The organism is Variovorax sp. UC122_21, from assembly GCF_044056785.1.
GTDB lineage: Bacteria > Pseudomonadota > Gammaproteobacteria > Burkholderiales > Burkholderiaceae_C > Variovorax.
On sequence record NZ_CP172003.1, the window covers coordinates 1,390,107 to 1,445,979 of the forward strand.

A 55,873-nucleotide genomic window follows, 5' to 3' on the forward strand; every position below is an offset into this window, starting at 1 on the left:
CCGATGGGCAGGTGCGGCATGCTTCTTTCGTCGGCATGCGCTCTGACAAATCGGCCACCTCGATCACGCGCGAGACGGCCAAGGCGGTAGATGCGGCGCCAGCAAAAGCCAGCGGTAAGCGCGCCAGGGGCCTCTGCCGGCGGCGTCACGGTCAGCCACGCGGAACGGATCATCGACGAATCCACAGGCGTCACCAAGCTGGACCTGGTCCGTTACTACGAGTCAGTGGCCGAGTTCATCCTGCCGCACCTCAAGGGCCGGCCCTGTTCTTGGTGCGAGGCCCTGCCGGTGTAAAGGGACAGCTCTTTTTTCAAAAGCATGGAGAAAAGATCGGAGTCCCTGGCATCACGGAACTGCCCGAGTCGTTGTGGCCCGGGCACGCTGCCTTGCTGGAGATCTCAAACGAGAAAGCGTTGCTCGGTGCCGCTCAGATGAATGTCATCGAGTTTCATACCTGGAACTCGGTCGCCCGAACGATCAACAAGCCTGATCGCATGATCCTCGATCTGGATCCCGGCGAAGGAACGGCTTGGCAGCACGTGCAAGAGGCCGCGATCCTCGTGCGCGCGCTGCTAGGCGAGCTCGGCCTTCAGGCATGGTTGAAGACATCCGGGGGCAAAGGATTGCACGTTGTGGTGCCCCAGCGCCTCGCTACGAGTACGAAGTGGTGAAGAGCTTCTCGCAGGCGGCAGTTCAGCACCTGGCCAAGACGATCCCATCGCGATTCGTCGCAAAAAGCGGACCCTCGACCGTGTCGGAAGCTGTTCGTCGACTACCTCCGCAACGGGCATGGCGCAACGACGGCTTCGGCTTTTTCTGTGCGCGCGCGTCCGGGGCTGGGCGTCTTATGCCGATTGCCTGGGAGGACCTGGAAGGCCTGAAAAGCGGTGCGCAATGGGACGTCCGCACCGCGCGCGAGCATCTGTCGTTTCAACGGACTGACCCCTGGGCCGGCTACTGGAAGGCTAGACAAGCGCTCAGTCCCGCCATGAAGGCCTTGGGCTTTCGCTGACGTGTACTTTCACGGTGCTTTCTGCGGGTGCTCCGTTCGCAGAATGGCCTCACCTTTCAGCTAAGCTTGCCGCATGGCGGAGATGTCGCATTTCGAGATGGAGCAGGCCTTACGGCAGGCGGGTTTTGCGGTGCGCCCGTACCCGACCCCAGAGCGAGGTGTTCGATCCGCAGGATTTGCTCGCGGCGGACCAACTGCTCATCGCGGCCGGAACTGCTCTGGGAGCACGAGATCGAGAGGCTCTATGCGCTGCTGCTACAGCAGAAGCATGCTCACGCCTACGAGGAATTCGCACGCGACTTTGATGAGCGGTGCACGATAGAGGGACTAAGCGCGGCGCTCGCTTTGCTCAACAGCGGTGTGTCTCACCGCTATACGGCTGTGTATCGAGCGGTCAACGATGCGATGGTCATGTTGAGCTTGCTGACAAGCTCGGCGAGCCGCGTCCCGATTTTCTTGCGCAGGTTCCCGTCGCTTCGAGCTTCTGTCAATATGTCCTGCGAGACGCGAGTTTCCTGACCGCAAATTCGGATTCGGACTTGCGACTGAATGGACATCCTTACCAGGGGGTGATGCTCGCCTACTTCGGCGTGCCGACTTCAACGCTCAAGGCGAGGCAACTGGTACTGTGTGCCATTTCGATGTCATTAGCGAGGAGCTCCCCGTCAACCAAGTTGAGCGACTTCACGCCGCGGCCCTAGTGCTTTCCAAGTTCATACCGGACTAAGCCGGCGCTGCTCACGCAGTTGATCGGTCAAGGTCGAGCCGTTCCCCCTCATCGCCCCTCCCGAGCCAGCATTGGCCGAGCGTCCTACGTCCGCTCAGGCGAACCTCGCGCGTCGCCGGCCCCACCCGCCTCCTCGCTTGCCGAGGCGATCACTCACGGGGCCTCCTCATGCACGCAGCTTCTCTCTTTCGCACAGTCCTCGCACTGGGCACCTTCATGCTGCGGACGCATCGGCGCAGCTGCCACCGGGCGACGGCCCCAACACGGTGTCCACCGTGATGCTCGAACCTTCGCCGGTCAAGTTTGATGAATTGCTGCTCTTGCAGCTGAAGCTGCCTCCTGGCTTCAAGGTCAATGTGTACGCCAAGGACATGCAGCATGTGCGCTGGCTGCAGGTGGCGCCCAACGGCGACGTCTATGCGAGCCGCCCCAGGCAGGCCGATGTGCTGCTGCTGCGCGACACCGATCGCGACGGAAAGATCGACGCGCAGCAGATCGTGGCGCAGAACATCAAGAACGTGCATGGGCTGCTGCTCAAGGACGGCAAGCTGTTTTATGGCCAGCGACAAGAAGGTGCTGGTCGCCGATGTGCAGCCTGACGGCTCGCTGGCCCTGCCGCGGGTTCTTCTCGATGACCTGCCCCGACGGATCGCAGCATCCCTACCGCACGCTGGCTTCCGGTCCCGACGGCTTCCTGTACGTGACCGTGGGCTCGCAGTGCAACAACTGCGTGGAGACCAATCCCGAGGCCGCGACGGTCCTGCGCATGCGGCCCGACGGCAGCGCGCGCAGCGTATACGCGCGCGGGCTTCGCAACACGCTGGGCTTCGCCTTCAGTCCGGTCGATGGCACGCTCTACGGCTTCGACCACGGCTCGGACGACCGTGGCGACGACGTGCCGCCCGAGGAACTCAACGCGATCCGGCCGAACCGGCACTACGGGTGGCCGTTCTGCTGGGGTGACAGGCAGGTCGACATGAAGCAGCAGAACGACCCGGAAGGATCGACGCGCGCCGACTTCTGCCCGACCACCGAGGCGCCGGCGCTCATGACCACGGCGCACTCCGCGCCCGTCGGGATGGTCTTCTACGGCGGCAGCCAGTTTCCCGCAGAGTACCGCCACAGCGCCTTCGTCGCGATGCGCGGATCGTGGAACCGGGGATAGCCCAGCGGCTACGAGGTGGTGCGGGTGTGCTTCGACGCGGCGGGCAAGCCGCAGTCGATCGAGGACTTCGTTACCGGATGGCTGATGCCCGCCGCGCCGGCCCACCTGCGCCAACCGGGCGCCGGACCGGCCGCCGAACAGGCGAAGGCGGCCCGGCCGGCACAGTTCGGACGGCTCTCCGGCCTGGCCGTGGCGGCCGACGGTTCCCTGCTGATCGCCGAGGACTAGAACGGCGTGATCTATCGCGTGAGCTACGCCCGCTGAGGAGCCGACCATGAACACCCGACACCTTCTCTGCCCGATCGCCGTGTGCGCTGTGGCCCTGCACGGCGCGTGCGGCGGTCCTCCCAACCCTTCGCACGACCATGCCATGCCGCGATGCCCGGCGCCAGCACACCGGGTTCGCTGCAGGGGCGGTGCCGGCGCATCACAGCCCGATGCGGCGCCGCTGGCATCGGCGCCGGCTTCTCACGCCATCGGGCAAACAGGCCGGCATCGTGCCGCTGCGCCGGCTGGCGGAGGCACCGCGGTGGTCCTCAACGCCAGCGTCGAAGGGCTCGCGCACGGCGTGCACGGCTTCCATGTGCACGCGCATGGCGAGTGCGCACCCGGGCCCGACGCAGCGACCGGCCGGGTCGTCGATTTCGGCGCCGCCGGCGGCCACTTCGATCCCGGCAACTCGCGCAACCATGGGCGACCGGGCGACGACAAGGCCCATGCGCATGCCGGCGAGCTGCCGGCCCTCCAAGCGGACGCCGGCGGTCGCGCGGTGCTGCGCTACCTCAACACGAACCTCTCGCTGGACCGAGCGCCGACGTCGGTGATCGGCCGCAGTGTCGTCGTCCATGCGGATCCCGACGACTACACCAGCGACCCCGCGGGCAACTCCGGCGCGCGGGTGCTGTACGGCGTGATCGAGGCCACGGCGCCGACCGCCGTTCACGCGCGTGCCACCCTCGAAGGCGCGTAGGTCTTCCCGGAAGGCATCGCGATCGATCCGCGCACCGGCGACGCCTTCGTTGGATCGAGTACCAATGGCGACCTGTTCCGCATCAGGCAAAGCGGCGCGAAGGCCGAGCTGGTGCAGGCCGGTGGTGCCGTGGGGCGGCAGGGCGCATTCGGCATGAAGTTCGATGGCAGCGGACGCCTGTGGATCGCGGGCGGACCCGGCGGCACGCTGGCCGCGGTCAACGTGACCGACGGGAGCACGCTGGCCGTGGCCAAGGCACCGCAGGACATGCCGAGCTTCCTCAACGACCTCGTCATCGCACGCGATGGCTCGGCCTACATCACCGACTCGTTCCGCCCGGTGATCTACCGGGGTGCGCACCGGCGCCGGTGCGCGCGCGACGCTGGAGCCGTGGCTCGATCTGTCGTCGACGCCGCTGCGCTACCTGCCGAACAAGATCAACATCAACGGCATCGTCGCGTCGCCCGATGGTCGCTACCTGCTGTCGATCCAGCTCGCGACCGGCCAGCTCTGGCGCATCGATACCCGCTCGCGCGCGGTCTCGCAGCTGCGCGTGGACGGCGGCGAACTCACGGACGGCGATGGGCTCGTGCTCGCCGGTGGCAACGATCTCTACGTGGTCCGCAATGCGCACCATGAGCTCGTGCGCGTGGAACTTGCGCCCGACTGGAGTGCGGGTCGCGTCACGCAACGCATCACCGACACGCGCCTGCGCTATCCGACCACGGCGGCCGTGGTCCCGTCCGGCCTGATGGTGGTCAACGGGCAGCTCGATCGCCAGAAAGCCCGCCGGCCGTGCTTCCCTTCGACGTGGTGACCGTCGCGATGCCGCGGTAGCACGGCTGCAAGTCCCGACTTCCTGGAGATCCGAATGACCAACGAACATGCTTTTGTCTACAGCGGCCACGCGTTCCGGCTGGTGCTCGAGCCGGACCCGCGCGGGCAATACCAGGTCGCGGTGGACTGGATGGCGCAGCCCGACCAGGCAACCCGGCTGCCGCAGGACGCCGATCCCTATGCGAGCGCCGAAGAAGCGCTACGGCACGGCCAGCAGTAAGCCATGCGGTGGGTTCATGACCGCACGGGCGACGGTCAGGGACAGGCCTAGAAGGCTGCTCGGCAGGACTTTTCATCCATCTTTACCCACAGGAGACACCATGCCATCAACGAATCCGCAATCCCAGACCACCAACCCGAAGAGCGCCTCGGACATCGATCAACTGGCCCGCAAGCTCGACGCCACGCACGGGCAGGTCGAGGAAGCCATCCGCGCCGTCGGCTCGAACGCCTCGGACATCGAACTCCATCTCAAGGGATCGCGCGGCACCACCAATGCCGAGCGGACGGACGAGGCCGGCAAGGGCTGAACTCGTGAAGCTGGCGATGCGAGACTGAATATATTGCCGTGCATCGAGGTCCCCTCGGCTTTCTTGGCTTTCTTATTCGCGAGCAGGAACGCGCTTGTCCTACGTCCATGCCATCGCAAGCTTCAAGAATCGATCTCTTTTCTGGAGGCCCGCCATGTACATTCGAAAGCCGCTTGCGCTTCTTTCACTCTCGCTGGTTCTTGTGACTCCTTTCGCAGGAGCACAGCAATCGTCCACCGGAAATCCCAAGGGATCGGTCGCTCCTGCCGCGGGAAATTCCACGCCCAAGGCCCAGGGCGCCTCGGGCCCGCGCGTCGACACGGGACGCGGCACCGAGCCATTGAGCAGCGAGCACGGTCCCGCCGAGGCGCGCACCGGCCAGAACCGTCCACCCGGCGGCGGTCCGAACGGCGGGTTGACGCGCGCCAATCCTCAGGACACCGCTCCTTCGGACAATGGGCGCAGCGCCCAGGGATCGTCGGCGCGGCCGGTGCCGTCCTCGGAATCGAAGGAACGCGAGCGCAATCGGTGAGGGGACCGGGCGGGCCACGCAACTGCATGCGGTGCGGCCGCATCGTGCAGGCCCGGCTTGATCGTTGTGCCCACGGAGCGCCGCTTGACCCATGCCTTGCTGCTCTTGCAGCAGCTAAGCTATGCGCACACCCTTTGCGAATTCCAGCGCCTGCGCGAGCGCTGCGGTCGCGCGTCGCCATCGAGCAGCGAACTCGCGGGAATCTGTCGGCGAGTGAAGGAGTGCGAGCGGCTCTGGGCTCGATGCCGCGAGGGCCTGGCCGCCGCCGACATGGCGGCATTGCGTGTTTCAAGAGCGCTCGATCTGCAAATGCTCCTGGAGAGCGCTGATGCGAGGCTGAGTTCGTGGAGCGATGCGTCGAGCATGGACCGAATGCCGGCGTCGCATCTTTTCGAATGGGTCTCGCACGATTGCGAAAAACTCGAACTCGCCCAGCTCGAGGATGCGATGAGTCCCGCGGAGGCGGCGATCTACGTGCAGTCGCTCGATCAGCTTCAGGGGTGAACGGGCGAATCGTTCGGCGTCGTCGAAAGGATGCGCAGCGTGTGCAACAGCTCGGCCGCGTTCGTGCTATCGCTTGAGGATCGAGAAAGCTCGCTCGAACCGTTGCGCGGACGGATCTCAGCAGCTCAGGCGGTCACGCGCAGGCGATTGACCGCTGCTTGCCCAGTCATCGTGATGGGGGGAAAGGTGGCAGTGCGCCCTGTGCAGTCGCTGCCGCGCGAAGGCAGGGAAACCCATCGTGGCTTTCCGCTTGGCGCCTGCGAATTTCCTGGATCGGGATTGGGTTGCTGCTCCAGGTGCTCATGCAGTCCGAAGGGCGCCGAGTCATCGTGCTTTGTACTCTCGACATCCTTGCGCTTACTTCGCATGCGCGCCTGGGGCAGCGGCGACGAACCCTCGCCGCCGGCGGCGGTGCGTTTGCTCGAGAGGCGCTCGAGCTTGCGGCCTACTGGCGTGGAGGCCGGATGTCGTGCATGAAGTACCCGGCGCTTAGCGTGTTGACGGCATCGCCAGCAAAGTCCATGAGGATCCGGCTGCGCTCGGGCGTCATGCTGACGGTGATGAACTGAATCGGCCGGCCCTTAGGGTCGTGGATCACGCGCACTACCTTTAGCAGCGGCACGCCCACTTCGGTCTGCAGCAGCCGGCTTCGCGTGGGGTGCGCTGATGTCGGCCGAGATTTCCTGGATCACCCGGCCGAACTTCACGCCTTGCGCCAGCAGGATCTCGTAGAGCGCGTGCTTACGCAGTGACGCCATCGTGACCTGTTTGCCCAGTTGCGCGGGCACCCAGGCGTCGCTCAGCATGACGGGTATGCCGCTGACGCTACGCAAGCGCAGGGCATGCACGGCCTTCTCGCCCGCGGCCAGCTGCAGCATGGCCGCGACATCAGCCGGTGCCTCGGCGCGTTCCACCAGCAGAACCTGGACGTCGGTGCCGCTGGCCGTCTGGCGCAGGCTGTCGATCAGCCCCAGGCTGGGGTTGGGACGCGCCACCGGCACGCGGTCCTGACGCACGAAAGTGCCGCGCCCATGGCGGCGCTCCACCAGCCCGAGCGCGGCCAGGTCGGCGAGCGCACGCCGCACAGTGATGCGCGACACGCCGAAGCGTTCGCACAGCGCCTCCTCCTTGGGCAGCGCGCCGGTGTCACCGAAACGCCCCGCGAAATTTCCTCCCTCAGTACGAGGAAGAGTTGCCTGTGCAGCGAAGTCCCCTTGGAGAACGGGGCGGGCGTGGCGTTGTGCTCGAGTGGGGAAGGGGTCATGGCCGGTGCTGTTGAAAGAAACAGCATAAGGCATGTGCTTCGCCCCTTGACTCAAGTTTATGTTGTAATAACAATATGACAACAACAGATTCGGGCGGGCGAATTTCACAGCCCGTCGTCGGGAGACAAGGAGCAGTAGATGGAAAGGTCGTTCGCAAGCGTCATGCTGCTGGCAGCGGCGGCCCTCGTTGGCGGCTGCGCCACGACGGGCGGCTTTCAGGTCAGCGAAGTCGGCAGCTTCCATGCCGGCGGGACGCAGGTCGCGCTGTCGGGCCTGCGCCGAACGCGAGCTCCGCCTGACGCCCAGCGCGCCAGTGATGAAGGTCAACCCCAACGGCGAGTTCGAAACCGGCCAGCTCTACGGTGCAGATACGTGAGGGCTGGCCGCGCCGCGCGCCCGCTATCCGCTGCTGATGTGGCATGGCGGCGGCCTCACGGGCGTGACCTGGGAGACCAAGCCGGACGGCGCACCCGGCTGGCAGCAGTACTTCCTCCAGGCGGGGCACGACGTCTATGTGTCCGACGCGGTCGAGCGCGGGCGCGCATCCTGGTCACGCTACCCCGAGATGCACCACCAGCGAACCGTTTTTCCGGCCCAAGCAGGAAGCCTGGGAAGGCTTCCGCATCGGCGCCGGCTACAGCGAGGATCCGGCGCAGCGGGTGGCTTACCCAGGTGGGCAGTTCCCGGTGGAGGCCTTCGACCAGTTTGCCAAGCAGGCCGTGCCGCGCTGGGCCACCAACAACGCCGCGACCCAAGCCGCCTACGACGCGCTGGTGGCCAAGGTCTGCCCATGCGTGATCGTTGTGCACAGCCAGGGCTCGGCCTTTGCCATGCAGGCTTCGCTGAACGCGCCGGGCAAGGTCAGGGCATCGTCGCGGTGGAGCCGGGTGGCGCGCCCGACCCGGCCGCCGTAAACCTCACCGCCGTCAAGGGTGTACCGCACCTGTTCGTGTGGGGGAGACAACCTGGCCGGCAACGAGGGCTGGGCCAGGCTGCGCACCGCGCCCGATCGCTACCGCGCCGCATTGCTGGCCCAGGGCGGCGTGGCCGACCTGCTGGACCTGCCGGCCAACGGCATCAAGGGCAACTCGCACATGGTGATGATGGACCGCAACTCCGACCAGGTCGCCGCCCGCATCCAGGCGTGGATGAGCGCCAACCGCCTGATGAAGTAACCGACCGCACAAGGAGCATGACATGTCGAAGAACCTGACCCAACGCCCCGCATCGGCGGGCCGCCGGTGACTTCCTCGGCCCAGGCGGCGCTGTCAGCGTTGGCCCTGCCGGCCTTCGCACAACCGGCCGCCTGGCCCAGCAGGCCCATCAAGCTGGTGATCGGCTACGGCCCCGGCGGCGCCGGCGACACGACGGCGCGGCTGCTGGCCGAGGGCATGCAGAAACTGCTCAAGCAGCCGGTGATCATGGAGCTACAGGCCCGGCGCCAGCGGCATGCTCGCGGCCGACTTGGTGGCGAAGTCGCCTGCCGACGGGTACACCCTCCACCTGACCGACGACGGTGCGTTGTCCATCGGGCCGGCCACCCGCAAGATCAACTACGACCCGCAGGCATTCACTTTCATCGGAAGCCCGGGCGGCCTGCCGCTGGTGCTGTGCACGCCGCCCAGCCTTCCAGTCAACACGGTCGCCGAACTGGTCAGCCACATCAAGGCCCATCCGGGCACGGTGAGCTACTGCCACCAGCGGCGTGGGCAGCCTGCCCCACCTGCTCGGCGAGCAGTTCAAGAGCCTCATCGCCGCGGACCTGACCGACGTTCCGTACAAGGGCACCGGCGCGCTGCTGCCCGACCTCATGTCGGGCCGCGTGGCCTTCGCTTTCCCCGCGACCACGGGCGTGCTGAGCCACGTCAAGGCCGGCAGTGTCCGCGCGCTGGCGATCACGTCGCCCAAGCGGATCGCGCTGATGCCCAACGTGCCCACCATGGCGGAAGCGGGCTACCCGCAGATCAATTCGATCTACCGCTCGGCCATTGTCGCGCCGCCCGGCCTGCCGGCTGCCATCGAGGCGCAGCTGACCGCCGCCCTGCAGCAGGTCACGCAGGACGCCGCAACCATCACGCTGCTGGAGACCGGCGGATTCGAACGTGGCGTACCAGCCGCCCGCCGCGACGAAGTTGGTCTTCAAAAACGAGCTGCAGAAGTGGAAGGCGCTGATCGTGGCCAATGGCCTGCACCTGAGCGAATAACCGGCGTACCGCCAAACGGAGAAAACCTTTGAAGACCAACCCAACATTGCGCCAGCAGCTTGCCGCGCCCGGCCTCGTCATCGCCCCCGGCGCCTACGACGGCATCGGCGCGCGGCAGATCGAGCAGGCCGGCTTCGGCGCCGTCTACATGACCGGCGCCGGCACGCGTCTGCGGCCCGCGGCTACCCCGATTTCGGCTTGCTCACGATGAGCGAAATGGTGGAGAACGCGGGCCGTGATGGCGCGCTCGATCAACATCCCGCTGATCGCCGATCCCGACACCGGCTACGGCAACGAGCTGAACGTGACCCGCACGGTGCGCGAGTACGAGTCGCGCGGCGTGGCGGCGATCCACATCGAGGACCAGGTCAGCCCTAAGCGCTGCGGCCACCTGGACGGCAAGCAGGTCATTTCGCGCGAGGAATTCGTCTCCAAGATTCGCGCCGCGGTCGAGGCGCGGCGCACGCCTGACTTCGTGATCATTGCCCGCACCGACGCACGCGCCATGATGGACCTGGACGAGGCGATTTGGCGGGCCAATGCCGCGCTGCAGGCCGGCGCCGACATCGCCTTCGTCGAAGCCACGCAGTCGCTGGAGGAAATGGCCGAGGTGCCCAGGCGGGTGCAGGGGCCCTGTCTGCTGAACGTGGTGCCGGGCGGCCGCACGCCCAACATCAACCTGCGCGAGGCCGGGGCCATGGGCTACAAATTGGCCATCCTGCCAGGGCTGGTGCTCGTCGCGGCCATGGAAGCGGCCGACGCCGCGCTCGCCCAGCTCAAGGCGACCCCAGATGCCGCCCACCATCACCCGCGGCGTCGCCGAGACGTTCCGGCGATTCGGTGCCGACGAGTGGGACGCACTGCGCACCCGCTTCAATGCCGGCGAAACGATGGGGCGCTGAGATGACACGCAGAACCCTCCGGACTCCGGCAGCACTGGCGCTCCTGTGCATGTCCCTGGCCGCAGCGGCGGCGACGCCCGCGCCCTGGAAGCCCAACCGCGCCGTCACCCTGGTCGTGCCCTACACGCCGGGCGGCGGCACCGACAGCGTGGCGCGCGCCGTCTCCAAACAGCTTTCGGTGATCTGGGGCCAGCCGGTGGTCATCGAGAACCTGCCGGGCGCGGACGGCCTCATCGGCACCCGCAAGGTCATCGACGCGAAGCCCGACGGCACCACGCTGCTGATGCAGGTGCCGGCCATCGTGCTGACCCGGTACACGCCGGGCCTGAAGGGCGTCGATCCTGTCAGCCAGCTGCAGCCCATCACGGCGGTGGCGCAGGCTTCCAATGCGGTGGTGATCAGCGGCAAGCTGCCGGCGAAATCGCTCGCCGAATTCGTCGAGTACTGCCGCCGACCCGGCCAGCGCTGCTCGGTCGCCACGACCGACAACCAGTCGCGCATCATGTCGCGCCAGTTCGTCTCGGAAGAGAAGCTGGACAGCACGGTCATCGTCAACTACCGGGGCACGGCCGCCATCGTGACCGACATGATCGCCAACAACGTCGACATGGCGTTCACCGGCATTGCCGCGGCGCTGCCCCACCACAAGACGGGTGCCTTGCGCTTCATCGCCACGACGGGGGGATAGGCGCGCCGTTGCGTTGCCCGACGTCGCCACCACGGCTGAGGCGGGCTTTGCCCAGTACCGGTCCGTCAACTGGTTCCGGCCTGTCTTCGCGCCGCGGGGCCTGCCGCCCGACGCGGCGCAGGGCCTGGTGGCGGCCCTGCGCGAGGCGGTAAAGGCGCCGGACGTGGCGCACTGCCATCGTTGCCGCGGGCGCCGAGCCGCTGGTCAGCACGCCCGACGAATTCGCCGCCAAGTCAAGGCCGAGGGCGACCGCCTCGGCGCGCTCGTCAAACGCCACCCCCTCGAATAACCCAAGGAATCACCATGACCAGACTTGACATCAAGGGCGATGCCCGTCGCATCTTCGACACCCTCAGGAGTGGCGGCATCGCCATCATCCCCAACGACGCGGGCTATGCGCTGATGGGCGGAACGTATGACGCCGTGCACCGCATCTTCCTGGCCAAGAAGCGCGGCGGGCATAAGCGCAACGCGATGCTGGCTTCCATGGCCACGCAGCGCGAACTGCACGTGCTCGACCAGCACTCGCAGGACATGGTCGAGATGCTGACGCAGGACTACAACCTGACCGTCGGCGTGGCCGCGCCTTACCGCAAGGACCATCCGCTCATGGCCAAGGTCGATCCGCGCCTCATCGAGGCCAGCACCGGCCACGGCACGGTGGGCCTGCTGCTCAATGCCGGGCCGCTGTTTGAGGAAGTCTGCCGGCTCTGCCGCGAAGCCGAGCTGCCCGTGTTCGGCTCGTCGGCCAACGTGACCGGCACCGGCCCGAAGTTCCGGGTGGAAGACATCCAGCCCGAGCTGCGCGCGATTGCCGACGTCATCATCGACTACGGCCTGCGCAAGTACCACCACTACCAGCGCTCGGCTACCACGCTCAGCTTTGCGACCGGCGAGGTCGAGTGCCTGCGCATCGGCTCCTGCTACGAGCTGATCTGCGACGTGCTGCAGCGGCATTTCAACGTCACCCTGGCAAAGGACCCGGGGCGCGAGGTCAATGCCTCGGGCCACCTGCAGGAGTTCGCATTCAAGGAAGTCAGCTACAGCTGAAAGGGCAGGCGACATGAACAGCATCGACATCGCTGGCGACGCCCGGCGCACCATGGACATCATCAAGGCCGGCGGCATCGCCATTGTGCCGAACGACACCGGCTATGCCTGCTGCGGCTCGTCGATGGACCCGCTGCAGAGGATCTACGACACCAAGCAGCGCGGCAGCCACAAGCGCAATGCCATGGGCGCGGACCTCGAGACCCAGCGTGAGCTGCAGCGGCTGAGCCCGCGCGCGCAGCAGATGGTGGAGGCGCTGGTGGCAGACCACGACCTGCCCGTGGGCGTGATCGGCAGCTTCCGCGCCGGCCATCCGCTGCTGCAGAAGCTCGGCGACGAAGGCATGCGCGCCAGCTCGGCCGTCGGCACCATCGGCATCCTGCTGAATGCGGGCCCGTTCCACAAGGAACTGTCGCGCCTGAGCCGCGAGGAGGTGGTGCCGTTGTTCGGCTCGTCCGCCAACCTGACCGGCACCGGGCCGCGCTTTTCGGTGGACGACATTCCGCCGGAGATCAAGGCCATTGCCGACATCACGATCGACTACGGCCTGCGCCGCTACCACACCTACCGGCGCGCCGGGACGCTGATCAACTTCGACACCCTGCAGGTCGTGCGCATCGGCGCCTGCTACGAGCTGATCTCCGGCGTGCTCAGGCGCTGGTTCGGCCTCGAGCTGCCACCTGATCCTGGCTTCGAGCAGCTGCCCTCGGGGCACCTGAACGAGTTTGGCCTGAAAGGCGTGGAATGAGCGGGCCGGCGCTTCTTGGGCTGATCGCAAAACAGCCCCTGCTGATATCAAGCCTGATCATGTTTGCCGAGCGGCATCACGGAGACGGCGAGATCGTCTCGCGACGGGTGGAGGGCGACATCCACAGGACCAGCTGGGCTGAAGTCGCCCGCCGCTCGCGGCAGGTCGCCAACGCGCTGGACGCGGCCGGTGTCGCGCTCTCCGGCCGCGTCGGCACCATCGCCTGGAACGGCTACCGCCACCTGGAGCTGTATTACGGCGTCAGCGGCGCGGGCCGGGTGCTGCACACGCTCAACCCAAGGCTGCATCCCGACCAGGTGGCCTGGATCATCAACCATGCCGAAGACGAGGTGCTGTGCTTCGATCTGAGCTTCCTGCCGCTGGTACATGCGGTGCATGCGCGCTGCCCCTCGGTGAGGCAGTGGATCGCTCTGTGCGATGCGGACAGGCTGCCCCAGGACAGCGGCATACCCGGCCTCCTCAGCTATGAAGCCTGGATCGACGCATGTAGCGACCGCTACGACTGGCCCGTGTTCGACGAGAACACGGCGTCGAGCATGTGCTACACCAGCGGCACCACCGGCAATCCGAAGGCGGCGCTGTACAGCCACCGCTCCACCCTGCTGCACGCTTACGCCGCGGCGCTGCCTGACGCCATGGGCATCTCGTCGTGCGACTCGGTCCTGCCGGTCGTTCCGATGTTCCATGTCAACGCCTGGGGCATTCCCTATGCGGGCGCGCTGACCGGCTGCAAGCTCGTGTTTCCGGGCCCGGCGCTGGACGGCAAGTCCGTCCATGACCTGATCGAGGGCGAAGGCGTTACCTTTGCCGCCGGCGTGCCGACCGTGTGGCAGATGCTGCTGGCCCACATGGAGGCCGGCGGACTGCGCTTCACCGCGCTGAACCGCACCGTGATCGGCGGTGCGGCCTGCCCGCCGAGCATGCTGCGCGCCTTCAGGGAGCGCTACGGCGTCGAGGTGTTGCACGGCTGGGGGATGACCGAGATGAGCCCGCTGGGCACGGTGTGCACGCTGAAGAAGAAGCACCTCGCGTGGCCGGCCGAGCAACAACTGGCGGTTTTGCAAAAGCAGGGGCGTGCGCTGTTCGGCGTGCAGATGAAGATCGTCGGCGAACAGGGCGAGGACTTGCCCTGGGACGGCAAGGCCTGCGGCGACCTGCTGGTGCGCGGCCCGTGGATCGTGCGCGAATACTTCAAGGGTGAGGGCGGTAACCCGCTGGTCAGGGACGCGGACGGCGCCGGCTGGTTTCCCACGGGTGACGTGGCCGCCATCGACGCCGACGGCTACCTTCAGATCACCGATCGCAGCAAGGACGTGATCAAGTCCGGCGGCGAATGGATCAGCTCCATCGACATCGAGAACATCGCCGTGGCGCACCCTGCCGTGGCCATGGCCGCCTGCATCGGCGTGTCCCATCCCAAGTGGGACGAGCGGCCGATCATCGCGGTCGTGGTGCGCCCCGGCGCGCAGCTCGCAAAGGAGGAACTGCTGGACTTCTACCGCGGCAAGACGGTGGCGAAGTGGCAGGTGCCCGACGACGTGGTGTTCGTCGAGTCGATCCCGCTCGGCGCGACCGGGAAGATGCTCAAGACGAGGCTGCGCGAGCAGCTCAGGGACTACCGGTTGCCGGATGTGACGGCGGCCACCACAACCAATGGATAGCCACATGCCATCCACCACACTGGACAAGATTTGGAACGCGCACAGAATCAAGTCCTCGGCCGATGGCCTGGACCTGCTCTTCGTGGACCGCCACTACCTGACAGACCTGAGCGGCACGCTCGGCCTGGAGGACTTGCAGGCGGCGCGCCGCCCCATCCGGCGACCCGACCTGAGCGTGGCCATTCCCGATCACATGATCGAAACCGAGCCCAACGGCGAGGCGGTAACGCTGCCGGCCAACCGCCGGTTCGTGGAACCGCTGAAGCAGTTGTCCGCGCAGGCCTCGATCCAGCATCTCGGCCGCGAGTCGGGACGGCAGGGCATCGTCCATGTCACCGCGCTGGAAGACGGCCTGACCTTGCCCGGGCTGCTGGTGGTCTGCGGTGACAGCCACACGACGACCCACGGCGCGGTCGGCGCGCTGGCGTTGGGCATCGGCTCCACCGAGGTGGCGCACGTGCTGGCCACGCAGGCGATCTGGGCGAAAAAGCCGCACCAGGCCAGGGTCCGCCTGATCGGGCGAACCGGCGCGGGCGTATTTGCAAAGGACATCGCGCTGGCTCTGATCGCCAGCCTGCAGGCAGACTTCGGCCGCGAGCATGCGCTGGCCTTCGAGGGCGAGGCTGTGGACCGCATGTCCATCGAGGAGCGCGCGACGCTTTGCAACATGGCGGTTGAACTTGGCGCCCGCATCGGCTACGTCGTGCCCGACGAGACCACCTTCAGCTACCTCGCGGGGGCGAGGTCGGCGCCGGTGGGCGACATGTGGGACGCCGCCGTCGAGGCATGGCGCGCGCTGCGGCCCGACGAGGGCGCGGTCTACAACAAGGAAGTCGAGTTCGACGTGTCCGGCCTGCTGCCGCAGATCACGTGGGGAACCAGCGTCCAGCATGGGATGGCGATCGACGCAGCCGTCCCCGGCGGCAGCGAACTGGAGGCGTCGCGCGCTTACATGGACGTCAAGCCGGGGCAGAAGCTGGAGGCCACGCCGATCCAGCACGTCTTCATCGGCTCATGCACGAACAGCCGCATCGAGGACCTGCGCATCGCCGCCGGCATTGCCCGCAAGGGCAAGGTGGCCAGCGGTGTGAGGGCCTGGGTGGTGCCGGGATCGCAGGCGGTGCAGCGGCAGGCCGAGGCGGAGGGGCTCGACGCGATCTTTCGCGAGGCCGGGTTCCAGTGGCGCAAGCCCGGCTGTTCCATGTGCGTGGGCACCAACGGCGACACCGTGCCTGCGGGCGAGCGCTGCGTGTCCACCTCCAACCGCAACTTCGTGGGCCGACAGGGCCCCGGCGCGCGGACCCACTTGGCCAGCCCGGCGACGGCCGCCGCCTCGGCGCTGGCCGGGAAGATCGCCGATCCCCGACCCCTGATGGATGCACTGCCATGACCGTCCCATTCCTTCGCCATTTCGGCCGCGCGGCCAGCCTGCCGCTGGACAACATCGACACCGACGTGATCATCCCGATGCAGCAGTTGCTGAGCGTGCCGCGCAGCGAGCTCGGGCGCTGCGCCTTCAATGCGCTGCGCTACGACGAACAAGGCAATGAGCGCGCGGATTTCCCGCTGAACACCTCCAAAGGGCGCGGCGCCAGCGTGATCGTGGCCGGCCGCAACTTCGGCTGCGGCAGCTCGCGCGAAGGTGCGGTCTATGCGCTGGCCGGCCTCGGTGTGCGCGTCATGGTCGCAAGTTCATATGGCGACATCTTCTACAGCAACTGTTTGAAGAACGGCATCCTGCCCATCATGCTTTCCCAAGCCGACCTGGACAGTGTCCACGAGGCCATCGCAGGCTCTCAGGAGCCGGTTGACGCCGCCATCGACCTGCAGGCGCAGCGGATTGCCCTCAGCACGGGCCTGTGGTTTCCCTTCGAGATCGACCCGGCGCACAGGCAGCGGCTGATCGACGGGACGGACGAGGTGGCGCTCACACTCCAGGCCGAAGATGACATCCGCCGCTTCGAGCAGGGTGACCGGATGGCCCGCCCTTGGGCGCAACGGGCGGACGCATGACGGACGGCCCGCAGCAGACCTCGGGGCTGGTTCGCCTCGTTGCCGTCGGCGATGTCTTCCTGAACCGCGACAACCCGGCGGAGTCGTTCGTCCACGTCGGCGAGCTCCTGAAGGCAGGAGACATCACCTTCGGCAATTCGGAAGGCACCTACGCGGTCAACCAGACACCTGACGCGCACATGATGGCCGCGATCATCGCGTCGCCCGACAACATCAACGCGCTGGCGCAGACCGGGTTCGACGTCATGTCGGTAGCTAACAACCACATCAACGACTGGGGCCGCGCGGGCATGCAGTCCAGCGTCGAACGGCTGCGCCGCAAGGGCATCCAGCCCGTCGGTTATGGACGCAACCTGGACAAAGCTTTTGCCCCGGTCCATGTGACATCCGACGGCAAGCGGGTGGCCTTCGTCGCCGCATCAATGATCGGTTCGTGGAACGCTGCGGCCACGGCCGATGGCGACGGCGTTGCCATGCTGGAGATCGAGACGGAGTACCACGACCTGCACCGGCAACCCGGCAGCCCGCCGCATGTGCGGTCACGGCCGACCGGAGCGGCCGCGGCGCGTGTGGCCCGCAGCTTCGAGGCCGCGAAGAAGGACGCGGACTTCGTCGTGGCAAGTTTTCACTGGGGCGTGCACTGCTTTCCCGCCAGCTTGGCGGAGTACGAAGGCATCCTGGCGCGGCTCGCCATCGACCATGGGGCGGACGTCGTGTTGGGGCACCACCAGCACATTCTCAAGGGCGTGGACTTCCACAAGGGCAAGCCCATCCTGCACGGGCTCGGCAACTTCGCATTCGACCTCGTGGACATCGAGAAGATCGCGTCGCCCGCCGCGGTGCGCGAGACCATCGAGATTTACGGCGAGTACGGCATTTTCTCGCGCGAGGGTTACTCGACCGTGCCCTTCCATGAGGAGTCGCGGATGACGGTGGTGGCCCATGTCGGGCTTCGGGCGGGTCACGACCCGGTCGTCGAACTGACGCCGTGCATGATCAACACGAAGGGCCAGCCGGTGCCGATTCCCGCGTCAGATGAAGCTGCGTTTGCCCGCTTCCTGGCCTATGTGAAGCGGATTCACTGGCTAGCGGATCTGGACAGTGACATCCGCCAGAACGGTGACCTCATTTCGATGCGGCCCGGCCCCCGTCATGCAGGACGGTGACGCAGGGCCAGCGGCCGTCATCCGGTGCGCATCTTGCGGCGCAGGCAGTGATGTCGACGGGCGCGACGACGCTGGGGGGCGATGCGACGTTGCAAACGTGCAGCAGTGACCAGGTGACCGTCAGGTCCTGCACCTTGCGCACGTCGATCGTCCCGGCGTCAATCATTTTCGACGGCGCCGAACACGGCAGTACGCTGTGGCCCACGCCATCCGCGGCGGCCTGAGTGCGGATGCGCACGGCATCGGCCTTCAGTACGATCTGAGTCGCGTGCCGGCATCGATCATGGCGGTGTCGAGCAGCCCCCGCCGTCTATGCGCAGAACTGTCCCGGAAAGTTCAGGAATGTGTTCCCGACTTCACGTGAGCTCAAGCTGATGGGCGAAAAGCTGTTCTAAGTTGTTGATTTGCTGAAGGATTTCCAGTGGAAACCATTTTCAGCCGCCGACTTCGCGGCTCGTCTCCAGATTGAAAGATCGAGCGCGTCCAAGCTGCTGTTGCGATAAGACGACTTATCGAAACAGCTGCGCTCCTTAAAGGGTCATGTCCGGCTGCCTGTGCGGAACGCCATGGAACATTCGAGAACGCGGCCACGCAGAATGCGCAGCTTGCGATCGATCGTCGAACTAAACGCAAGGATCCCCGCCGACGCGGCCGTGGCCTCTCTCGCCTGCTTCGCCGCTAGAGCGGCAAAATACAGCCACAAGCCACTTTCGGCCACAAGAGGACATCGAAGGAATTCGGCGAATGCCTTCAGAAGTTCTTCACCACACCAATCACCCACATGCCGTGCTATTCCCCTTGGAACGAGTACCTAGAGCTAGGTACCCCACAGTTTGAACAGGCGAAGGCTGTCGTCGTGGCCAAGCTCAGGGCGGTGACGCACATCATCGACTACTACTACCAATCACACGGCTTGCAACTGCCGGCACTTGCCGAAGGCACGGTGATCGATTCGCACCGCCAGCCTCGATCGCTGCGTGAGTTCGCCTTGCGCGAGATGATCTGCCACCACTTCTCCTGCGATGGGGTCGACTTCTGCTCCCTCTACGATGTTGCATCGTTGCTGAGTCCGCAGGTTGAAAAGGAGAGAGCCTATCTGGCGGTAGTGCTACCCTGTGCGACGCTTATGCGAACGCACAAGGAGCGCTTTGCGCCCTCAAGGAGGGCCGAGGATCGCCTTGACTTCTGAATCAATTTTTGCGGATCGGATTTGGGCCTGCCGGGGCCTGTCGGCGTGAGTCTGAATCCGGCCAGAACCGGACATTCACACTCACGGCTTGAAAGAAATCGATGGCTTGGATTCGAGACATCAACGGTCTCTACAACTTCATCGGCTATGTCGTGCTTTGCGCACCGGACAATTTTCCGGTCAGGGACTACCTTACGGCCGATCAGCAAATGACGCTGGATCGGGCGTTTGCTGAACTGCGCCACGGAGTCAAGTTGGTCATGGCTGACGCTCCCGACTTGCCGCGCATCAACGATTTGGAGAGCGTGCTCGACGAGGCGCTCGGCCTGTATCGAAGCGGAGAGATAGTTCGGGCGGCCCAAGGACTTCACGACTTTGAAGCGATGATCTTCAAGTCTTGAATCGGCCAAGAGCAGAAGTTTGGAGGGGCAATTTGTCATCCTTGATGTATCTCGAAGATGGGCGGGCACTGAACCGTTCCAATCTAGGCTACTGCGGCATGCTGGTCCTAATCGCTCGCGAAATTCCCGAACAGCACAAGAGGCTACGCACATGGTTGGAGGACCTCTCCGACCGAACTGCACCCTTCTGTGAGTTCGACATACGCGGGCTGTCGGACGAACATCGACAGACGTTTTGGACTGCCGCCGCTCGTGCTGGCGTGATCATCCGAGCGAAATACGGTGGCGACGCGATGCCGAATAACGCGTGGGCGGCGGAAAGCCTCCTGCATTTGTTGCGAATGCATAGCAGCATCGTGGCTGGCGAGCCGCCGTCGGCTCTTAACGATCTGGATATGACAACGCCGTATTCAGGTATGCCTGAAGATCTTCAACTGCTCTGGCGTGATGCGACAGCCTGACAGGTCTCGGCCCAATCGCCGCTTCGGGCCCCACTGCGGCGGCCGCGCGACCGGCTACAGTCGGCCAAGACCAGTCATTCGGGCCCTCAAATTTGCTCCAAGGCGGTCGTTCCTCCCATGCATCTACCTCATGCCAATTGACGTTCTGCTCTCGGTTCCCGCCGGCGGAAAGACCGCGCAGTATCTCTTGCTTTGCGCATCGCTTCGCGACGCCTTGAGCGTTGCGAAGGTGAGTGAGCAACTTCTGCTCATCGACGCGAAGTCCGCCTTGTTGCTCGAAGACGTCTACGGGCATACACATAAACCACCGGATTCTGATGAACTACTTTGGCGTACGGAGAACGCTCGTCCTGTATTGCACGAAGCCGACCTCCGCGATGGCGAAAAGGAGGGCTACCTCGGAAAGTGGAATCTGGATTTCCTTACATGGCTTCGACAAATTGCCGTCGCAGTTTCCGAACCGGTCGCGATCGAATACGAGCACGAACGTGGCGACACGCCCTATGAGTCGGCTTGGTGGACCTGCGACCCACTTTCGGAAACTGGCGAAGTCGAGACCTTTGGTATCCAGAGCAACGATGGAATAGACAAGCCCGAATGGCGTGCTGAGGTAGTACGTTGTGCAGATGGCCGCATCGAAATTCGCTGAACGAGGCGGCATACGGCCAGGACCGGTCACTTGGCGTCGGAGCCAGACACCCTCGGAAGCGGTCTAGTCATCTAAATCCGCGTTACGCAGCTCAGTGGCAGCATAGAAACATAGGAGGAATGCAATGGGATTACTTTCCGACTTCTTCGTCGCGAATGAAGGAGAAGCCGCGCGCTATGCGGACCGGATGAGCGAAGATGACCAGGGCAAGGCCATTGCATTGCAATTGCGCCCGGCTGAGTACAAAGGCTTCACCGACCTTGAAGTAGGCACTTTGTGGGCAATCCTGAGAAGGGAAGGAATGGGATGCTGACCTGCACGCGTTGGAAAGTGACGAGGGCGGCGATGAAGGGGACTCCTGGCTCTTCCGGTTCCCAGATCGGCTAGTCCAACTTCTTACTCACGTCGAACACTCGGCGCTTGATGCTGCACTCCCCCGATGGGCCGACACCGAGGAGCTTCAAGTGGATGTGGCGGAACTGCGACCTGTGGTGCTGGATCTTCAAAGACTCGCTAAACAGGCGATTGCTGAACAGAAGTCGCTGTATCTATGGGGTAGCTTATGAACGCCTCTCGGATCATCTGACCGACGACGACTTTGCGGGGTATTGAACTTCGGCTTTGTACCGATGGAGCCTCAGATACGTTGACGGCATTCGGCCAGGAGCAGACTCCCGGCAACGGCCGCTTCAGGGCAGTGAAATTTGGCGCCTCGATCCAAAATCAATGGTTCTAGAGCTCGGCGGCCACATGTGTGAGTGCTTGATCGCCGCGCACGCGACCACGGCCGGGCGCTAGCGTCCGAGATCCGCCGGGGTCTGGCGCACTTCCAAGATGCCCTGATCTTGCAGGGCGGCGACGGCGCCGTCCATCTCGTGCTGCGCCTACGGGACGCCGTGCGGTGGCACGCGTTCCAAGCGGCGCCGGCCAGCCACGGCGTGACGTTCGAGACAATCGATTGCGCCGCTGTCGGCCACTGGCCACGTTGAACATACTCTGGCCCCCGGGCATACGGACGCGGCGAGCCGGGCTATCGCGCTCGACGCGTTAGAGGCCACCCCGCGCGCGCTGCGTGACTGACGTCGAACAGCGATCGAGTCGCCAAGCTTCCCGCCGCACCGTGGAATGACCCAGTCATTGGGCTGTAGCGCTTACGACCGGAAGTCGACTGTCGAGTGCTTTTTCAGACGCGTTCCGCTAGACCGGCCGCGAAGTAGTCGGTCACCTGGCGCACGCGTGCCGGAATGAACTTTCGGTTGGGCCAGATGAGGCTGACATCCCGGGTTTCGCCGATGAACTGATCTAGCACTGTCACGACGCCCGCCGCGCGCAGGTCATCGGTGAACGAAGCCCGGTAGAACATCCCGATGCCCACGCCGGCCTGCACTGCCGACAGGATCGTGTCGACGGTGTTGGAGGCGAGGTTTCCGCCTACGCGCACGCTGAACGGCCCCTCGGGCCGGCTGAACGTCCACTGGTCGATGCCGTTATAGACGATGCAGTTGTGGTGCACGAGGTCCTCGGGCGTCTTCGGCACCCCGTGCCGCTCGAAGTAGTAGCGCGACCCCACACAGACCAGCGACGTGGTGGCCACGCGCTTGACCACGGCGTCGGGGCTGCGCAGCGGGCTGATGCGGATGGCTAGGTCGATGCCCTCGGTCAGCAGGTCCTGCACGCCATCCGTGAGCTTGAGCTCCAAGCGGAGCTTCGGATGCAGCGCCAGCAGTCGCGGCACGATGGGCAGCACGTGGAGGCGGCCGAAGGTGGTCGACGCCGCGATCCGCACCAGTCCCGAAAGCTCCCCCATGCTGCTCATGAGCTCGCCGTCCACCTGCGACATCTCGTCCAGCAGCGGCTTGATGCGCTCGTGGTACCGCCTCCCGGCCTCCGTCGGGGTCACGCTGCGCGTGGTGCGGTTGAGCAGCTGCGCGCCCAGCCTCCGCTCCAGCGCGCCGACGGACTTGCTGACCGCCGACTGGGATTCGCCGATGCGGCGGGCGGCGGCCGAGAAACCGCCGGCCTCGACAACCGCCGCGAAGGCGGTCAGCTCCTGGAATCGATCCATGGGGTGTGCCCTGTTGCGTGCGGCCGGGAGGTGGCAGCCGTGGCCGATGCTCCGCGACGGATTTATTCCAAAACGGACTAAGTGTAATCACGACGAGCCAGATTATCACCGACTTGGAAGCTAATTAGCATGACTGCAATGCCTCTGGATGGCATTGCACCCGTGAAGGCCGACGCCGCGGCGCCGGCTTACCCCGTGATCAGCGAACCAAGGAATTCAACATGACTTCAACAACCCACCCGCAAGCCGCGGCACCCGCCGTATCCACCTCCCTGGCAGGTAAGACGGTCGTCGTCGTCGGCGGCAAGTCCGGCATCGGCTTCGGCGTGGCGCAGGCCGCGCGGGCAGCGGGCGCGACGGCAGTCGTCGCCAGCCGCCGCCTCTCGTCGCCGCAGGAGCGTCCGGATCTCGCCGGCTTCCAGCAGGTGAGCCTGGATATCCGCGACGAGTCGAGCGTGAGAGCGGCGTTCGACGCCATCGGCGTGTTCGACCACCTGGTCGTCACCGCCGCGCCCGATCTCGGCACCTGGGGCGCGTTCATGGACGCGGACATGAGCGGCGCGCGCAGCTACATGGAGGGCAAGTACCTGGGCAGCTGGGCCTGCGCCCGCCATGGCTCGCCGCACCTGAACGCCGGCGGCACGATCACATTCCTGACCGGCGGCATGGCCGTGCGGCCGAAGGTCGGCTTCACCGCCGTCACATCGGCGTTCGCCGCGGTGGAGGCGCTGTCGGGCTCGCTCGCGATCGAGCTCGCACCCACCCGCGTGAACACGATTCGCCCCGGCTTCATCGACACCGACATGTGGGCCTTCCTGCCGGCCGAACATCGCGACGGCCTGCGCAAGAAGGTGGAAGAGACCTTCCCCGCGCGGCGCGCGGGAAAGCCTGAGGACGTGGGCCATGCCGCAGTCTTCCTCATGACCAATCCGTACGTGACCGGCACCGTGCTCGAGGTGGCCGGCGGCGAGAACCTGGTCGCCAGCGTTTCCTGAATCACCGACGAGGGGCACGACATGACCGAATTCGATCTTTCCTTACGCGGCGCCGACGGGTTGCGAACGGGCCGCCGCTCCTTCCTGGCCCAGGCCGGCGGCGCCGTGGCCGGCGCGATCGCCACGGGCGCGCTGCTGGGCGATGCGCACGCGCAGTCCGCCGGCACGCCCGCGGGCCGCGCGCCCGACGGCGCGACACCGGCCGCCTCCCGCGGCGGTAAGGGCCTCTGGCCGAACGGTGCTCGCCTGGCGGTGAGCGTCTCGATGATGTTCGAGGGCGGCGGCCAGCCCATCTCGGGTGCCGCGGGGCCGATCCCGATTCCGATCGACAAAGGCGTGCCCGACCTGCCGACCAACGCCTTCTTCGCCTATGGCCGCTATGAAGGCATCCCGCGCGCGCTGGACCTGTTCGACAAGCACCGCATCAAGGTGTCGTCGTTCATGATCGGCGAGGCCATAAAGAACGCCCCCGACTTGGCCCAGGAGATCGTGCGCCGCGGCCACGAGGCGGCCGCTCACGGGCCCACCTGGAGCAATTCGTACAACCTCTCGCGCAGCGACGAGAAGCGCTTCATCGCGGAATCGGCCGAGATCATCCACAAGGTCACGGGCCAGCAGCCGGTGGGCTGGAACGCGTTCTTCTTGCGCAACTCGGTGCACATCCTCGAGACGCTGCAGGAACTCGGCTTCGTGTATCACATCGACGAGCCGAGCCGTGATGAGCCGTTCATCATTCCGGTCAACGGCAAGGACTTCGTGACGGTGCCGTATACGTTCCACCTGAACGACATCTCGGCCTACCCGTTCGAGGGCTACAACCCGATCGCCTACGAGCAGGCGTTGAAAACGAATTCGACCAGCTCTACGAAGAAGGCGCGAATGGGCGGCGCATGATGCTTGTGGGATTCCACGACCGCATTAACGGACACGCCAACCGCATCCGGGTGCTGGATCGGTTCTTCACCTACGCGCGTTCCAAGCCGGACGTGTGGTTCGCGCGCAAGGACGAGATCGCCCGCTGGGTGCTGGCGCATCGCGAGGACACGCCTATCGTGCAGCGCGGCCCGGCCGCCATCTCGGGCCTGCCCGGGCCAGATTGATGCACGCGCCAATTCCAGATGCAACACTGCGGAGTTCTTGGGCGGTATCCTCAGTCGGCAGCAGCTGACTGTCACGAGTGTCCGGTCTCGGGCAGTACGATCGGTGGCTCGAGTGTCGCATACGGGCCCATAGCCGACATACGAGGTTCTCGAAAGCGGACGCTCGCTGAATGTTCGGTTCAGAGCACGCCTTACAGCTGCTTCGGGCCCTTACTTGCTGAGCAACTGGATGGCGCTGACGCGCTTCGTGACCGAGGGTCGAGTCGAGGCCCACAACAACGCCGCAGAGCGCGCTGCGCGACGTCGCGATCGGACGCAAGAAATTGCTGCACCTCGGCTCGGACAACGGCGGGATCAGCGCTGTGGTGATCTACACCTTGATAAGCTCGGCCAAGCTCGCCAGTATTGACCCACAGGCCTACCTACGCCACGTGCTCGAGCGCATCGCCGATCTCCCATCAACCGCATAGACGAGCTGCAGCCGTGGGCGGTCGCCAGCGAAACTTTCGGCTCTAATGCGACGTCCGCGCGAGCGGCCAGAAGACTCGCAGTGACCCTAGCATTCGATAAAGCCGCTTACTCGGTGAGCCGCTGCCGCAACGCTTCTGCCACCAGCAGTGCAGCGCGAGATACATAAGGCTCCTTTCGAAAGCAAATGACGAAGCGTCGCCGCGCCCACTGATCCGAAAGAGGTATGAGCTTGACAGGAAGATCCCTCGCGAATGGCTCCGCGACCTCCGCAGTCAAGATTGCGACCCCGAACCCGGCCGCCGCAATGCGCACCACTGCCTCGAAGCTTTGCACCTCGATGTGGGCGGCAATGCTCTTGCCTGTTACCGCAGCATACCGGCGTAGCATGATTTCCATCATGCTGCCTGGCATTGCGCTAATGTGCTCATAGTCCAAGGTCTCGCTGAACGCGACTGAGCTTCGCCGCGAGAGTGGATGACGGTTCTGCACCACCACGCAGGCATGGTCTTCGCGATAGGGAATTGCCTCCAGTTCGGAAAGGTCGGCAGCATCCCAGCAGATGCCTAGGTCAGCGCTCCCCTCGCGCACAAGACGTACCATTTCGGTGGACGCAGCCTGCTTCAGTCGAATCTTGAGTGACTGGTGTTGTTGAAGCACGGTGACGATGTCCTGAGGCAGGCTGCTAGAAAGGGGCGCTAGGCCGGAGAGGATGGTCACGCTTCCTTCGCCGCCATGAGCCAGGTCGGACATTGCGGTGCGCATTCGCTCCATGCTGCCTAGCACCTCCCGGGCGTGCCGTGCGAGCGCTTGGCCGGCTTCCGTTGCCTCCATTCCTCGAGCGCCGCGGCGCAACAGGGTAAGTCCAACCTGGCTTTCCAGCGAAGCCATTCGCTTGCTGACTGCAGACGCCACAGTAGCCTCACGGTCTGCGCACCTGACGATGCTTCCCTCCTCGCACACAGAAAGAAAAAGGCGAAGCGTGTACGGGTCGAAGTCTGATCGCATGAATTTTCCCTTTCGGAAAACACTATGCACGAAATGCCATCTCCCGGCCTGTAGGGCAATCTAGAGTTGTCTCTCCCACAGAAAGACGGAGACAAAAATGCCAGTTCCTTTAAAGGTCATCGCTGTCGGCTCACTTGCTTGCAGCTTGGCGGCAGTTGCAATGCCTGCACCGGCGGAAGAGACCTATCCCGCAAAGCCGATCACGCTCGTCGTGCCCTTTGCGACGGGAGGAAGCGCCGACATCCTCGCACGTGTGCTAGGGAACGTCGTCGGGGAGTTGCTCAAGCAATCCATCATCGTAGACAACCGGTCGGGGGCTGGCGGCTTGGTCGGCACGAGCCTGGTAGCGAAGGCACCTGCAGATGGATACACCCTACTTCTCGCAACAGACAGCTTGTACGCCATCAACCCAGCGCTGTACGGGAAGAAAGCTGAAGAAGCAATATCTGCCCTGACTCCAGTGGTGCATCTCGCCGAGGCCCCGCTGGTGATCGCCATCAACAATGAATCGCCAGCGAACGATTTCCCCAGCTTTCTTGCGTGGGCTAGATCGAGCCCTAAGCCGCTCAGCTTCGGGACTCCTGGGATCGGCACCGACCATCATCTGCTCGGAGAGCTCATCAGCAAAGCTACCAAGGCGCCGTTGAATCATGTGCCATACCGGGGTGCGGGCGCGGCCCTTGGCGACTTAGCCGGCAAGCAGATCGATTCGCTCATCACCCTGGTTTCAACCGCGCAACCTATGTTGAGCGCGGGTCGAATCAAGCTGATCGGGGTGGCGTCGACGCAGCCCTATGCACCGCTACCGCAGCTATCTCCAATCGGGCAGACCCTCAAAGGCACAGACATGCTCGTCAGCTACAGCTTGATGGCACCTGCCAGTACGCCGCCGGCGGTTGTGGCCAAGCTGAATGAAGCTTTCAACGAGGCGATGAAGCGTCCAATTGTCAGCAGCAAACTCTCGGAACTGGGCCTCACACCCACAGGAGGATCGCCCAAGGTCTTCGCCGAGCGAATGAAGTCCGAGAGGAAACAGCGCGAAGGTATCGTCCGTGACGCCAACGTGAGGCTTGTCGAATAGTCAGATCGGGAACACATGGAAAAGATAAATTTCTCCGGCCGAATCCTCTTCCTGGCTGAGGATCCCCACCTTATCGAGCGGCAGCTCCAAGGCGAAGATCTCCGCCTCGCAGAGGCCGGGAAGCTGCGCGACGATGTGTCGACCGATGAAATCACGCCGGGCTGGACGTGCTTCTACGTCGACGAAACCTTGGGACGCTACCCCTACGTCGGATTGACGTGCGGCGGCAGGCGACCGGTTCAGGCCGATGACGTGAAACGCGGTGGCTTCACGGTCACAGTCGCCGGCGCCCGCTATGGAAAAGGATCCTCGCGAGAGGCAAGTCCTTACGCGGAGCGCGTGGCAGGAATCCGCCTTGTGATCGCAAAAAAGTTTGAGCGCATCTACCGTCAGAACTGCCACAACCTAGGGATCTACACCTCAAATGACTTTGCACTGATCGATCGCATTCAGGCAGGAGAAGAAATCCCTGTTGCCGAGCTCGTCGAAGGCCTCGACTCGGTCACGACCGAAATCCTCTGGCGTGGAGGGCTCTTCAATTTCACCAAAGCGCGTCAGAACGGCCAGATTGAATTACCCGAGCCGAACTCCCAATGAAGCCCATGAGCTTTGTCGAAAAAATCATGGCACGTTCAGCGCTCAGCGCTTCGGCGGGTGCTGAAGCCAGTCAGCAAATTCATTTCCTTTCGCGTCGACTGGCGCTACTCCCATGACTACGTGACAGGCATGTGTGCTGCGTTCATGGAGAAGGCCATGGGCTCCCGAGTGCAGCTGCACGATGTCTCGTCCATCAAATGCTTCGCTGACCATCTCGTCTACGTGCCGCAGACGATGTCGGCCGAAAAACGAGCAATGGGACTGCTCGACTCCGCGATGGCCATGGGCGTCATGCAGCACAAATTCTGCGAGCGCTATGGCGTACAGCTTCACCACCACGCCCCGGGCCGCAGCGGCGCCGAAGGTATCTGCCACTCGATCATGACCGAGCGCTACGTCTTGCCGGGACAAGTGGCAATTGGCACCGACTCGCACACGCCGCACTGTGGAGCGCTCGGCGCGTTCGCGTTCGGCGTCGGAGCGACTGAGATGGCCAATGCCTGGATCACCGGCGACGTAAGAGTAGCCACGCCCAAAGTATGCCGCGTCAGGCTCGACGGTCGCCTCAACGCCCACGTCGATGCCAAGGATGTCGTCCTGCATTTGCTGCAGCTCGACGAGATCAAGAGCGGCGCTCTTGTCGGCCTAGTCTTCGAGTACTGCGGAGAGGCCGTGTTGCACATGACCACCGATGCCCGAGCGACGCTGACCAACATGGTGGCCGAGATCGGCGGAATGACCGGCCTGATCGCCCCGGACGATGAGACGGTGAGATTTCTGCGCGAGCGCCGGGGCGTGGATTTTGTCTTGGAAGATTGGATGCACAGCGATGCAGAGGCACTGTATGCCCACGAGATCGTCGTCGACTGTTCCAGCCTCACGCCGATGGTTGCACTGCCTGGAGACCCAGGTCAGGGCGTTCCAGTCTCTTCTCTGGAGGCCGCCGTCCCGGTGGACATTGCCTATGGTGGATCTTGCACCGGCGGCAAGTTCGAGGACATCGCGGCTTATCACGAAGTACTCGCTTGGGGCGTCGAGCGCGGACTGCGGATCGCATCCGGGGTTCAGTTCTTCCTACAGTTCGGCAGCCAGGACGTTAGGCGTCGAAGTGAGCAAGCAGGGTTCGTACAGTTGTTCAAGGACCTCGGGGTCCAGCTTGTCGATCCGGGTTGTGGTGCTTGCATCAATGCGGGGCCCGGTGCATCCGAGCGGGCCGAGCAGATCACCATCAGCGCGATCAATCGCAATTTCCCCGGGCGCTCAGGGCCTGGCGCGCTTTGGTTAGGGAGTCCATCGACTGTTGCCGCGAGTGCGCTCGCCGGGCGGATCTTGAGTTTCGATCAGCTTCGCGATCAGGTGGAGTCCTGAGCAATGCGGCAATGGAACTTGTTGATGGCTACCAGAACTGCAATTGCTTGGCAGTGTACCCATGCTTGACCGAGTGTTGCGTCCCGCACGCTCCACAAGGAACGAGACTTCTATCGCTCAAGTCGTCCTTAGGACTGGTGAAGTAGCCGCCGATGGAGAGCCTAAGGTCGCAGCTCGTACATTTTGGCTCGGTTGGCATTCTCAGAAGTGCGAGTGTCGCAGCGAGCCAGTTTGGCCGAGCTAGCGACCGACCACTTTCGGCCGCATTCTGCCTGCCGCCTCATGCGTTGAACGCGACCCTCTGAGCGCTTAGGTCCACAAGCAAGACCGTCGGACTGTCGAGCTCGGCGCCCGTGTGTAACGACGTGAGGACGGCGGACCCATGCTCGGTGTCTTTCCCTCGCGCTCGCTCAGCACACGGTCAGGCTGGATGTCCAGGAGCGAACCTTACATTCCGCTGGACTTTGCAAACTTCAGGGCAAGCACTTTTGCCTGAGAGGCCGCCTTATCCCGGGAGAGGCACCGAATGGAGTTGGATATGAGCTTTGAAACTGAGGGGTCGCAGCGAAGGTCGGCATCTGGCCGACTGTAGCCGGTCGCGCGGCCGTCGCACCCGCTGCACCAGGGCTTCAAGCCCTTTGCCCAGTCCCTCTACATCGATCCGTCGGAAGATCTCAATGCTCCGCCCACGCCCATCTTTGGACAAGCTTTTAGAGCCAGCGAGCAGCCTTCGTGAGCAAGCTCCTGGTCATTTGCCTCCCACGTTGAAGCATCGGGGCCCTCCACCTACCCAATTGAGAAAGGCACTATTGGTGGACACCTTCAGACAACACGCTGGCTTGCCAGCACTCCTTGTGCCGCGGGATCCTGCGCGTAGTTCGTACTTTTGCCATCCGGCCGCGACGCCGCTTGCGTGCGGCAATGCAGTTCGCGGAACAGCAGCGGTGTCATGCCGAAGCGCCGCTCGAAGGCTTTGGACAGCTGTGCGCCCGTGAGGTAGCCTGTGCGCGCCGCGATCTCTTTCAGTGACATGCCGGCCGCGAGCAGGTTGCGTGTCTGGTCCAGCCGCAGCGTCTCGACGAAATGCGCGGGCGTCTCGCCCGTACTTTTGGTGAAGCGGCGTAAAAAGGTGCGCTCGGACATTGCCACTCTCTCGGCCAGGCGCGGCACGTCCAGCTGCTGCGTGAGGTTCTCGCGCATCCAGTCGATCAGAGCTGCGAAGGGTGCATCGGCATGCGACTGCGCTGTCAGCACCGGACTGAACTGCGATTGGTAGCCGGGCCGGCGCGCATAAAGCACCAAGCGCTTGGCGATCACGTGGGCGACGGCATTGCCCAGGTCTGCGGCCACCATTTCCAGGCTCATATCGATGCCCGTGGTAACGCCAGCGGAGGTCCACAGGCGCCCATCGTTGACGAACAGCGCGTTGGTGTCAACGGATACCCCAGGGCAGCGCTCGGCAAGGTTGCCACAGGCCGACCAATGGGTGGCCACGCGCTTTCCCTCTAGCAGGCCGAAATGTGCCAGCGCGAAGGTGCCGGTGCAGATGGAACCGTAGCGGCGCGCGCTCCTGCTTGCCTTGACGGCCCATCTGCGCACGGCATCGATGGCCACTAACTGCTGCAGGCCCGAATCATCGCCGCCGGCGATCAGCAAGGTGTCGACCTCACTGGCGGGCAGCTCCTGGACCGGCCGGGTCACCATGGCCACGGCGCTGCTGGTCTGCACGGTTCCGCCGTCGGCCGAAAGGATGTGCACCTTGTAGTGGGCCTTGCCCAGCGCGTCGTTGCCCGCCTCGAACACCATCGCCGGACCCGTCACGTCCAGCACTTGGCAGCCCGGAAAGGTCAGGATCGCAACGTTCAGCGGGTCAGACATTTGGCGGATATTAGCCTGCGTTTTGTCATTTACGCCAAAGCTGACGGCTCCAACAATTCGCCATCAACACGACGCCTACAACAGATTCATGACAAACCCTCTGCAAATTGGATTTCTGGTCTTCCCCGATGTCACGCAGCTCGACCTCACCGGCCCTGCGCAGGTGCTCAGCCGCGTGCCGGGTGCCCGGGTCCACCTGGCGTGGAAGACGCTCGAACCCCTGAAGACAGACGTGGGCTTCAGCCTCAACCCGACCACCAGCTTTGCGGATTGCCCGCCCCTGGACGTGCTGTGCGTGCCTGGTGGTATGGGCGTTGTCGGGCAGATCAATGATGCAGAGACGCTGGCCTTCCTGCGCCAGCAGGGCGCCAGCGCGCGCTACGTCACATCTGTCTGCAACGGCTCACTGCTGCTGGGCGCGGCGGGGCTGCTGCAGGGTTACCGGTCAACCTGCCACTGGATGTGGCGGCATTACCTGACGCAGTTCGGCGCCGAGCCTGTGGCTGCGCGCGTGGTGCGTGACCGTAACCGCCTTTCAGGCGCCGGGGTGACCTCTGGCATCGATTTCGCTTTTACCTTGGCCACCGAACTGGCCGGGAAGAAGCAGCGCGAATGATTCAGTTGGGCCTCGAGTACGACCCTCAGCCACCGCTGGACAGCGGCTCACCGGAAAAGGCCGGGGCCGATCGCGTCGCACGGGCGCGTGCGGTGCCGGCGGCATGGCTGCGGGACGTGGCTGAACCGCAGATTGCACAGGCCGCGCGCCGGCTCGCCACTATTCCCTGATCTCGAACCCACATCTCGAAGGAAGCCCCATGACACTCCGTACCTGCACCCTCGCGGCCGCATTGCTCACAGCGCTGCCATCCTTTGCACAGATCTCGGACGGCGTCGTCCGCTTGGGGGTCATCAACGACCAGTCCGGTCCCTACGCCGCGCTGACTGGCCCGGGTTCCGCGCTTGCGGTGCGCATGGCCGTGGAGGACATGAAGGCACAGCTTGGCGACACGAAGGTCGAAGTGCTGGTCGCCGACCATCAAAACAAGCCCGACGTAGGGCTGACCATCGTCAAGCGCTGGTTTGACGTGGACAAGGTGGATGCCGTGCTCGACATCGCCAATTCTGCAGTGGCGCTGGGCGTACAGTCCGTCATCAAGGAAAAGAACAAGATTGCGCTGTACGGCATCGTTGGCACGACCGAACTGACCGGCAAGCAGTGTGCCAAGACAGGCTTCTCATGGGTGCACGACTCCTACGCGCTGGTCTCCGGTCCCGCCCGCACCCTGACCAAGGCCGGGCACGACAGCTGGTACTTCGTGGCGGCCGATTTCGCATTCGGCAAGAACATGGTGCAGGAAGCCAAGAATTTCGTTAACGCCAGCGGCGGTAAGGTCGTGGGCGAGGTCTTCCATCCCATGGGCACCTCGGACTACAGCTCCTTTCTACTGCAGGCCCAGGCATCCAGTGCGAAGGTCGTCGCCTTTGCCAATGCCGGCGCGCAGTTGGTGAACTCGATGAAGCAATGGAAGGAGTTCGGCATGCAGGACGGCAAGCAGCGCCCCGTCTCGCTGTTGCTGTCAATCACCGATGTTCACGCGGCCGGTATCGATGTGATGCAGGGCCTGTCCGGCACCTCCGCTTGGTACTGGGATCGCAACGACGACACGCGCGCGTTCGCGCGCCGATTCTTCGAGCGGCACAAGGCCATGCCCACCGAGTCGCAAGCTGGCATGTACTCCGCCACTACGCACTACCTCAAGTCCGTGCTCGCCATCAAGACCGATGCGACCGATGCGGTGGCCGCGCAGATGCGCAAGACGCCGGTGAACGACATGTACGCGAAAAACGCCACATTGCGTGACGATGGCAAATTCGGCGCACGACTTCCTCCTGGTCACGGTGAAGTCCAAGACTGAATCCAAAGCCGCATGGGACTACTACAAGATCTCCGCCGTCATTCCTGCGAGCGAGGCCTACATCCCTCTGGCGCAGAGCGACTGCCCGCTGGTCGTGGCCGCCAAGGCGAAGTGATGCAGTCCGCCATCGGTGGATCGACCGTTCTCGTTGCGCGCGGCCTCACGCGTAGCTTTTCGGGCTTCACGGCTGTCAAGAACGTGGACCTTACCGTGAAGCACAACACTGTGCATTCCGTGATCGGCCCCAACGGCGCTGGCAAGAGTACGCTGTTCAATCTGCTCACACGCTTCCTGGAGCCAGATGCGGGCAGCATCGTCTACCGCGGCGCGGACGTCACGCGAATGCCGCCCGCGATGTTGGCGCGCCTCGGCGTGGTGCGCTCGTTCCAGATTTCCGCGGTGTTTCCGCATCTCACGGTGGCGCAGAACGTCTGCGTGCCGCTGCAGCGGCTATCGGGCTTGCAAAAGGTGTTCTGGCGCTCTACCTCATGCCTGAGCGCCTTGGACGACAAAGTCCATGGGCTGCTGCACCAGTTCGGCCTCAGCGATTGGGCCGATACCCTCGCGGGCGAACTGCCGTACGGCCGCAAGCGCGCGCTTGAGCTGGCGACGACCTTCGCACTGGAGCCGGAGCTCGCGCTGTTGGACGAACCGATGGCCGGCCTGGGCACGGAAGACGTGGCGCGCGTCACTGACCTCATCGCCGCGCAAGCCGGCGCGCGGACCATCGTGATGGTGGAGCACAACCTCAAGGTGGTCGAGCGGCTGTCCGATACCGTCACCGTGTTATGTCGCGGGAGAGGTGCTGGCAGAGGGAAGCTATGCGGAGGTGGCTGCCGACCCGCGCGTGCTCGAGGCCTACATCGGACACTGAATATGCACGACATCCACGACACACAGGCCCTCCTCGACGTGCGCAAGCTCAGCGCAGGCTACGCGGGCAACCAAGTGCTCGACGACGTGCAGTTCCATTTACTGCGCGGCGAGGTCGTGACGCTGTTGGGCCGCAACGGCGCAGGCAAATCGACCACGCTCAAGTGCCTGATGGGTTTCATCGCCGAGAAGACAGGCAGCATCACTTTCGAAGGCCAGCCCATCGTGCGTTGCCCTCCCGAGCAGATCGCCAAACTCGGCATGGCTTACTGCCCCGAGGAGCGCGGCATCTTTTCGCAGCTGAGCGTGCGCGAAAACCTCCTGCTGCCGCCCGTGCTGCGCGATGGCGGGCTCTCGCTGGACGAGGTGTACGCGCTTTTCCCCAACCTTCGCGAGCGCAGCGCCAGTCAGGGCACCAAGCTCTCGGGCGGCGAGCAGCAAATGCTGGCTATAGGCCGCATTCTGCGGACCGGGGCGAAGACCCTTCTTTTGGATGAACCTAGCGAGGGCTTGGCACCCGTAATCGTCAAACTCATAGCGCGCACCGTGCTGGAACTCAAGCGCCGCGGCTTCACCATCTTGCTGGTGGAGCAGAACCTGCGCTTCGCCGCAGAACTGGCCGACCGGCACTACGTCATGGAAACCGGCCGCGTGGTCGACATGCTGACGCGTGAAGACATGCAGCGCGACACTGGCCGCGTCGAGGCTTATTTGGGGATGGGACATGCTTGAATCGTTGGGACTGCTTTCTCCCGCGCTGTTCGGTCAGCTGTTGCTGGGCCTGATCAACGGCTCCTTCTATGCCATGATGAGCCTGGGCCTTGCCATCATCTTCGGCTTGCTCAACGTGGTGAACTTTGCGCATGGCGCGCAGTACATGATGGGCGCGTTCACGGCCTGGATGCTGCTGCAGTGGGCAGGTATTCCGTACGGGTGGGCGCTATTGCTTGCGCCTTTGATCGTGGGCCTTTCGGGTGTCGTGTTGGAGCGCTTGTTCGTGCGCCGGCTCTACCACCTGGACCATGTCTATGGGCTGCTGCTGACCTTTGGCATCACGCTCATCGTGGAGGGTCTGTATCGCAAGGCTTTCGGGTCCGCCGGGCTGCCTTACGCCAACCCCATGCCGGGTGGCTTGCGCACAGGTCTGGGCTACCTGCCCTACTACCGGCTCTGGGCGCTGTTTGCTTCGCTGTTGATCTGTCTGGCCACCTGGTATCTCATCGAGAAGACCCGGCTCGGGGCTTACCTGCGCGCCGCCATTGAGCGGCCCGATCTTGTGCGCAGCTTCGGCATCAACGTGCCGCGCATGGTCACGCTGGTTTACGGGTTCGGCGTGGGCTTGGCGGGGCTGGCCGGCGTGTTTGCCGCGCCTATCTACAACGTCAGCCCGACCATGGGCTCCAACCTCATCGTAGTTATCTTTGCAGTGGTAGTAATCGGCGGCATGGGCTCGATCAAGGGTGCCATTGTCACTGGTTACTTGCTGGGCCTGACAGAGGGCTTGGTGCGCTACTACTACCCACCGCTTTCGGACACCGTGGTTTTCATCATCATGGCGGCGGTGCTGCTCATCAAGCCGGCGGGTCTGTTCGGCAAGGGCGCTATCGCGCAGCACGCCAGCACCGCGCTCGACAGCAAGCCGCGCCGGATGCCTCAATGGAGAGCCCCGTTCCGCTGGGCGTTCCTGGCATTGGCGCTGGCGGCGCTGGCCACGGTGCCGTTCGTGCTGTACCCAGTGTTTCTGGTCAAGGTGCTGTGCTTCGCGGTGGCCGCCAGTGCAGTCAACCTGCTGCTGGGTTACATGGGCGTGCTGTCGTTCGGCCACGCCATGTTCTTCGGCTTCGCGGCTTACGTGGCCGGATACCTGGCCAAGGTCTGGGGCGTTACGCCAGAACTGGCCATCCTAGGGGCCACACTGGTGGCCACGGCTCTGGGGGCCGTGGTGGGGCTGCTTGCCATTCGTCTGCAGGGCATTTACTTCGCGATGTCGACGCTGGCCCTGGCGCAAATGGTCTACTTTTTTTGCTTGCAGGCGCCTTTCACGCATGGCGAAGATGGCATCCAAGATATCCCGCGCGGCATGGCTTTCGGCGTCTGGGACTTGAAGAGCGATCTGTCGGTCTATTTCTTCGTGCTGCTGGTATGCGGTGCGGCCTTGCTCATGGTCGCGCGACTGGTGCATTCACCTTACGGCCGCATCGTGGCCGCCGTGCGCGACAGCGAACCGCGCGCTGTCTCGCTGGGCTACAACGCCAACCGCATCAAGCTCTCGGTGTTTGTGTTCTCCGCTGCCATCACCGGTTTGGCCGGCGCCACTAAGGCCATTGCGGTACAGATCGCCACGTTGACCGACGTGGGCTGGCATATGTCGGGCGAATTGCTGTTGATGACTCTCGTAGGTGGCCTCGGGACCATCGTTGGCCCCATCGTTGGCGCGCTTGCGCTCATCAGTATGCAGACCTATATGTCTGAGCTACAGGATTGGGTGACCGTTGCGCAGGGCCTGGTGTTCTGCGTGGTGGTGCTGGCTTTCCGCGGCGGTATCGTGGGCAGCCTGGCGGGATCGTGGCGTCGGCCTTCGCAGCCGTCTGTACGTCAGGTGCTGACGCCTGCGGCGGAACCGACGATCCGATAAACACCAACAACAACGGCCACCATGTCTGGCCATGTAGAGCGCGGTAGGGGTTTCACGTGCACAGTGGGCATACCGCAACGACTTCTCACCAACGCCTGAGTGCAGGCTCCATGCTATGAACTCCAAAACTTCCCTACAGATCGGCGTGCTCGTGTTCGAGGGCATGACCTCGCTGGATGCGCTCGGACCCTTTGAGGTGCTGGCGCGTACGCCCGACAGCGTCTGCCACTTGGTCTGGAAAAGCCGCCAGCCAGTGAAATGCGACACCGGCCTGCTCGTCACGCCAACCATGTCGTTCTCCGAGGCGCCGCAGTTGGACGTGATCGTTGTGCCTGGGGGGCCAGGTCAAAACGATCTGATGGGCGACGACGAACTTCTGGACTTCTTGCGCCGGCAGGCACCTGGCGCGCAATGGGTCACCTCGGTCTGCACTGGCTCGTTGCTCCTGGCGGCGGCCGGGTTGCTCGATGGCTACAAGGCCACCTGCCATTGGCTGTCGCTCGACTTCCTGCGGATGTTTCCTGTGCTTGTCACGCCGCAACGCGTGGTGATTGATCGCAATCGCGTCACCGGCGCCGGCGTGACCTCGGGGCTTGACTTTGCTTTCGTATTGCTGGATCTGCTGCGCGGTGAGGATGTGGCCAAGAGGCTGCAACTGATGTTGGAATACGACCCGGCGCCGCCCTTCAACAGTGGGCACCCGAGCGTAGCGGATGCGGACACGCAGGCCGCGGTGAAGGTGATGGCAGGGGGCGATGCTGGCACGACGGGAAGCCGCGTGTGTAGAGGCCGTGCAGCGCAAAGCCGACTAGCAGATTCGACAGGTCTGCAAATTACGAACTTGTCTCGCGAGAGGTCGGTATGACACTGGCCGAATCTGAAGACAACGGCAGCAAACTGGCATACGTCGAAACCCTGAGGTTTTTCCGCGGCCGCTGAGCACTGTATCCAGTGCCCGCGTTGCCGCAGGCACACGCGCCTGGCCCTGGCAGTCCGCGACCCCGCGCGCGATTCGGCTACGGGCCTTCGACCGTTGCCGATGCTCGGCACAGCACTGCGCCGCGTCGTGCGCCGGTGTGAGCTCCCGCGCTCCAGGTCAGCGACCCATTGACGACGACGTGCGCGATGCCCTCCGCCGCCAGAGTCGGGTTTTCATAAGTCGCGCGGTCCTTGACCGTGTCGGCGTCGAAAACGACCAAGTCGGCATGGTGACCCTGCTTGATCTCGCCCCGATCGAGGAGCCCGAAGTTGCGAGCTGTCAGACCGGTCATCTTCCAGACTGCCGTCTCCAGGGGGAAGAGGGACAGATCGCGCGAGTAACGTCCCAGCACCCTTGGAAAGGTACCCACAACCGAGGATGGGGTTTGTTGCCGACGGGGATGCCGTCCGAGCCGATCATGGTTTCATCAAAAGCCATGATCTTCTGCATTTCGGTCTCGTCGATGAAGTGGTAGATCGCTGTACCGGGTCGCAGGCGTTCTGCAGCCTGGACGACGGACACACCCCATTCCTGCGCGATGTTGTCGAGGTCACGCCCGGCACACTCTGGATGCGGCTCGCTAGAAGCGATGGTGACCCGGTTCTTCAGCATGTCCGGGTCAGTCAGGATCATGGTGGAACCGGCGGTGTAGGGATAGCAATCCAGGCAGACCGGCTGCTTCTTCATGGTCTCGAGGATGAAGGGCAGCGTTTCGCGCGTCAGGCCGAAGTTGGCGCTGTGCATGACCTTGTGGTGCGAGACAAGGACTGTCACGCCCAGCGTGCGGCCGATGTGGAACGTCTCCTCCAGCGCGTCCATGACGCGATGGTCCTCATGTCGCATGTGGGTCACATACATGGCGCCGTGGCTGGCAAGCGGAGCGCAAACGCCGAGCACCTCCTCGGTGGTTGCATGCCGGGCTGGTGGATACCAGGTTCCGGTTGAAATTCCCAACGCGCCGGCTGCAAGTGCCTCCTCCAGCAGCAGCCGCATCTGGGCCACCTCGTCCGGCGTGGCGGCACGGTCCAGCGAATCCATCACGACGGCGCGCAAGGTGGTATGGCCGACCAACGGGACCACGTTCACGGACGATGGCGTGGCGCGCAATGCTGCCAGATAGGCTGCGAAGGTGCTGTAACGCTGGCTCGGCGGAGTCTGCAGGATGTCGATGGGCGAGGGCAAATGCATGTCGGTCTTCAGCGGCGCCGCGCTGAGTCCGCAATTCCCGGTGACGACCGTGGTAACGCCTTGCGAAACCTTAAAAATCATCTCCGCCTGGGACAGCACCGCTTGGTCATCGTGCGTGTGCGAGTCGATGAAGCCGGGAGCCACGATCATGCCCGTCGCGTCCAGGACCTCGTCGGCCGTGTGTGATCGCAGATCGCCCACCGCAGCGATACGGCCCTGTCGCACCCCCACGTCGCTGACGAAGCGAGGCGCTTTTGATCCGTCAATGACGGTGCCTCCGCGCACCAAAAGGTCGTAGTGTGGATATTTCGGCATAGATTCTCTCGAGGACTGGTGAACCGACCGTCAGCGCGCGAAGCGCTGCGGGGACGAAGGGCTGGTGGTCGATATAGGTCGCGCCGCCTTCTATCTGCTCAGCCAGAAGTCGCGCAGTGGCGGGCCCTAGCGTCAGTCCCTGGTGCGCATGACCAAAATTGAACCACAGGCCCTGGTGTAGATGGCCTTTGCCAATGACAGGCAACATGTCTGGCGTACATGGGCGGGCGCCCATCCAGGGTTGCGACTCCACCGTCTCCCCAAGGTCCAAAAGCTCGCGCACGATGCTGTTCGAACGATGCATCTGCACTGGTGTGGGGGACGCCCCGAGCCGCGCGAACTCGGCGCCTGTGGCCACGCGTAAGCCCTGTGACATGGGCGACAGCATGATGCCGTTCTCGGTGTCGAGCATTGGCTTCGCTAAAGTGGTCTTGATCCGGTAATGAAGGTGATAGCCGCGCTTGACGAACATTGGGAAGCGGTACCCCAAGCGCCGTACCAGCGCGTCCGACCAAGCGCCCATGGCCACGACCACCTGAGCAGAGGTCAACGACGATCCCACGTCCGTCGCACCCACGGCCCATCCGGCGCCATCGCTGCGCAGCGAATTCGCGTCCTCGCGGAGGATGGTCCCGCCGCGACGCTCGAACAGACGGGCGTAGCGCCGCACCAATTCACCGGGGTTGGACACGCTCCATGCGTCCTCCCAGAGGACGGCGCCGGCCATCCTTTGTTTGAGCGCAGGCGCTGCGGCCGCCAATTCTTCGCCGTCCATTACCTGGCAGTTCAATCCGTAGTTCGCGCGTATTCGCTGGACATCGGCAACCGCCTTGGCAAGGCGGTTGACACTGCGAAAGGCTTGGTGCCAGCCTTGCTTGCCGATCAGCGCGTCGGCGCCGGCCGCTGCGATCAGGGGTGCATGTGCCTCAGTGGAGTGGGCAATGAGGCTGCTGTGAGCCGCCACTGCGCGTGCATAGGGACCAGGTCGCGAATGGCGCCAGTAGCGCAGCAGTGGTGCCACCAGGCTTGGCAAGGCTTTGAAGTGATAGTAGATGGCGTTGGAGCGGCCAACCGCCGCGAGCAGCAGCGTGGCGAGGTCTTGCGGAAAACCATAGGGCTCTACCGCCTCTCGCTGGATCAGTCCCGCATTGCCGTACGAAGCTCGGGTGCCGGGCCCATGGGGATCCACCAGCACGACCGCATGGCCGCGTTCCTGCAGGGCAAGGGCGGTGCTGACACCAACGATACCCGCGCCAAGCACCATGAACTCCGATTTGTGCATTGGATATGAACACGTCCCAGCGTGCTTCGATACAGAGAGGGTCGCCCGGCGGCTGCTGGGCGGTGCGCGAATGCTAAGGCTCTTTTTTCATATATGCAAATTTTTATAGCCAGCGATCCGATTTAAACTTGACGCTGCCCAGCCCCTCGAGCACTACTTGAAACCGCATCTCGAAACGCGTCCATCGGCGGCGCCCACGACGGTCACGCTGGACCGCGTGACATTCGGCAAGCGTCTGCGCTTGGCGCGCAAGCAGTTCGGGTGGACCCTGCAAAAGGTGTCTGATCTGTCTGGCGTCTCCATCCCCACTATCTCGCGCGCTGAACGCGGTCAACTGGCCTTGGGTTACGACAACATCTCGGCGTTGGCGCAGGCGCTGAACATAGACATGGGCACGCTCTTCGCGGAGGACGGCAAACAGCAGGGCCCGCTGGCCGAACCGGTGCTCACGCGTGCAAGCGAAGGCGTGAGCTACAAAGGTCTAAACGTGTCCTACGAGTTTCTGGGTGCCACAGCACTAGGGAAGACTATGCGACCAGTTTTGGCCACCATCCATGCCCGCAGCATCGACGGGCCGGACGATTTCGCTCGACACGATGGCGAAGAATTCGTCTATGCACTGCGCGGAGAGGTCGACGTTCATTTCGAAAACGGTCGTTGCATCCAACTCGCCCGAGGTGATTCGCTCTACTTTGACAGTCGAATCGGGCATACCTATGTCAGTACGGGCCGTCACTTGGCTCGGTTGATCGTGGTCATGACCGAAAACTACCCCAGCCATTGAGCGCTGAGCCCGTCTCGCGCCGGCGAACAGCGGCGCCGGCGGCGCAGTGCCATAGCAAAGTGGATGGTGGGGTGGGTGACATGCCACCACAAGCCTCGATACAGCCCCATACAGCGCCGTCTTCATAGACGCTGCCTCGAACGAAGCTGTCTGCAAGTCATCAGTAGGCCTCGAGCGCCAGCGCGTTCACGCTCTCGGCGCCGTCGACGATGCTGTCGCGCAGGCCCGGCGCCTTCGCGAGGATGTGCTCGGCATAGAACCGCGCCGTGGTGATCTTGGCCTGCATGAAGTCGACGTCGACGTTGTGCGAGGCCTGGTCCTGCGCCACGATCAGCGAACGCGCGAGCTGCCAGCCGGCCACCAGGTTGCCCGCGAGCATCAGGTAGGGCACGCTGCCCGCGAACACCGCATTGGGCGAGGCCTTGGTCTGGCCCGCGAAGAAATCCACCACCTCGACGAAAGCCTCGCGCGCGGCCTTCAGGCGCTTGAGCACGGCCTTGGCGGCGGCGCTGTCGCTCTTCGCGAGCTCGGCCTCGGTCTTCTCGATCTGCGCGGCGATGGCCTTGGCGGTCTGGCCGCCGCCGCGCGCGGTCTTGCGGCCCACGAGGTCGTTGGCCTGGATCGCGGTCGTGCCTTCGTAGATCGTGAGGATCTTCGCGTCGCGGTAGTACTGCGCCGCGCCGGTCTCCTCGATGAAGCCCATGCCGCCATGCACCTGCACGCCCAGCGAGGTCACCTCGAGGCTCATCTCGGTGCTGTAGCCCTTGACCAGCGGCACCATGAATTCGTAGAAGGCCTGGTTCTGCTTGCGCGCGTCGGCATCGGGATGGTGGTGCGCGGCGTCGTAGGCCGCGGCGGCCACGCTGGCCATGGCGCGGCAGCCTTCGGTGTAGGCACGCATGGTCATCAGCATGCGCTTCACGTCGGGGTGATGGATGATCGCCGCGCTCGCATTGATCGAGCCGTCGACCGGGCGGCTCTGCACGCGCTCCCGGGCATAGGCCACCGCATGCTGGTAGGCGCGCTCGGCGATCGCGATGCCCTGCATGCCCACCGCGTAGCGGGCCGAGTTCATCATGATGAACATGTACTCGAGGCCGCGGTTCTCCTGGCCCACGAGATAGCCGACGGCGCCGCCGTGGTCGCCGTACTGCAGCACCGCGGTCGGCGAGGCCTTGATGCCCATCTTGTGCTCGATGCTCACGCAGTGCACGTCGTTGCGCGCGCCAGGCGAACCGTCGGCGTTCAGCAGGAACTTCGGCACCACGAACAGGCTGATTCCCTTCACTCCCTCGGGCGCGCCGCTCACGCGCGCCAGCACGAGGTGCACGATGTTCTCGGCCATGTCGTGCTCACCGTAGGTGATGAAGATCTTGGTGCCGAAGACCTTGTAGCTGCCGTCGGGCTGCGGCTCGGCGCGGCTGCGCACCAGCGCGAGGTCGCTGCCGGCCTGCGGCTCGGTGAGGTTCATCGTGCCGGTCCACTGGCCGCTCACGAGCTTCTCGAGGTAGGTGGCCTTGAGCTCGTCGGAGCCCGCGGTCAGCAGCGCCTCGATGGCGCCGTCGCTGAGCAGCGGGCACAGCGCGAAGCTCATGTTGGCCGAATTGAGCATCTCGCCGCAGGCGGCGCCGATGGTCTTGGGCAGGCCCTGGCCGCCGAAGTCGGCCGGATGCTGCAGGCCCTGCCAGCCGCCCGACACGTACTGCGCGAAGGCGTCCTTGAAGCCGGCCGTGGTCGTGACCTCGCCGTCCTTGAACGACGAGGGATTGCGGTCGCCCGCGACGTTGAGCGGCGCGATCACGTCCTGGTTGAAGCGCGCGCATTCCTCGAGCACGGCCTGCGCGGTCTCGAGGCCGGCGTCCTCGAAGCCGGGCAGCCTGGCAATCTCGCCGATGTTGGCCAGGTGCTCGATGTCGAACAGCATGTCCTTGAGGGGGGCGGTGTAGCTCATCTCGATCTTGCTTCTTGCAGCAATTCCAAAGTAGTCGGGAAATACGGCTGGGCCCAACAGAAGGCACCGGCCGGGCGGCAGGAGGCCACTCGGTATGAACCTGAAGGACTAGCCTTGCTTGTCCATCTTTTCGTGTGCATCCACGAGTTGGACCAGCAGTTTCATGAAGACAGCGCGATCTTCTGGGGACAGCGGCTGGATCAACAGCTCCTGAGATCGGTGGATGCTTTCCTGTAGGTCGTTGATCAGTTTCAGGCCGTCCTTGGTAATCACCGAAAGCCTCGAGCGCCGGTCGTCGGGGTTGACGCGCGTTTCGACGAGTCCCTTGTCGCCCAGGCGTTTGAGCACTTCCGCCGTCGTCGTCCGGTCCAGGGAAAGCTCCCTGCCGATGGCCTTTTGATCAAGCCAGGGATTCATCGACAGCGCCGTCAACATGCCGACCTGCAGCGGCGTGATGCTCTCTGACTTGCACAGGTCGAAGAAGAGTGCTTGGCCGATCTGGGTCAAGCGACGAATCAGGAAGCCCGGACGCCGCCACATCACTTCGCGCAGCGGATTGAAAGGCTCGGGGCCAGGGGGCTTGGCCGCTTGCACCTCCGTCACGCTGCCTGTGTTCTTCTTTCGGGCCGGAGAACGCTTCGTCATCATCTCGAGATCGCCAATAGTGTCAGCCGACGAGTGTATCGGCTCCTCCCTGTGCGAATAGAATGCCAATCTGCCTCCGGGCCCGCTACAGCAGGTCGACCTTCAGAAACTCGCCCAGCTGGCGATGAAAGTCTGCCTCGTCGTCCCAGGGGATCATGTGGCCGGCGCCAGGCACCGTGCAATGGGACAAGCCAGGCGCGAGTGCTTCAAGCTCTGCCAAGTCTTCCGCAAGTACCACACCACCTCGACCTGCCGTCATGAGAAGTCCGGGCGTCCGCAACTTGGCAAGGTCGGTGTGGATGTCGTCGCTATGAAAACCGGCATGCGCCTGCACGATGGCTTCCTCGCTGCAGGTATGCAGCCACTCAGCTCGCAGTTGCAGCTGTTCGTCCGTCCAGGTCGGCGCATAGGGCCGAAGTTCTTCTGCCGTGACGCCCTTGATGGCCATCCGAATCGATTCCAGATACCAAGGCAGTGGCACGGGATACGGGCGGCGGCCGGGACCGGAGACTGGGGGGTCCACCAGCAGCAGCCTGTCGATACGTCGGGCGTCGCGCGCAGCCGCCCGAATCGCAACGCGCGCGCCCATCGAATGGCCCAGCAGCGTCACGGAAGACCATGCTTGAACCCCCAACAGCTCGAGCACGTCGGTCACCATGGCATCGAGACTCGCGTCCATGCCGGGCGCGCTCGAGGACAAGCCGCGTCCCCGAAAGTCCAGGACATGGACGTCGAAGTGGCGAGCCAGTCGCTCGGCGACGAAGCCCCAGGTGATCGCGGGGCTCGTGATGCCCGGCAGCAGGAGCATGCGCGGGCCCTGCCCACCATAGCGCAGCAGGTGCAGCCGCACCCCGTTCGCACGTACGTGATAGCCATGAAGAAGGGAACTCATTGCGACTCCGAGCTGTTCCATACACAGTCGCTCTCGCTCCCGGCTGGTGTTGAAGATTGCATCGATGAAAAAACCTGTCCGTTGCGCCGGGCTTGTGAAACCCGGCGTGGCGCGTATCAAGGCCGCGGCGGTTTTCCCAACCAGCCGCGGATGCGGTTCCAGAGCACGCTCCACATCATTGCCGCCATGGACACGGTGGGCTGCGGCTCGTTGGTCGACACCGCCTGCCCGCCCAGTCTGCGGGTGATCTGTTTTCCAAAGTCCGCCACCATGCGGCGCACGAAATCCTTCACAAGGCCAGAGCGGGAAAATTGCGCGAGCGGCCCCTGCAGCGCGTAGATCATGTCCACGTGCACCCGGGTGTTGTCGACCGACAGCGCCTCGAGCCGATAGCTGATGTCGCCCTGGGTACGCGATTTGCTCAAGCTGTCCTGGCCCGCGCCCCGGAGGACGGCACGCTTGGCTGCGTCGTCACGCTCCAGCCGAGCAGCACCCGCGAAAGCCGCCGACATCGGGCCGAACTTGATGGCGATGGTGCCCTTGACTCTTTCGCCCTCATGCGAGTCGATGGTTGCGCCCGGCAGGCATGAAGCCACGGCGGGCAAGTCGCCCATGAATTCCCACACCCGATCGACCGGATACGGCACGTCGAAATGGACGTCAATCGCGTTGCCCTTCGCCTTGGCCTTGGCCATCGCCACCGGATCGACTTCCGCCATATCCGCAGCAGCGCTCGATGCGGACGCGGCCGACTTGCTGCTCGATGGAGCGGAGTTCGAAGTGGACGGGGAGGCCGATCCGACTGGCGCCACCGCGGCGACACGCGTCATCGCGACCGATCGCGGGGCGGTCAATCGTTGCCGCAGTTGCTCGAACTGTGCGTCGGGGCTGACCCGCTGCTGCTGCAAGACGTCCAGGATGGCGTCCACAATGCCTTGGTAGCCCGTGCAACGGCACAGGTTCCCGGAGAGCTCAAGACGCACGCACGCCTCATCGGCCTCGGGCAGGCGAAGCACGATGTCGCGCGCCGTGGTAAGCATTCCCGGCGTGCAAAAGCCGCACTGCAGTGCGTGGTGGTGCGTGAACGCCTGCCGCAGCCGTCGCATGACCGCGTCATCTTCATAGCCTTCGATGGTGGTGATTTCACGGCCTTCGCAGGCCACGGCGAAGGTGATGCACGAGCGCGTGGGCTGGCCGTCAACGAGCACCGTGCAGGCGCCGCAGACGCCGTGTTCGCAGCCGAGGTGCGTTCCTGTCAGGTGTAGTTCGTCACGCAGGAAGTCGCCAAGGTGCATTCTCGGCTCGGCCTGCCGGCTGAAGCTGCGGCCGTTCACTTGAATGGAAATGGGGTCCAAGTCTCTTACTCCGCTTGTTTTGGGCCGGCAAAGATGCCGGACTGATCGAGTGCGCGCTCCAGGCAGGCCGTGAAGAGTTTCCGGTCGATGGCGTCGCGTTCGGGGAGTGCCGCATGCACGGCCGCGCGCAATGCCTCGCGTCCCGCCACGACCGTGCCCTTGAGCGCGATCTCCGCGGCCAACGTGTGCAGCAGCAGGGGAGGGCCATCGACGGCTCCCAGCACGATCCGGGCACACTTTCGCGAAGCATCGAAATAGACCGCCGCACTGGCTTCTGCAAACTCGCCCCGGCTTGCGGCAGACCTTGTGGTATCCCCAATGCGTGGTGGGGGTTTGCGAAGGCACCGAGATGGCGACAATGAGTTCATCGGGCTCGAGCACGGTCGTGTAGGCGCCGAGCATGAACGCGTCGGCCTCGGCTGCGCGCTCGCCTCTCGGCGATCTGATTGCTACGCGAGCGCCGAGTGCCGCGAGGGTCACGACCCAGTCGGCCGCAGGATCGGCATGCGCCAGACTGCCGCCCAAGGTACCTCGAGTGCGAATCGCGCGATAGGCGATTCCGCGCGCGACTTGGCGCATGGGATGATCAGTCAGCGGCGCGTGGACGCCGTCCTCGATCTCGGCATGGGTGACGGCAGCACCGATCTCGACCCAGTCGGCTTTGCGGGTTACCGCGCGCAAGCCGGGAATGTGTGCGACGTCGACCACCTGTGCGGGCCGCGCCAGCCTCAGGTTGAGCATCGGTCCGAGCGACTGGCTTCCGCTCATTGCCTTTGCGGCGCCGGCGCCGGCGGCCAGCGTCGCGATTGCCTCATCCACCTCGAGGACGCGCGCGTACGCGAATTTCGGCGCTTTCATCGTGCGTGCTCCTGCTCGCGCTTCGCACCTTCGAGTGCCGTGAGCAGGCGGCGTGGTGTCAACGGCGTCATCAGCACCTCGGCGGCACCTGTGCCCCGCAGGGCATCGTTCACGGCATTGAAGATCACGGCCGGCGGTGCGATCGCGCCGCCTTCGCCCACGCCCTTGGCACCGAATTCGGTGTGCGGTGAAGGTGTCTCGAAGTGTTCTATCCGGATGCGTGGCACTTCCGTGGCGCCCGGCAGGATGTAGTCAGCCAAGGTGGAAGCAAGCGGCTGGCCTTGGTCGTCGTACGGGCTCTCCTCGTACATGGCGGTGCCGATGCCCTGCGCGATGCCGCCGATGGTCTGCCCTTCCACGATCATCGGATTGACCATGGTTCCGCAGTCTTCGACGACGACGTAGTCGAGGATCTCGACTTCGCCGGTTTCGGTGTCGACGGCCACCACCACTGCGTGCGTCGCATAGGTGAAGGTGCCGGTATCAACGTTGGGTTTGTACGCCCGCGACACCTCCAGACCACCGAGATGAACGTTGGCAGGCAGATCTTGCGGCGTGAGGTACCACGCGCCACCGACGTCCGACAGCGGGATTGACTTGTCGCCGGCCACGGCGCGACCCTCGATCAACGCGACGGTCGGTGCATCCACGCCCATGAGGTAGCCCGCGATCGACTGGAGGCGGGGCAGGAGTTCCTTGCACGCGACCGAGATGGCCCCTCCTGACATGACCGTGGCGCGCGAGGCGTAGGTGCCCGAGGAGAACGGGGTCAGCGCGGTGTCTCCATGCACCACCCGGATTCTGGCCACCGGGATGCCGAGCACGTCGTTGGCGATCTGCGCGAAGCTGGTCTCCATGCCCTGGCCATGCGAGTGCACGCCGACACGCACTTCGAGTCCGCCGTCAGCTGTCATTCTGACGACTGCCTGGTCGAAGCCGGGTACCACTGGCAGGCCCCAATTGGCGAACACCGTCGTGCCGTGGGCAGACTGCTCGGTATAGGTGGCCGTGCCGAAGCCGATGAGACGGCCGTCCGGCTCACCGCGCGCCTGGCGCTCGCGTACCGCGTCCAGTCCGATCATCTCCACGGCGCGGCGCAGGCTTGCAGGGAAGTCGCCGCTGTCGAAGTGCTTGTTGGCGACGTTGACATAGGGCATAGCAGCCGCCGGCACGAGATTCTCCATCCGCACTTCCCATGGCTCGCGCCCCACTTCACGCGCCACCGCATCCATGAGGAGTTCGATGGCAAAGCAGACACCCGTGCGCGCGACGCCGCGATAGGCCATGAACCCGGGCTTGTTGGTCGCGACGCAGAGGGTCTCGCATCGATAGCCTCGAAAGGTGTAGGGGCCGGGTAGATTGCCGATCGCCTGTCCTGGCTCCAGGCCGACGAAGAAGGGATAGTAGGAATATGCGCCGCCGTCGATGGTGATGACTGCGTCCAGCGCCAGGAGCTTGCCGGTGCGGTCCGCATAGGCGGTGAGCTGATAGTGATGCTGCCCGCGTGTTGGCGCCGACGATCAGGTGCTCGCGTCGATCTTCGAGGTAGCGAAACGGTGTGCGGTACGTCTTGGCGAGCCAGGCAACGCACAGGTCTTCAGGGTAGAGCTGACCCTTGTAGCCGAAGGCGCCCCCGACGTCCGGTGACACGACGCGTACGGCCTCTTCGTTCATCGAGAGGTGCTGGGCGATCCCCACACGCAGCAGATGCGGAACCTGGGTCGCACTGACGACCACGAGTTGATCAGTCTGGAAGTCCCAGTAGGCGAGCACCGACTTGCCCTCCAGCGGGACGATGCACTGACGCGACAGCTCGACCGTGCGGCTGACCTTCACCTCGGCCTTCGCGGCAAGCTCCTCGAAGTCGCGATTGGCCCGCAGCGTGAGAAACACGTTGTCCTTCCATTCGGGATGCATGAACTCTTTCGTGGCGGCGAGGGCGGACTCAGCGCTGTGGTAGACGGGCAGTTCGTCATACGAGACCTCCACCTCCTCCAGCAGGTCTTCCGCCATGGCGCGCGTCGGGGCAACCGCCATCGCGATGGCCTCGCCGACATGGCGAACCTTGCCGGAGGCCAGTGGCGGCAATGCCGAGTACTGGTAGGTGGGCAGCGAAGACGGCGAGCCTATGTCTGCCGCGTCGGACATCATTTCCCGCAGGAACACCTTCCCGGCCAGCGTCTCGGGAACCTCGACGCCGGTGACGACGGCATGGGCCAGTGAGCTCCGCAGGAAGGCAACCTCCTGTAGGCCCGGCAGCACGAAGTCGCCGACGAAGTTGCCCTTGCCCACCAGATGACGCGCGTCTTCCTTGCGCGGGACTCTGGCACCGATGCCTTCGCGCTTTAACAGACGCGCGGGGATGTCTGCGTGGTCCATCAGTTTTCTTCTCCTTCCGATTTCCATGTGCCGAGCTGTACCGGTTGTGCAGCGTCTGACACGCGAGATACGAACCAGCCAAATCGATCGCGCCCAAGCATCCCAGCCACGTTCCCCACAAAGGGACGGCATCAAAGCTACTTCACACGCCGTTCAGCGCTTGGATCGAGAGGCCGGCTCGCACGCGTAGCCCCTCGACTCAAAGTGTTGGTCAGCCCGCTGGCGTTCCGATTAAGTCAGTTAACTGTCATAAGTGTATGCGGCATTGGTTCGCGTGGAAAGATGTTTCTCTCAAGCGCGGTAGACAGTGAGGCGATGTTCCATAAATGGTGCGTTTTACCAATGAGAGCGCCCCGTATCGATGCAAAAAGACAGACTTTGCAAGTCCATCTTGGGGCGTCGGAATTCCGTAGAAACCCGAACAAAAAACTTGGGACAAATCTCCATTTATGTCAGTACACTGACTACTTTTGATGCTCAAGATCGACAGGATCGAACGATGGAATGGATCAAGGTTGCTTCAGCGCAGGAGCTGAGTAACGACGAAGCGAAGACCGTCAACGTCGCGGGCCAGGGCGTCGCGCTTTTTCGTATCGAGGACGAGTTTTTTGCCACCGACGGCATGTGCACGCATGCCACGGCGCTGCTCTCGGAAGGCTACGTGGAGGATGGTTGCGTCGAATGTCCGCTGCACCAGGGCCGCTTCGACATTCGCACGGGCAAGGCGATGTGTGCGCCGGTCACCGTGGATCTGCGCACCCATCCCGTCAAGCGAGAAGGCGACGACATCTATGTGTTGTCGCCCCGGGCCCGATGACGTCGCCAGATGTTCTCATCGTCGGCGCGGGCCAGGCGGCGGCAGTCGCGGCCCGTGCGCTGCGCGAGGGAGGCTTTCGCGGCGGCATCACGATGGTGGGGCGGGAACGCCACAAGCCGTATGAGCGTCCGCCGTTGTCAAAGGCTGTCCTGGTGGCGGCGGAAGAGCCACGTCTCGACGTTCTACCGCAGGAGGTCTGGGCACTCGGCGACATCGACTTGCTGAACGGCAGCGATGCAGTTGACCTGGATGTCGCGAAGCGGCAGATCCGCCTTGCCTCGGGCCAGGTGCTCGCATACGACATGTGCCTTCTTGCTACGGGCGGGGAGCCGAATGCACTGGCATCGGCTCCGGCTGGCCATCCGCATGTGCACTACATGCGCACCCTAGAGGATGCACGCAGGCTGCGCGTTGCCCTTCATGGCAAACCGCAGGTCGCTATTCTGGGAGGTGGTTTCCTCGGCCTCGAAATCGCTCACGCCGCGATGTTCATGGGCGCATCAGTGACCGTGTTCGAACGGGCGACGTCCCTGCTCGATCGCTTCCTGCCCCCCGATGCGTCGATGTGGCTCGAATCCGGGCTGCGCGAAGCCGGCGCACGGTTGCTGTTCGGAGCCTCCCTTGGCGGCATCCACTCACTGCCCGGCGGTCGAATCCGCCTTGCCACGGATACGGGCGATCTGGACGTCGATGAGGTCGTCGTCGCCATCGGTCTCTCGCCCAACGACTCGCTGGCTCGCGATGCAGGGCTGGCGATTGCAGCGGGAGGTGGCGTTTTGGTCGACGCGCTGTGCCGCACCAGCGACGAGCGAGTCTTCGCATGCGGCGATTGCACCAGCCAGCAACGACCCGGACAGGCGGCGCCCATGCGACTGGAATCTTGGCAGAACGCCAACGATCAGGCACGCACTGCCGCAGCCGCCATGCTCGGCGTGCCCATCCCCGTGCCGGCAGTGCCCTGGTTCTGGACCGACCAGGGGAAACACAACATCCAGATGCTTGGATTGCCGGCACTGGATCTCGACTACCTGCGCCGAGGCGATCCGGGCTCAGGCAAGGCGTTATGGATCGGCCATCGCGGCGGCGTTCCGCTCCATGGCGTCGCCTTGAATGCGGGCGCCGATCTGCGCGCCATTCGTCCCCTCTTCGAAAAAAGGCTGCCCGTGCAGCTTGACGACTTCCTGCTGGACGCCACCAACCTGCGCGCCTGGGCCAGGCAGATCCAGGCCGGTGCCGCGGCCATCGTTTAACCACCTCTCAGAGCCAAGGAGCTTTCCATGTATCAATCGCAGGCGGTCATCGGCATCACCAATGCCAGAAAGAACCCGCCCCTGGAGCAGTGCGTCTGGCCCGCCGACGCGCTCAACAACATCCCCGACTGGGTGTACACCAGCCAGGCCATCTATGACCAGGAGATCGAGCGGATCTTCCGTGGAGACACCTGGAACTTCGTGGCCCTGGAAGCCGAAATTCCAAACCCTGGCGACTACAAGCGCGGCTATGTGGGCGCCACGGCGGTGGTGATCGTTCGCGCGGAAGACAACACGATCTCCGTCTTCGAGAACCGCTGCGCCCACCGCGGCGCCGAATTCTGCCGCTCCAGCCACGGGAACGCCAAGGAGTTCGTCTGCCCCTATCACCAGTGGTCTTACGACCTCAAAGGCAATCTGCAGGGCGTTCCATTCAAGCGCGGAATCAACAAGATCGGCGGCATGCCATCGGACTTCAAAAACGCGGAGCACGGGACTCGCCAGTTGCGCGTGGCCACGCGCAACGGCGTGGTGTTCGCCACCTACTCCGACAAGACCCCGCCGCTGGAGGAGTACATGACCAAAGAGATTGTCGAGGAGTTCGACGTTCCCTTCTCGGGCAAGAAGCTCCGGATCCTGGGTTATTGCCGCAACGAGCTTCCGTGCAACTGGAAGATGTACCACGAGAACCTCAAGGATCCGTATCACGCGACGTTGCTGCACTCGTTCCTCGTGGTGTTCGGCCTTCTCGTGCCGGGTATCAAGTCGATCGTGTTCGCAGACAAGGAACATGGACGCCACGGCTACATGGCATCGTCCAAGCCCGACCAGGTCTATGCCACCGTCGCCGCCGACGACAAGGCGGAGATGCGTTCGTTCAGCGACAACCTTCGGCTGCGCGACGAGCGGTTCTTGGACTATGTGCGCGAGTTCGACTCGCCCTGGTCCGCCAACATGATGACCATGTGGCCGAACCTGATTGTGCAGCGCCAGATGAACACGATGGGCGTGCGTCAGATCATCCCGAACGGTCCCAACAGCATGGTGATGCAGTGGACGATGTTCGGCTACGAAGACGACACGCCGGAGATGACCCGGCACCGCCTCCGCCAGGGCAACTTGATGGGTCCGTCGGGTTTCCTCGGCCTTGAGGACAACGAGGCGCTGAAGTTCGTGCAGGAAGGCATCCGCAATTCGTCCTCGGATAACAACGTGGTCAAGCTCGATGCTGGCCACCAGGGCACGGCACGCAACCTGATCTCGGAGTCGTGCATCCGCTCGCTCTACGAGTACTACCGAGGAGTCATGGACATCCGTGTCGCGGAGATGGCAGCATGAAGGAGCAACTCGCCTACACCCGCTCTGTGGTGTTGCCCCGTCGCGCCGCCGAACTGCGGGCGGAGATCGACTCCTTCCATGTCGAGTACTGTGCCGTCCTCGACGCCAACGACGTGGAGCGCTGGCCCGAGTTCTTCAGCAATGAAGCGAAATACCGGATCACCTCGCGTCAGAACGCGCTGCTGAACATGCCCGTTGGCCTCGTCTATTGCGAGGGCCGGGACATGATCACTGATCGCGCGCTCGCCGTGGCGCACTCGCAGATGTTTGCGCCTCGCCACATGCTGCATGTCCTGGGCATTACGCGGGTGCTGCAAGAGACGAGCGACACGATCAGCTCGCAGACACCCTTCATCCTGATGCAGACCCTCGTCGAGGGGCCTTCCACCGTGCATCTCGCCGGCATCTACCACGACCGTTTTGTGCGCGAAGGCGAACGACTGCTCATCGCCAGCCGCGAAGTGGTGCACGACACCGAGATTCTTGACACAGCCCTGGCCTACCCGGTCTGAACCCGATGAAGACAATGATGAATCGAACTCCCAAGATCGCGCTCGAAGAGCACTTCTCCGCCCCTGGCTTCGATGCGTACTCTGCCAAGTACACACGCGCATTGCCAGCCGACTTCGTGGCTCGGCTCGACGCTAGGCTGAGCGACTTCGACGACCAGCGCCTGGCCGAGATGGACGCCGGAAACATCGAGTTCGCCGTGCTGTCGCAGACGATGCCCGGCGTGCAGGCCGAGACGGATGTTGCTTCCGCCGTCCCGGCGCGCACGCGAGAACAACGAGTTCCTCGCCGAGCGCGTGGCGCGCCATCCGAAACGATTCGGCGCCTTTGCCCATGTGGCATTGCAGGACCCGCACGAGGCTGCGCGAGAGCTGGAGCGCACGGTCGTAGAGCACGGCTTCAAGGGTGCGTTGATCAACGGCCATACCCTGGGGCGCTACTACGAGGGCGGCGAATTCGATGTGTTTTGGGAGCGCGCACAGGCGCTTGGCGTGCCCATCTACCTGCATCCCAACGCGTTCAGCCAGCCACCGGCGCTGCTGGAAGGCATGCCGGTGCTCCAGGGAGCCGTCTGGGGATGGGGCGTGGAGACGGCAGGGCACGCCCTGCGCCTGCTGTTCGGCGGGGTGTTCGATCGTTACCCGCGACTGACCCTGTTGCTGGGCCACATGGGCGAGGCCCTGCCATATCAACGCCGGCGCATCGACAGCCGCTTCGCTGCCTATCCCTCGGGCATCAAGTTGGCACGCAAGCCCAGCGAGTACATCGGCAGCAACATCCTGATCACGACATCTGGCGTGTGCTCCGCGCCGGCACTGCTTGGCGCTATTGGCGAGCTCGGTGCGCAAGCCGTGCTCTTCTCCGTGGACTATCCCTACGAGTCCACCGCCGAGGCTTGCACCTTCATTGAAGGGGCGCCGCTCGATGAGCGAACTCGTGCGCTGGTCTGCTACGGCAATGCCCGCCGGCTCTTCAAGCTGGGCAGCCCGCAGGATCTGGCGCTCCTACAGATCTGACACTTTCAAACAAAGGACAAAAAATGCCAGTCAGCGACTATCAAATGGTCAAGGCCTGGGACCAGGTTCTGAAGCTCAGCAAGGTGGAGCGCGGACAGAAGGTCTCGATCCTGTGCGGTCCCCACACCCATCCGCAAACGCTTCAAACCGCCACCATTGCAGCTCAAGCCGCGGGCGCAGTCGTGACCAGGATCGAGCTGCAGCCTATCAACGCGGAGAAGGCCCCGAGCCGCGACCTCATGAACTACCTGGGGGAAACGCCGCTCACCAACAACCCCGTCGCTCTCGCGGCCATGAAGAACAGCGACATCGTCCTGGACTTGATGCTGCTGCTGTTCTCGCCAGAGCAGATGGAGATCCTCGAATCGGGAACGAAGATCCTTCTTGCCGTCGAGCCGCCCGAGGTGCTGGTTCGGGCGGTGCCAACCGAGGCCGACCGCGAACGCGTGCTCGCCGCGTCGAAGCTGCTCAAGGCCGCTAAAAAGATGCACGTGACCTCGCCGGCCGGCACGGACGTGACTTTCAAGCTCGGCGACTTCCCGACCATCTCCGAATACGGTTTCTGCGAAGAGCCCGGGCGCTGGGACCACTGGCCGAGCGGTTTCCTCTTCACTTTCGCCAACGAAGGCGGCAGCGACGGCACCATCGTGATCGACCGCGGTGACATCTTGCTACCGCAGAAGAACTACGTCTCCGACAAGATCACGATGCGTCTGCGCGAAGGCTTCGTGCGCAGCATCGAAGGTGACATCGATGCTGCCTTGCTGCGCGAGTTCATGGAGGCCTACAAGGACCCCGAGGCCTACGCCATCGCGCACATCGGATGGGGGATGCAGCCGCGCTGCTTCTGGCACACGCTGTCCCTGGTGGACCGCGAGGCAACTTCCGGGCAGGACGCGCGTGCGTTCGAAGGCAATTTCCTGTTCTCGCTGGGCCCGAACAACGAAGCCGGGGGAACTCGCACCACGCCTTGCCACCTTGACATCCCATTGCGCAACTGCACGGTGGAGCTCGACGACGTCGTCGTGGTTCGCAACGGCAAGGTCATCGACGAGGCTTTCCAATGAGCACCGCTCCGGACATCTACAAGCAGCAGGGCTTCGGCCATGTCCTCACGCCGAAGGCGCCGTATGGCGTGCTGATCATCGACTTCGTCAACGGATTCGCCGACCCGCTCACGTTCGGCGGCGGCAACATCGAGCCAGCCATCGAATGCACGCGGGGCCTGCTGGATGTGGCACGCGCGCGTCGATGGCCGATCGCCCACACGCGCGTCGTGTACCAGGACGATGGAGCCGACGCCAACATCTTCGCGCTCAAGGTGCCGCCCATCCTCGCCCTGCGGGAGGACGCGCCGCAAAGCCAGATCGTTCCGCAACTGCAGCCCTGCAACGGTGAACTCGTGCTGCGCAAGATCCACCCGTCGGCGTTCTTCGGGACTTCACTGGCTTCCTGGTTTTCCCAGCGCGGGGTGCAGACTTTGCTGATCGCGGGATGCACAACCAGCGGGTGTGTCCGTGCCAGCGTGGTCGATGCCATGTGCCACGGTTTTCGTCCTCTCGTCGTCACAGATTGCGTGGGCGACCGGTCACTGCGGGCGCACGAAGCCAATCTGTTCGACATGCAACAGAAGTA

At 64.1% G+C, this 55,873-nt stretch carries 54 protein-coding genes and 10 pseudogenes (1 of these 64 running past the window's edge); 50 read left to right on the plus strand and 14 right to left on the minus strand.

Translation table 11 applies throughout. The features are described from left to right. The first annotated feature begins 90 nt into the window (after positions 1-90). The 10 genes and pseudogenes from ACHMXE_RS07120 (at position 91) to ACHMXE_RS07165 (ending at position 6,277) form a co-directional block, all read left to right on the plus strand. Positions 91-881, plus strand: a pseudogene (locus tag ACHMXE_RS07120) (hypothetical protein). Positions 882-2,014: 1,133 nt separating this feature from the next. Beyond that, positions 2,015-2,338, plus strand: coding sequence for a hypothetical protein (locus tag ACHMXE_RS07125; RefSeq protein ID WP_395345118.1), 324 nt, complete (start codon positions 2,015-2,017; stop codon positions 2,336-2,338). Between the two features lie 32 nt (positions 2,339-2,370). Beyond that, entirely contained in the window at positions 2,371-2,904 is a 534-nt protein-coding gene (locus tag ACHMXE_RS07130) for a PQQ-dependent sugar dehydrogenase (protein ID WP_395345120.1), read from the plus strand. Positions 2,905-2,928: 24 nt separating this feature from the next. Further along, on the plus strand, positions 2,929-3,132 hold the full coding sequence (locus tag ACHMXE_RS07135) for a hypothetical protein (RefSeq protein ID WP_395345122.1): 204 nt from the start codon (positions 2,929-2,931) through the stop codon (positions 3,130-3,132). Positions 3,133-3,433: 301 nt separating this feature from the next. Beyond that, the gene (locus ACHMXE_RS07140; RefSeq protein WP_395345124.1) at positions 3,434-3,874 is read left to right on the plus strand and encodes a superoxide dismutase family protein; all 441 of its coding nucleotides are present in this window, start codon (positions 3,434-3,436) and stop codon (positions 3,872-3,874) included. Positions 3,875-4,226: 352 nt separating this feature from the next. Beyond that, on the plus strand, positions 4,227-4,691 hold the full coding sequence (locus tag ACHMXE_RS07145; RefSeq protein WP_395345126.1) for a hypothetical protein: 465 nt from the start codon (positions 4,227-4,229) through the stop codon (positions 4,689-4,691). A gap of 54 nt (positions 4,692-4,745) precedes the next feature. Further along, the gene (locus tag ACHMXE_RS07150; RefSeq protein WP_395345128.1) at positions 4,746-4,931 is read left to right on the plus strand and encodes a hypothetical protein; all 186 of its coding nucleotides are present in this window, start codon (positions 4,746-4,748) and stop codon (positions 4,929-4,931) included. Positions 4,932-5,031: 100 nt separating this feature from the next. Further along, complete coding sequence (locus ACHMXE_RS07155) at positions 5,032-5,241, plus strand: DUF3606 domain-containing protein (RefSeq protein WP_395345130.1); 210 nt, start codon at positions 5,032-5,034, stop codon at positions 5,239-5,241. A 94-nt stretch (positions 5,242-5,335) separates the two neighbouring features. Beyond that, positions 5,336-5,773: a hypothetical protein gene (locus ACHMXE_RS07160; protein ID WP_395345132.1), complete on the plus strand. Its 438-nt coding sequence runs from the start codon at positions 5,336-5,338 to the stop codon at positions 5,771-5,773. Between the two features lie 84 nt (positions 5,774-5,857). Next, entirely contained in the window at positions 5,858-6,277 is a 420-nt protein-coding gene (locus ACHMXE_RS07165; protein ID WP_395345134.1) for a hypothetical protein, read from the plus strand. 445 nt (positions 6,278-6,722) lie between these two features. On the opposite strand, the gene ACHMXE_RS07170 is transcribed toward ACHMXE_RS07165, so the two are convergent. Continuing rightward, positions 6,723-6,875: a hypothetical protein gene (locus tag ACHMXE_RS07170; RefSeq protein WP_395345136.1), complete on the minus strand. Its 153-nt coding sequence runs from the start codon at positions 6,873-6,875 to the stop codon at positions 6,723-6,725. Then, entirely contained in the window at positions 6,859-7,869 is a 1,011-nt protein-coding gene (locus ACHMXE_RS07175) for a GntR family transcriptional regulator (RefSeq protein ID WP_395345138.1), read from the minus strand. Before ACHMXE_RS07175 ends, ACHMXE_RS07170 begins: the two co-directional genes overlap by 17 nt. Positions 7,870-8,228: 359 nt before the next feature. Between ACHMXE_RS07175 and ACHMXE_RS07180 the strand changes: the two genes are divergently transcribed. From ACHMXE_RS07180 to ACHMXE_RS07245, 14 genes and pseudogenes are all read left to right on the plus strand, one after another. Next, positions 8,229-8,456, plus strand: coding sequence for a hypothetical protein (locus ACHMXE_RS07180; RefSeq protein ID WP_395345140.1), 228 nt, complete (start codon positions 8,229-8,231; stop codon positions 8,454-8,456). Positions 8,457-8,474: 18 nt separating this feature from the next. Continuing rightward, a complete protein-coding gene (locus ACHMXE_RS07185) occupies positions 8,475-8,717 on the plus strand; it encodes a hypothetical protein (protein ID WP_395345142.1) in 243 nt (80 codons plus the stop codon). A gap of 274 nt (positions 8,718-8,991) precedes the next feature. Continuing rightward, positions 8,992-9,174 (plus strand): annotated as a pseudogene (locus ACHMXE_RS07190) (tripartite tricarboxylate transporter substrate binding protein); the annotation flags it as partial. Between the two features lie 73 nt (positions 9,175-9,247). Next, positions 9,248-9,778 carry a tripartite tricarboxylate transporter substrate-binding protein gene (locus ACHMXE_RS07195; protein WP_395345144.1) on the plus strand — a complete coding sequence of 177 codons (531 nt, stop codon included), beginning with the start codon at positions 9,248-9,250 and terminating at the stop codon, positions 9,776-9,778. Continuing rightward, positions 9,775-9,957, plus strand: a complete 183-nt coding sequence (locus ACHMXE_RS07200) for a hypothetical protein (RefSeq protein WP_395345146.1) — start codon at positions 9,775-9,777, stop codon at positions 9,955-9,957. The genes ACHMXE_RS07195 and ACHMXE_RS07200 overlap by 4 nt, the downstream gene beginning before the upstream one ends. A 27-nt stretch (positions 9,958-9,984) precedes the next feature. After that, complete coding sequence (locus ACHMXE_RS07205) at positions 9,985-10,653, plus strand: oxaloacetate decarboxylase (RefSeq protein ID WP_395345148.1); 669 nt, start codon at positions 9,985-9,987, stop codon at positions 10,651-10,653. Between the two features lie 44 nt (positions 10,654-10,697). Continuing rightward, complete coding sequence (locus tag ACHMXE_RS07210; RefSeq protein ID WP_395345150.1) at positions 10,698-11,336, plus strand: Bug family tripartite tricarboxylate transporter substrate binding protein; 639 nt, start codon at positions 10,698-10,700, stop codon at positions 11,334-11,336. Positions 11,337-11,349: 13 nt separating this feature from the next. Beyond that, positions 11,350-11,625: a hypothetical protein gene (locus ACHMXE_RS07215; protein ID WP_395345152.1), complete on the plus strand. Its 276-nt coding sequence runs from the start codon at positions 11,350-11,352 to the stop codon at positions 11,623-11,625. Positions 11,626-11,639: 14 nt separating this feature from the next. Further along, positions 11,640-12,386 (plus strand): Sua5/YciO/YrdC/YwlC family protein, encoded by a 747-nt coding sequence (locus tag ACHMXE_RS07220; protein WP_395345154.1) that lies wholly within the window; start codon positions 11,640-11,642, stop codon positions 12,384-12,386. 13 nt (positions 12,387-12,399) lie between these two features. Next, positions 12,400-13,134: a Sua5/YciO/YrdC/YwlC family protein gene (locus ACHMXE_RS07225; RefSeq protein ID WP_395345156.1), complete on the plus strand. Its 735-nt coding sequence runs from the start codon at positions 12,400-12,402 to the stop codon at positions 13,132-13,134. Further along, the gene (locus ACHMXE_RS07230) at positions 13,131-14,816 is read left to right on the plus strand and encodes a 3-(methylthio)propionyl-CoA ligase (protein WP_395345158.1); all 1,686 of its coding nucleotides are present in this window, start codon (positions 13,131-13,133) and stop codon (positions 14,814-14,816) included. Before ACHMXE_RS07225 ends, ACHMXE_RS07230 begins: the two co-directional genes overlap by 4 nt. Before the next feature lie 4 nt (positions 14,817-14,820). After that, on the plus strand, positions 14,821-16,206 hold the full coding sequence (locus ACHMXE_RS07235) for a 3-isopropylmalate dehydratase large subunit (RefSeq protein ID WP_395345160.1): 1,386 nt from the start codon (positions 14,821-14,823) through the stop codon (positions 16,204-16,206). Further along, the gene (gene leuD, locus ACHMXE_RS07240) at positions 16,203-16,829 is read left to right on the plus strand and encodes a 3-isopropylmalate dehydratase small subunit (RefSeq protein ID WP_395345162.1); all 627 of its coding nucleotides are present in this window, start codon (positions 16,203-16,205) and stop codon (positions 16,827-16,829) included. Before ACHMXE_RS07235 ends, leuD begins: the two co-directional genes overlap by 4 nt. After that, positions 16,826-17,995 carry a CapA family protein gene (locus ACHMXE_RS07245; protein WP_395345164.1) on the plus strand — a complete coding sequence of 390 codons (1,170 nt, stop codon included), beginning with the start codon at positions 16,826-16,828 and terminating at the stop codon, positions 17,993-17,995. The genes leuD and ACHMXE_RS07245 overlap by 4 nt, the downstream gene beginning before the upstream one ends. Here ACHMXE_RS07245 and ACHMXE_RS07250 read toward each other — a convergent pair. Continuing rightward, positions 17,955-18,233, minus strand: a complete 279-nt coding sequence (locus ACHMXE_RS07250; RefSeq protein ID WP_203208079.1) for a hypothetical protein — start codon at positions 18,231-18,233, stop codon at positions 17,955-17,957. The genes ACHMXE_RS07245 and ACHMXE_RS07250 overlap by 41 nt on opposite strands. A 543-nt stretch (positions 18,234-18,776) precedes the next feature. On the opposite strand from ACHMXE_RS07250, the gene ACHMXE_RS07255 reads away from it, so the two are divergent. The 5 genes from ACHMXE_RS07255 to ACHMXE_RS07275 all read left to right on the plus strand — a co-directional run bounded on the left by ACHMXE_RS07255 (position 18,777) and on the right by ACHMXE_RS07275 (position 21,008). Then, complete coding sequence (locus ACHMXE_RS07255; protein ID WP_203208078.1) at positions 18,777-19,184, plus strand: hypothetical protein; 408 nt, start codon at positions 18,777-18,779, stop codon at positions 19,182-19,184. A 101-nt stretch (positions 19,185-19,285) separates the two neighbouring features. Next, positions 19,286-19,585, plus strand: a complete 300-nt coding sequence (locus ACHMXE_RS07260; RefSeq protein ID WP_203208077.1) for a hypothetical protein — start codon at positions 19,286-19,288, stop codon at positions 19,583-19,585. 44 nt (positions 19,586-19,629) lie between these two features. Further along, positions 19,630-20,046 carry a hypothetical protein gene (locus ACHMXE_RS07265; protein ID WP_395345167.1) on the plus strand — a complete coding sequence of 139 codons (417 nt, stop codon included), beginning with the start codon at positions 19,630-19,632 and terminating at the stop codon, positions 20,044-20,046. A gap of 130 nt (positions 20,047-20,176) precedes the next feature. Then, positions 20,177-20,695 (plus strand): hypothetical protein, encoded by a 519-nt coding sequence (locus tag ACHMXE_RS07270; RefSeq protein WP_203208075.1) that lies wholly within the window; start codon positions 20,177-20,179, stop codon positions 20,693-20,695. Between the two features lie 124 nt (positions 20,696-20,819). Further along, on the plus strand, positions 20,820-21,008 hold the full coding sequence (locus ACHMXE_RS07275) for a hypothetical protein (RefSeq protein WP_395345169.1): 189 nt from the start codon (positions 20,820-20,822) through the stop codon (positions 21,006-21,008). An 870-nt stretch (positions 21,009-21,878) separates the two neighbouring features. On the opposite strand, the gene ACHMXE_RS07280 is transcribed toward ACHMXE_RS07275, so the two are convergent. After that, a complete protein-coding gene (locus ACHMXE_RS07280; protein ID WP_203208073.1) occupies positions 21,879-22,760 on the minus strand; it encodes a LysR family transcriptional regulator in 882 nt (293 codons plus the stop codon). Between the two features lie 221 nt (positions 22,761-22,981). Here ACHMXE_RS07280 and ACHMXE_RS07285 point away from each other — a divergent pair, with 221 nt between their 5' ends. The 3 genes and pseudogenes from ACHMXE_RS07285 to ACHMXE_RS07295 all read left to right on the plus strand — a co-directional run. Then, positions 22,982-23,755, plus strand: a complete 774-nt coding sequence (locus ACHMXE_RS07285) for an SDR family oxidoreductase (RefSeq protein WP_203208072.1) — start codon at positions 22,982-22,984, stop codon at positions 23,753-23,755. A 21-nt stretch (positions 23,756-23,776) separates the two neighbouring features. After that, a pseudogene (locus ACHMXE_RS07290) lies at positions 23,777-24,855 on the plus strand (polysaccharide deacetylase family protein). Between the two features lie 211 nt (positions 24,856-25,066). Next, positions 25,067-25,342: pseudogene (locus ACHMXE_RS07295) on the plus strand (transposase domain-containing protein); the annotation flags it as partial. An 89-nt stretch (positions 25,343-25,431) separates the two neighbouring features. Here ACHMXE_RS07295 and ACHMXE_RS07300 read toward each other — a convergent pair. Beyond that, positions 25,432-26,331: a LysR family transcriptional regulator gene (locus ACHMXE_RS07300; protein WP_203208070.1), complete on the minus strand. Its 900-nt coding sequence runs from the start codon at positions 26,329-26,331 to the stop codon at positions 25,432-25,434. Positions 26,332-26,428: 97 nt separating this feature from the next. Between ACHMXE_RS07300 and ACHMXE_RS07305 the strand changes: the two genes are divergently transcribed. Genes ACHMXE_RS07305 through ACHMXE_RS07315 form a run of 3 tightly spaced genes read left to right on the plus strand, consistent with a single transcriptional unit; the run spans position 26,429 to position 29,377 of the window. Beyond that, positions 26,429-27,412, plus strand: coding sequence for a tripartite tricarboxylate transporter substrate binding protein (locus tag ACHMXE_RS07305; protein ID WP_203208069.1), 984 nt, complete (start codon positions 26,429-26,431; stop codon positions 27,410-27,412). 15 nt (positions 27,413-27,427) lie between these two features. After that, complete coding sequence (locus ACHMXE_RS07310) at positions 27,428-28,009, plus strand: hypothetical protein (RefSeq protein ID WP_395345172.1); 582 nt, start codon at positions 27,428-27,430, stop codon at positions 28,007-28,009. 57 nt (positions 28,010-28,066) lie between these two features. Then, positions 28,067-29,377: an aconitase family protein gene (locus ACHMXE_RS07315; protein ID WP_395345174.1), complete on the plus strand. Its 1,311-nt coding sequence runs from the start codon at positions 28,067-28,069 to the stop codon at positions 29,375-29,377. 822 nt (positions 29,378-30,199) lie between these two features. Here ACHMXE_RS07315 and ACHMXE_RS07320 read toward each other — a convergent pair. Next, positions 30,200-31,255 (minus strand): GlxA family transcriptional regulator, encoded by a 1,056-nt coding sequence (locus ACHMXE_RS07320; RefSeq protein ID WP_203208067.1) that lies wholly within the window; start codon positions 31,253-31,255, stop codon positions 30,200-30,202. 88 nt (positions 31,256-31,343) lie between these two features. On the opposite strand from ACHMXE_RS07320, the pseudogene ACHMXE_RS07325 reads away from it, so the two are divergent. The 7 genes and pseudogenes from ACHMXE_RS07325 to ACHMXE_RS07355 all read left to right on the plus strand — a co-directional run bounded on the left by ACHMXE_RS07325 (position 31,344) and on the right by ACHMXE_RS07355 (position 37,544). After that, positions 31,344-32,041, plus strand: a pseudogene (locus ACHMXE_RS07325) (DJ-1/PfpI family protein). A gap of 29 nt (positions 32,042-32,070) precedes the next feature. After that, positions 32,071-33,171, plus strand: a complete 1,101-nt coding sequence (locus ACHMXE_RS07330; protein WP_395345177.1) for an ABC transporter substrate-binding protein — start codon at positions 32,071-32,073, stop codon at positions 33,169-33,171. Next, entirely contained in the window at positions 33,155-33,286 is a 132-nt protein-coding gene (locus ACHMXE_RS07335) for a hypothetical protein (RefSeq protein ID WP_395345179.1), read from the plus strand. The genes ACHMXE_RS07330 and ACHMXE_RS07335 overlap by 17 nt, the downstream gene beginning before the upstream one ends. Further along, positions 33,286-34,045, plus strand: a pseudogene (locus tag ACHMXE_RS07340) (ABC transporter ATP-binding protein). Before ACHMXE_RS07335 ends, ACHMXE_RS07340 begins: the two are co-directional and overlap by 1 nt. Positions 34,046-34,047: 2 nt before the next feature. Next, positions 34,048-34,776, plus strand: coding sequence for an ABC transporter ATP-binding protein (locus tag ACHMXE_RS07345; RefSeq protein ID WP_203208063.1), 729 nt, complete (start codon positions 34,048-34,050; stop codon positions 34,774-34,776). Continuing rightward, positions 34,769-36,679 carry an ABC transporter permease gene (locus ACHMXE_RS07350; RefSeq protein WP_203208062.1) on the plus strand — a complete coding sequence of 637 codons (1,911 nt, stop codon included), beginning with the start codon at positions 34,769-34,771 and terminating at the stop codon, positions 36,677-36,679. The genes ACHMXE_RS07345 and ACHMXE_RS07350 overlap by 8 nt, the downstream gene beginning before the upstream one ends. A 115-nt stretch (positions 36,680-36,794) precedes the next feature. Continuing rightward, entirely contained in the window at positions 36,795-37,544 is a 750-nt protein-coding gene (locus ACHMXE_RS07355; protein ID WP_395345181.1) for a DJ-1/PfpI family protein, read from the plus strand. 151 nt (positions 37,545-37,695) lie between these two features. Here the strand turns inward: ACHMXE_RS07355 and ACHMXE_RS07360 are convergent. Next, positions 37,696-39,161, minus strand: a pseudogene (locus ACHMXE_RS07360) (amidohydrolase family protein). Continuing rightward, positions 39,109-40,425 (minus strand): NAD(P)/FAD-dependent oxidoreductase, encoded by a 1,317-nt coding sequence (locus ACHMXE_RS07365; RefSeq protein WP_395345183.1) that lies wholly within the window; start codon positions 40,423-40,425, stop codon positions 39,109-39,111. The pseudogene ACHMXE_RS07360 and the gene ACHMXE_RS07365 overlap by 53 nt, the downstream one beginning before the upstream one ends. Before the next feature lie 175 nt (positions 40,426-40,600). Between ACHMXE_RS07365 and ACHMXE_RS07370 the strand changes: the two genes are divergently transcribed. Next, entirely contained in the window at positions 40,601-41,227 is a 627-nt protein-coding gene (locus ACHMXE_RS07370; RefSeq protein ID WP_395345185.1) for a helix-turn-helix domain-containing protein, read from the plus strand. Positions 41,228-41,387: 160 nt separating this feature from the next. Here ACHMXE_RS07370 and ACHMXE_RS07375 read toward each other — a convergent pair whose 3' ends face one another. The 6 genes and pseudogenes from ACHMXE_RS07375 to ACHMXE_RS07400 form a co-directional block, all read right to left on the minus strand. Continuing rightward, a complete protein-coding gene (locus tag ACHMXE_RS07375) occupies positions 41,388-43,178 on the minus strand; it encodes an acyl-CoA dehydrogenase (protein WP_395345187.1) in 1,791 nt (596 codons plus the stop codon). A gap of 108 nt (positions 43,179-43,286) precedes the next feature. Then, entirely contained in the window at positions 43,287-43,826 is a 540-nt protein-coding gene (locus ACHMXE_RS07380) for a MarR family winged helix-turn-helix transcriptional regulator (RefSeq protein WP_203208423.1), read from the minus strand. Between the two features lie 82 nt (positions 43,827-43,908). After that, entirely contained in the window at positions 43,909-44,715 is an 807-nt protein-coding gene (locus ACHMXE_RS07385; protein ID WP_203208057.1) for an alpha/beta fold hydrolase, read from the minus strand. A 116-nt stretch (positions 44,716-44,831) separates the two neighbouring features. Next, the gene (locus ACHMXE_RS07390) at positions 44,832-46,010 is read right to left on the minus strand and encodes a 2Fe-2S iron-sulfur cluster-binding protein (protein ID WP_395347458.1); all 1,179 of its coding nucleotides are present in this window, start codon (positions 46,008-46,010) and stop codon (positions 44,832-44,834) included. Between the two features lie 65 nt (positions 46,011-46,075). Then, positions 46,076-46,928 (minus strand): annotated as a pseudogene (locus ACHMXE_RS07395) (FAD binding domain-containing protein). Further along, positions 46,925-49,307: pseudogene (locus ACHMXE_RS07400) on the minus strand (xanthine dehydrogenase family protein molybdopterin-binding subunit). The pseudogenes ACHMXE_RS07395 and ACHMXE_RS07400 overlap by 4 nt, the downstream one beginning before the upstream one ends. Positions 49,308-49,806: 499 nt before the next feature. Here ACHMXE_RS07400 and ACHMXE_RS07405 point away from each other — a divergent pair. The 7 genes and pseudogenes from ACHMXE_RS07405 to ACHMXE_RS07435 form a co-directional block, all read left to right on the plus strand. Next, complete coding sequence (locus tag ACHMXE_RS07405) at positions 49,807-50,124, plus strand: non-heme iron oxygenase ferredoxin subunit (protein ID WP_395345189.1); 318 nt, start codon at positions 49,807-49,809, stop codon at positions 50,122-50,124. Further along, on the plus strand, positions 50,121-51,374 hold the full coding sequence (locus ACHMXE_RS07410) for an NAD(P)/FAD-dependent oxidoreductase (protein ID WP_395345191.1): 1,254 nt from the start codon (positions 50,121-50,123) through the stop codon (positions 51,372-51,374). Before ACHMXE_RS07405 ends, ACHMXE_RS07410 begins: the two co-directional genes overlap by 4 nt. Before the next feature lie 27 nt (positions 51,375-51,401). Continuing rightward, entirely contained in the window at positions 51,402-52,712 is a 1,311-nt protein-coding gene (locus tag ACHMXE_RS07415; protein ID WP_203208051.1) for a Rieske 2Fe-2S domain-containing protein, read from the plus strand. Then, the gene (locus ACHMXE_RS07420) at positions 52,709-53,224 is read left to right on the plus strand and encodes a nuclear transport factor 2 family protein (protein ID WP_203208050.1); all 516 of its coding nucleotides are present in this window, start codon (positions 52,709-52,711) and stop codon (positions 53,222-53,224) included. The genes ACHMXE_RS07415 and ACHMXE_RS07420 overlap by 4 nt, the downstream gene beginning before the upstream one ends. 17 nt (positions 53,225-53,241) lie before the next feature. Further along, positions 53,242-54,238: pseudogene (locus tag ACHMXE_RS07425) on the plus strand (amidohydrolase family protein). 23 nt (positions 54,239-54,261) lie between these two features. Further along, on the plus strand, positions 54,262-55,305 hold the full coding sequence (locus tag ACHMXE_RS07430; protein WP_203208049.1) for a 2,5-dihydroxypyridine 5,6-dioxygenase: 1,044 nt from the start codon (positions 54,262-54,264) through the stop codon (positions 55,303-55,305). Continuing rightward, positions 55,302-55,873 carry the 5' portion of an isochorismatase family protein gene (locus tag ACHMXE_RS07435; RefSeq protein ID WP_203208048.1) on the plus strand. The gene runs 73 nt beyond the window's last position, so the window shows 572 of its 645 coding nt (coding positions 1-572); the start codon lies at positions 55,302-55,304; its stop codon lies beyond the right edge, outside the window. Before ACHMXE_RS07430 ends, ACHMXE_RS07435 begins: the two co-directional genes overlap by 4 nt.

Excerpts from the sequence above, each read along its gene's own strand:
- ACHMXE_RS07130 (WP_395345120.1), top strand. The coding sequence starts at position 2,371 with ATGACCTGCCCCGACGGATCGCAGCATCCCTACCGCACGCTGGCTTCC.
- ACHMXE_RS07150 (WP_395345128.1), top strand. The coding sequence starts at position 4,746 with ATGACCAACGAACATGCTTTTGTCTACAGCGGCCACGCGTTCCGGCTG.
- ACHMXE_RS07155 (WP_395345130.1), top strand. The coding sequence starts at position 5,032 with ATGCCATCAACGAATCCGCAATCCCAGACCACCAACCCGAAGAGCGCC.
- ACHMXE_RS07205 (WP_395345148.1), top strand. The coding sequence starts at position 9,985 with ATGGCGCGCTCGATCAACATCCCGCTGATCGCCGATCCCGACACCGGC.
- ACHMXE_RS07210 (WP_395345150.1), top strand. The coding sequence starts at position 10,698 with ATGTCCCTGGCCGCAGCGGCGGCGACGCCCGCGCCCTGGAAGCCCAAC.
- ACHMXE_RS07220 (WP_395345154.1), top strand. The coding sequence starts at position 11,640 with ATGACCAGACTTGACATCAAGGGCGATGCCCGTCGCATCTTCGACACC.
- ACHMXE_RS07225 (WP_395345156.1), top strand. The coding sequence starts at position 12,400 with ATGAACAGCATCGACATCGCTGGCGACGCCCGGCGCACCATGGACATC.
- ACHMXE_RS07230 (WP_395345158.1), top strand. The coding sequence starts at position 13,131 with ATGAGCGGGCCGGCGCTTCTTGGGCTGATCGCAAAACAGCCCCTGCTG.
- ACHMXE_RS07235 (WP_395345160.1), top strand. The coding sequence starts at position 14,821 with ATGCCATCCACCACACTGGACAAGATTTGGAACGCGCACAGAATCAAG.
- leuD (WP_395345162.1), top strand. The coding sequence starts at position 16,203 with ATGACCGTCCCATTCCTTCGCCATTTCGGCCGCGCGGCCAGCCTGCCG.
- ACHMXE_RS07245 (WP_395345164.1), top strand. The coding sequence starts at position 16,826 with ATGACGGACGGCCCGCAGCAGACCTCGGGGCTGGTTCGCCTCGTTGCC.
- ACHMXE_RS07255 (WP_203208078.1), top strand. The coding sequence starts at position 18,777 with ATGCCGTGCTATTCCCCTTGGAACGAGTACCTAGAGCTAGGTACCCCA.
- ACHMXE_RS07260 (WP_203208077.1), top strand. The coding sequence starts at position 19,286 with ATGGCTTGGATTCGAGACATCAACGGTCTCTACAACTTCATCGGCTAT.
- ACHMXE_RS07265 (WP_395345167.1), top strand. The coding sequence starts at position 19,630 with ATGTATCTCGAAGATGGGCGGGCACTGAACCGTTCCAATCTAGGCTAC.
- ACHMXE_RS07270 (WP_203208075.1), top strand. The coding sequence starts at position 20,177 with ATGCCAATTGACGTTCTGCTCTCGGTTCCCGCCGGCGGAAAGACCGCG.
- ACHMXE_RS07275 (WP_395345169.1), top strand. The coding sequence starts at position 20,820 with ATGGGATTACTTTCCGACTTCTTCGTCGCGAATGAAGGAGAAGCCGCG.
- ACHMXE_RS07280 (WP_203208073.1), bottom strand. The coding sequence starts at position 22,760 with ATGGATCGATTCCAGGAGCTGACCGCCTTCGCGGCGGTTGTCGAGGCC.
- ACHMXE_RS07285 (WP_203208072.1), top strand. The coding sequence starts at position 22,982 with ATGACTTCAACAACCCACCCGCAAGCCGCGGCACCCGCCGTATCCACC.
- ACHMXE_RS07300 (WP_203208070.1), bottom strand. The coding sequence starts at position 26,331 with ATGCGATCAGACTTCGACCCGTACACGCTTCGCCTTTTTCTTTCTGTG.
- ACHMXE_RS07305 (WP_203208069.1), top strand. The coding sequence starts at position 26,429 with ATGCCAGTTCCTTTAAAGGTCATCGCTGTCGGCTCACTTGCTTGCAGC.
- ACHMXE_RS07310 (WP_395345172.1), top strand. The coding sequence starts at position 27,428 with ATGGAAAAGATAAATTTCTCCGGCCGAATCCTCTTCCTGGCTGAGGAT.
- ACHMXE_RS07320 (WP_203208067.1), bottom strand. The coding sequence starts at position 31,255 with ATGTCTGACCCGCTGAACGTTGCGATCCTGACCTTTCCGGGCTGCCAA.
- ACHMXE_RS07330 (WP_395345177.1), top strand. The coding sequence starts at position 32,071 with ATGACACTCCGTACCTGCACCCTCGCGGCCGCATTGCTCACAGCGCTG.
- ACHMXE_RS07345 (WP_203208063.1), top strand. The coding sequence starts at position 34,048 with ATGCACGACATCCACGACACACAGGCCCTCCTCGACGTGCGCAAGCTC.
- ACHMXE_RS07350 (WP_203208062.1), top strand. The coding sequence starts at position 34,769 with ATGCTTGAATCGTTGGGACTGCTTTCTCCCGCGCTGTTCGGTCAGCTG.
- ACHMXE_RS07355 (WP_395345181.1), top strand. The coding sequence starts at position 36,795 with ATGAACTCCAAAACTTCCCTACAGATCGGCGTGCTCGTGTTCGAGGGC.
- ACHMXE_RS07365 (WP_395345183.1), bottom strand. The coding sequence starts at position 40,425 with ATGGTGCTTGGCGCGGGTATCGTTGGTGTCAGCACCGCCCTTGCCCTG.
- ACHMXE_RS07375 (WP_395345187.1), bottom strand. The coding sequence starts at position 43,178 with ATGAGCTACACCGCCCCCCTCAAGGACATGCTGTTCGACATCGAGCAC.
- ACHMXE_RS07380 (WP_203208423.1), bottom strand. The coding sequence starts at position 43,826 with ATGATGACGAAGCGTTCTCCGGCCCGAAAGAAGAACACAGGCAGCGTG.
- ACHMXE_RS07385 (WP_203208057.1), bottom strand. The coding sequence starts at position 44,715 with ATGAGTTCCCTTCTTCATGGCTATCACGTACGTGCGAACGGGGTGCGG.
- ACHMXE_RS07390 (WP_395347458.1), bottom strand. The coding sequence starts at position 46,010 with ATGCACCTTGGCGACTTCCTGCGTGACGAACTACACCTGACAGGAACG.
- ACHMXE_RS07405 (WP_395345189.1), top strand. The coding sequence starts at position 49,807 with ATGGAATGGATCAAGGTTGCTTCAGCGCAGGAGCTGAGTAACGACGAA.
- ACHMXE_RS07410 (WP_395345191.1), top strand. The coding sequence starts at position 50,121 with ATGACGTCGCCAGATGTTCTCATCGTCGGCGCGGGCCAGGCGGCGGCA.
- ACHMXE_RS07415 (WP_203208051.1), top strand. The coding sequence starts at position 51,402 with ATGTATCAATCGCAGGCGGTCATCGGCATCACCAATGCCAGAAAGAAC.
- ACHMXE_RS07420 (WP_203208050.1), top strand. The coding sequence starts at position 52,709 with ATGAAGGAGCAACTCGCCTACACCCGCTCTGTGGTGTTGCCCCGTCGC.
- ACHMXE_RS07430 (WP_203208049.1), top strand. The coding sequence starts at position 54,262 with ATGCCAGTCAGCGACTATCAAATGGTCAAGGCCTGGGACCAGGTTCTG.